This is a genomic window from Actinomadura geliboluensis, from assembly GCF_005889745.1.
Lineage (GTDB): Bacteria > Actinomycetota > Actinomycetes > Streptosporangiales > Streptosporangiaceae > Spirillospora > Spirillospora geliboluensis.
In genome coordinates this window covers 1-42,012 of record NZ_VCKZ01000020.1, presented here as the reverse complement: position 1 = coordinate 42,012, position 42,012 = coordinate 1, and the positions used below count along the sequence as shown (strand labels likewise).

At 72.4% G+C, this 42,012-nt stretch carries 45 protein-coding genes; 36 read left to right on the top strand and 9 right to left on the bottom strand.

Translation table 11 applies throughout. The features are described from left to right. Positions 1-156 precede the first annotated feature (156 nt). Complete coding sequence (locus tag ETD96_RS05335; RefSeq protein ID WP_138634932.1) at positions 157-2,043, bottom strand: glycoside hydrolase family 15 protein; 1,887 nt, start codon at positions 2,041-2,043, stop codon at positions 157-159. Between the two features lie 161 nt (positions 2,044-2,204). Between ETD96_RS05335 and ETD96_RS05330 the strand changes: the two genes are divergently transcribed. The 8 genes from ETD96_RS05330 to sigJ all read left to right on the top strand — a co-directional run bounded on the left by ETD96_RS05330 (position 2,205) and on the right by sigJ (position 11,806). Then, on the top strand, positions 2,205-3,413 hold the full coding sequence (locus ETD96_RS05330) for an RNA-guided endonuclease InsQ/TnpB family protein (protein ID WP_138634930.1): 1,209 nt from the start codon (positions 2,205-2,207) through the stop codon (positions 3,411-3,413). A 357-nt stretch (positions 3,414-3,770) separates the two neighbouring features. Further along, positions 3,771-6,479 carry a pyruvate, phosphate dikinase gene (gene ppdK, locus ETD96_RS05325; protein WP_138634927.1) on the top strand — a complete coding sequence of 903 codons (2,709 nt, stop codon included), beginning with the start codon at positions 3,771-3,773 and terminating at the stop codon, positions 6,477-6,479. Between the two features lie 129 nt (positions 6,480-6,608). Continuing rightward, a complete protein-coding gene (locus ETD96_RS05320; RefSeq protein ID WP_138634924.1) occupies positions 6,609-7,409 on the top strand; it encodes a YdcF family protein in 801 nt (266 codons plus the stop codon). A gap of 32 nt (positions 7,410-7,441) precedes the next feature. Further along, positions 7,442-8,734, top strand: coding sequence for a deoxyguanosinetriphosphate triphosphohydrolase (locus tag ETD96_RS05315; protein WP_138634921.1), 1,293 nt, complete (start codon positions 7,442-7,444; stop codon positions 8,732-8,734). Between the two features lie 120 nt (positions 8,735-8,854). Beyond that, positions 8,855-10,081 (top strand): NAD(P)/FAD-dependent oxidoreductase, encoded by a 1,227-nt coding sequence (locus ETD96_RS05310; protein ID WP_138634918.1) that lies wholly within the window; start codon positions 8,855-8,857, stop codon positions 10,079-10,081. Then, a complete protein-coding gene (locus ETD96_RS46465) occupies positions 9,979-10,377 on the top strand; it encodes a hypothetical protein (protein ID WP_240807257.1) in 399 nt (132 codons plus the stop codon). The genes ETD96_RS05310 and ETD96_RS46465 overlap by 103 nt, the downstream gene beginning before the upstream one ends. A 147-nt stretch (positions 10,378-10,524) precedes the next feature. Next, positions 10,525-10,911 carry a GtrA family protein gene (locus tag ETD96_RS05300; protein WP_240807255.1) on the top strand — a complete coding sequence of 129 codons (387 nt, stop codon included), beginning with the start codon at positions 10,525-10,527 and terminating at the stop codon, positions 10,909-10,911. A 1-nt stretch (position 10,912) separates the two neighbouring features. Further along, positions 10,913-11,806, top strand: a complete 894-nt coding sequence (gene sigJ, locus ETD96_RS05295; protein WP_138634912.1) for an RNA polymerase sigma factor SigJ — start codon at positions 10,913-10,915, stop codon at positions 11,804-11,806. Here the strand turns inward: sigJ and ETD96_RS05290 are convergent. Beyond that, complete coding sequence (locus ETD96_RS05290; RefSeq protein ID WP_138634909.1) at positions 11,787-12,656, bottom strand: LLM class F420-dependent oxidoreductase; 870 nt, start codon at positions 12,654-12,656, stop codon at positions 11,787-11,789. The genes sigJ and ETD96_RS05290 overlap by 20 nt on opposite strands. A gap of 126 nt (positions 12,657-12,782) precedes the next feature. On the opposite strand from ETD96_RS05290, the gene ETD96_RS05285 reads away from it, so the two are divergent. Next, a complete protein-coding gene (locus ETD96_RS05285; protein ID WP_138634906.1) occupies positions 12,783-13,166 on the top strand; it encodes a MerR family transcriptional regulator in 384 nt (127 codons plus the stop codon). On the opposite strand, the gene ETD96_RS05280 is transcribed toward ETD96_RS05285, so the two are convergent. Beyond that, complete coding sequence (locus ETD96_RS05280; RefSeq protein ID WP_205719114.1) at positions 13,124-13,585, bottom strand: hypothetical protein; 462 nt, start codon at positions 13,583-13,585, stop codon at positions 13,124-13,126. The genes ETD96_RS05285 and ETD96_RS05280 overlap by 43 nt on opposite strands. Beyond that, positions 13,576-14,175, bottom strand: coding sequence for a TIGR03086 family metal-binding protein (locus ETD96_RS05275; RefSeq protein WP_205719113.1), 600 nt, complete (start codon positions 14,173-14,175; stop codon positions 13,576-13,578). Before ETD96_RS05275 ends, ETD96_RS05280 begins: the two co-directional genes overlap by 10 nt. An 83-nt stretch (positions 14,176-14,258) precedes the next feature. Between ETD96_RS05275 and pdxR the strand changes: the two genes are divergently transcribed. Beyond that, a complete protein-coding gene (pdxR, locus tag ETD96_RS05270) occupies positions 14,259-15,671 on the top strand; it encodes a MocR-like pyridoxine biosynthesis transcription factor PdxR (protein ID WP_138634903.1) in 1,413 nt (470 codons plus the stop codon). A 12-nt stretch (positions 15,672-15,683) separates the two neighbouring features. Here pdxR and ETD96_RS05265 read toward each other — a convergent pair whose 3' ends face one another. Beyond that, positions 15,684-16,958 (bottom strand): ABC transporter ATP-binding protein, encoded by a 1,275-nt coding sequence (locus tag ETD96_RS05265; RefSeq protein ID WP_138634900.1) that lies wholly within the window; start codon positions 16,956-16,958, stop codon positions 15,684-15,686. A gap of 253 nt (positions 16,959-17,211) precedes the next feature. Here ETD96_RS05265 and dnaG point away from each other — a divergent pair, with 253 nt between their 5' ends. The 12 genes from dnaG (at position 17,212) to ETD96_RS05205 (ending at position 26,707) form a co-directional block, all read left to right on the top strand. Next, positions 17,212-19,143, top strand: a complete 1,932-nt coding sequence (gene dnaG, locus ETD96_RS05260; RefSeq protein ID WP_138634897.1) for a DNA primase — start codon at positions 17,212-17,214, stop codon at positions 19,141-19,143. Positions 19,144-19,214: 71 nt separating this feature from the next. Continuing rightward, complete coding sequence (rpoD, locus tag ETD96_RS05255) at positions 19,215-20,360, top strand: RNA polymerase sigma factor RpoD (RefSeq protein ID WP_138634938.1); 1,146 nt, start codon at positions 19,215-19,217, stop codon at positions 20,358-20,360. A gap of 91 nt (positions 20,361-20,451) precedes the next feature. Then, a complete protein-coding gene (locus tag ETD96_RS05250; protein WP_138634894.1) occupies positions 20,452-21,345 on the top strand; it encodes a tyrosine-type recombinase/integrase in 894 nt (297 codons plus the stop codon). Positions 21,346-21,591: 246 nt separating this feature from the next. Continuing rightward, complete coding sequence (locus ETD96_RS05245) at positions 21,592-21,876, top strand: hypothetical protein (RefSeq protein ID WP_205719112.1); 285 nt, start codon at positions 21,592-21,594, stop codon at positions 21,874-21,876. Next, entirely contained in the window at positions 21,866-22,180 is a 315-nt protein-coding gene (locus ETD96_RS05240; protein ID WP_138634891.1) for a hypothetical protein, read from the top strand. Before ETD96_RS05245 ends, ETD96_RS05240 begins: the two co-directional genes overlap by 11 nt. 194 nt (positions 22,181-22,374) lie before the next feature. Beyond that, entirely contained in the window at positions 22,375-23,484 is a 1,110-nt protein-coding gene (locus tag ETD96_RS05235; protein WP_138634889.1) for an ArsR family transcriptional regulator, read from the top strand. Beyond that, complete coding sequence (locus tag ETD96_RS05230; RefSeq protein WP_138634887.1) at positions 23,481-23,828, top strand: hypothetical protein; 348 nt, start codon at positions 23,481-23,483, stop codon at positions 23,826-23,828. Before ETD96_RS05235 ends, ETD96_RS05230 begins: the two co-directional genes overlap by 4 nt. Then, positions 23,825-24,376 carry a hypothetical protein gene (locus ETD96_RS05225; RefSeq protein ID WP_138634884.1) on the top strand — a complete coding sequence of 184 codons (552 nt, stop codon included), beginning with the start codon at positions 23,825-23,827 and terminating at the stop codon, positions 24,374-24,376. The genes ETD96_RS05230 and ETD96_RS05225 overlap by 4 nt, the downstream gene beginning before the upstream one ends. A gap of 147 nt (positions 24,377-24,523) precedes the next feature. Continuing rightward, positions 24,524-25,426 carry a phage major capsid protein gene (locus ETD96_RS05220; protein ID WP_171068867.1) on the top strand — a complete coding sequence of 301 codons (903 nt, stop codon included), beginning with the start codon at positions 24,524-24,526 and terminating at the stop codon, positions 25,424-25,426. Beyond that, a complete protein-coding gene (locus ETD96_RS05215) occupies positions 25,423-25,614 on the top strand; it encodes a hypothetical protein (RefSeq protein ID WP_138634878.1) in 192 nt (63 codons plus the stop codon). The genes ETD96_RS05220 and ETD96_RS05215 overlap by 4 nt, the downstream gene beginning before the upstream one ends. 389 nt (positions 25,615-26,003) lie before the next feature. Further along, positions 26,004-26,396 (top strand): phage terminase small subunit, encoded by a 393-nt coding sequence (locus tag ETD96_RS05210; protein WP_240807250.1) that lies wholly within the window; start codon positions 26,004-26,006, stop codon positions 26,394-26,396. Further along, positions 26,393-26,707, top strand: a complete 315-nt coding sequence (locus tag ETD96_RS05205) for a hypothetical protein (RefSeq protein ID WP_138634875.1) — start codon at positions 26,393-26,395, stop codon at positions 26,705-26,707. Before ETD96_RS05210 ends, ETD96_RS05205 begins: the two co-directional genes overlap by 4 nt. A gap of 91 nt (positions 26,708-26,798) precedes the next feature. On the opposite strand, the gene ETD96_RS05200 is transcribed toward ETD96_RS05205, so the two are convergent. Beyond that, positions 26,799-26,993: a hypothetical protein gene (locus ETD96_RS05200; RefSeq protein WP_138634872.1), complete on the bottom strand. Its 195-nt coding sequence runs from the start codon at positions 26,991-26,993 to the stop codon at positions 26,799-26,801. Then, positions 26,986-27,282, bottom strand: coding sequence for a hypothetical protein (locus ETD96_RS05195; protein WP_138634869.1), 297 nt, complete (start codon positions 27,280-27,282; stop codon positions 26,986-26,988). Before ETD96_RS05195 ends, ETD96_RS05200 begins: the two co-directional genes overlap by 8 nt. A gap of 290 nt (positions 27,283-27,572) precedes the next feature. Here ETD96_RS05195 and ETD96_RS46460 point away from each other — a divergent pair, with 290 nt between their 5' ends. After that, entirely contained in the window at positions 27,573-27,686 is a 114-nt protein-coding gene (locus tag ETD96_RS46460) for a GntR family transcriptional regulator (protein WP_240807248.1), read from the top strand. A 477-nt stretch (positions 27,687-28,163) separates the two neighbouring features. Here ETD96_RS46460 and ETD96_RS05185 read toward each other — a convergent pair whose 3' ends face one another. Further along, entirely contained in the window at positions 28,164-28,784 is a 621-nt protein-coding gene (locus ETD96_RS05185; RefSeq protein WP_138634866.1) for a hypothetical protein, read from the bottom strand. A 189-nt stretch (positions 28,785-28,973) separates the two neighbouring features. On the opposite strand from ETD96_RS05185, the gene ETD96_RS44415 reads away from it, so the two are divergent. The 4 genes from ETD96_RS44415 (at position 28,974) to efeB (ending at position 32,303) form a co-directional block, all read left to right on the top strand. Further along, positions 28,974-29,126 carry a hypothetical protein gene (locus tag ETD96_RS44415; protein WP_171068866.1) on the top strand — a complete coding sequence of 51 codons (153 nt, stop codon included), beginning with the start codon at positions 28,974-28,976 and terminating at the stop codon, positions 29,124-29,126. Positions 29,127-29,333: 207 nt separating this feature from the next. Beyond that, positions 29,334-29,801 (top strand): YbjQ family protein, encoded by a 468-nt coding sequence (locus ETD96_RS05180; protein WP_138634863.1) that lies wholly within the window; start codon positions 29,334-29,336, stop codon positions 29,799-29,801. A gap of 110 nt (positions 29,802-29,911) precedes the next feature. After that, positions 29,912-31,045 carry an iron uptake system protein EfeO gene (gene efeO / locus ETD96_RS05175; RefSeq protein WP_138634860.1) on the top strand — a complete coding sequence of 378 codons (1,134 nt, stop codon included), beginning with the start codon at positions 29,912-29,914 and terminating at the stop codon, positions 31,043-31,045. A gap of 25 nt (positions 31,046-31,070) precedes the next feature. Continuing rightward, a complete protein-coding gene (gene efeB / locus ETD96_RS05170; RefSeq protein WP_138634857.1) occupies positions 31,071-32,303 on the top strand; it encodes an iron uptake transporter deferrochelatase/peroxidase subunit in 1,233 nt (410 codons plus the stop codon). A gap of 25 nt (positions 32,304-32,328) precedes the next feature. Here the strand turns inward: efeB and ETD96_RS05165 are convergent, their stop codons facing one another. Then, positions 32,329-33,579, bottom strand: a complete 1,251-nt coding sequence (locus tag ETD96_RS05165; RefSeq protein WP_138634853.1) for a molecular chaperone DnaJ — start codon at positions 33,577-33,579, stop codon at positions 32,329-32,331. A gap of 196 nt (positions 33,580-33,775) precedes the next feature. On the opposite strand from ETD96_RS05165, the gene ETD96_RS05160 reads away from it, so the two are divergent. The 9 genes from ETD96_RS05160 to ETD96_RS05125 form a co-directional block, all read left to right on the top strand. Further along, entirely contained in the window at positions 33,776-34,351 is a 576-nt protein-coding gene (locus tag ETD96_RS05160; RefSeq protein WP_138634850.1) for a TerD family protein, read from the top strand. Between the two features lie 127 nt (positions 34,352-34,478). Further along, positions 34,479-35,057, top strand: a complete 579-nt coding sequence (locus tag ETD96_RS05155; protein ID WP_138634847.1) for a TerD family protein — start codon at positions 34,479-34,481, stop codon at positions 35,055-35,057. A gap of 62 nt (positions 35,058-35,119) precedes the next feature. Further along, the gene (locus ETD96_RS05150; RefSeq protein ID WP_138634844.1) at positions 35,120-36,256 is read left to right on the top strand and encodes a DUF475 domain-containing protein; all 1,137 of its coding nucleotides are present in this window, start codon (positions 35,120-35,122) and stop codon (positions 36,254-36,256) included. A gap of 49 nt (positions 36,257-36,305) precedes the next feature. Continuing rightward, positions 36,306-36,884, top strand: coding sequence for a TerD family protein (locus ETD96_RS05145; RefSeq protein ID WP_138634840.1), 579 nt, complete (start codon positions 36,306-36,308; stop codon positions 36,882-36,884). A 25-nt stretch (positions 36,885-36,909) separates the two neighbouring features. Then, the gene (locus ETD96_RS05140; protein ID WP_138634837.1) at positions 36,910-38,067 is read left to right on the top strand and encodes an HpcH/HpaI aldolase/citrate lyase family protein; all 1,158 of its coding nucleotides are present in this window, start codon (positions 36,910-36,912) and stop codon (positions 38,065-38,067) included. Then, a complete protein-coding gene (locus tag ETD96_RS44410) occupies positions 38,064-39,422 on the top strand; it encodes a phosphoribosyltransferase family protein (protein ID WP_171068865.1) in 1,359 nt (452 codons plus the stop codon). Before ETD96_RS05140 ends, ETD96_RS44410 begins: the two co-directional genes overlap by 4 nt. After that, complete coding sequence (locus ETD96_RS44405; protein ID WP_171068864.1) at positions 39,419-40,531, top strand: cysteine protease StiP family protein; 1,113 nt, start codon at positions 39,419-39,421, stop codon at positions 40,529-40,531. The genes ETD96_RS44410 and ETD96_RS44405 overlap by 4 nt, the downstream gene beginning before the upstream one ends. Then, complete coding sequence (locus ETD96_RS05130) at positions 40,528-41,334, top strand: HAD family hydrolase (RefSeq protein ID WP_138634834.1); 807 nt, start codon at positions 40,528-40,530, stop codon at positions 41,332-41,334. Before ETD96_RS44405 ends, ETD96_RS05130 begins: the two co-directional genes overlap by 4 nt. A gap of 125 nt (positions 41,335-41,459) precedes the next feature. Next, a partial coding sequence (locus tag ETD96_RS05125; RefSeq protein ID WP_420884732.1) for an MGH1-like glycoside hydrolase domain-containing protein occupies positions 41,460-42,012 on the top strand: 553 nt, incomplete at its 3' end.

The window sequence follows — 42,012 nt, the reverse complement described above, 5'->3', positions numbered from 1 at the left end:
GGGCGGGGTCCTCCGGGAGGTCGTCAGCGGACGGTGGCGTGGTCACGGCGGAACGGTAGCCGGGGCCTCCGACAAAAGCGTCATTTCCGGCGTATGTCGATCAACTTGTGATCAAGCCTCCGGATGGCCGGGACGCCGCCCCGGCCATCCGTCCGGTCAGGCGAGCGGCGGCTGCGGCTCGTCGTTCTCCGCGCTGATCACCTGCATGACCGCGTTGATCAGCGCCAGATGGGTGAACGCCTGCGGGAAGTTGCCGAGGTGCCGGCCCGTGTGCGGGTCGATCTCCTCGGCGTACAGCTGCAGCGGGCTCGCGTACGACAGCAGCTTCTCGCACAGCGCGCGGGCCCGCTCCAGCTCGCCGATCATCACCAGCGTGCTGACCAGCCAGAACGAGCAGATCGTGAACGTGCCCTCATCGGACTCGAACCCGTCGTCGGTCTCCCCGGCCCGGTAGCGCAGGACGAGGTCGTCCTCCGACAGTTCGTCGGCGATGGCGAGCACGGTCTCGCGGACCCGCTTGTCGTCGGCGGGCAGGAACCCGAGCAGCGGGATCAGCAGCGCCGAGGCGTCCAGCGCCGTCGCGCCGTAGTGCGCGGTGAACACGCCGCGCTCGTCCAGCGCGTTCGCGAGCACGTCCGCGTGGATCTCGTCGGCGGCGGCCTGCCAGCGGCGCGCCCGGTCCTGGTCGCCGCGGATCCGGGCGAGCCGGGCGCCGCGCTCGGCCGCCACCCAGCAGAAGACCTTCGAGGAGGTGAAGTGCTGCGGCTCGCCGCGCACCTCCCACATCCCGCAGTCGGGGGTGCGCCAGTTGGCGAGCGCGTCCTCCACCTGCTTGATGATGATCTTCCAGAGCCGGTCGTCGAGCCGGTCCCGCTTGCGCACGAACAGGTAGATGGAGCCGATGATCGCGCCCCACACGTCGTGCTGCGCCTGCATGTACGCCTCGTTGCCGATGCGCACGGGACGGGCGTTGCCGTACCCGGTGAGGTGCTCCAGCGTGGACTCCGGCAGCTCCTCCCGCCCGTCCAGGCCGTACATGATCTGCAGCTTGCCCTCGGCCGCCTCGGCGACGTCGGTGATGAAGTAGAAGAAGTCGTTGGCCTCCCAGTCGTAGCCGAGCGTGTAGAACGCCCACAGCGCCATCGTGGAGTCGCGGATCCAGGTGTAGCGGTAGTCCCAGTTCCGGTCGCCGCCCGGCGTCTCCGGCAGCGACGTCGTCGCCGCCGCCGCGACCGCGCCCGACGGCGCGAACGTCAGGCCCTTCAGCGTCAGCGCGCTGCGCTGCAGGTGGCTGCGCCACGGGTGGTCGGGGAAGCGGCCCCGGTCCAGCCAGTGCTGCCAGTGGTGGACGGTCCAGACGAGCCGCTCCTGCGCCTCCTCCCACGACGACGGCGCCGCGTGCTCGCTCCACGACAGCGCCACGAAGCGGGACTCGCCCTGCTTCAGCAGCGTCCGGGACGTGGCGAGCGACCCCTCGAACCCGACGTTCATGTCGGTGGTGAGCCGCAGCCCGATCCCGTTGCCGCGCGCGACCGCCTCGTGGTACCCGGCGCCGGTGTGCTCCCAGCGGGCGGGCGTCTGCCCGTAGTCGAACACCGGCATGCAGTCGAGCCGTACCTGGACCTGCCCGTTCACGCACCGCACCATCCGCAGCAGGACGTGGTCGGCGTCGTAGTCGGTGGGGGCCCTGCGGTGCGTGTGGGACCGCTCCGTCTCGTGGTGCCACGGGCCCATCAGCAGGGCGTCCGTCACCACCAGCCAGCCCCCGTGCACCCACCAGGTGGTCTCCATCACCATGGTGCCGGGGATGTACCGCTGCGCGGCGGGCACCTCGACGCCCGCCGGGCCGACCCGGAAGTACCCGGCGTCGCGGTCCAGGATCGACCCGAACACGCTCGGCGAGTCCATCTTCGGCAGGCACATCCACTCGATGTTCCCGCTCGGCGCCACCAGTGCGGTCGTCTCGCAGTCCGACAGGAACCCGAAATCGGCGATGGGGGCGAACGGATCTCCCGCCCGGCCGCCGGCGACCTTCGGCCTCACCTGGACCTCCCGCCAAATCCTTGGACTTTGGCCTGGGGAGGAACCTGGCCTCCTTCAGGGCTGCCCCGATGGAACCGGGACGGCCCCGAGTGGACGGGGTTCATGAACCGCTCCTTCCGAAAACGCTTATCGATCATGGGCCCCTGCAATACGGTTCGAACATGCGTACGGCATACAAGGTGCGGGTCTACCCCACACCTGAACAAGCGGCGGTGCTGAACCGCACGTTCGGGTGCGTGCGCAAGGTTTGGAACGAGGTCCTGGAATGGCGCACCAAACGCTACTGGGCCGAGCAGACCACAACCTCCTACGCTCAGACCGACCGGTACCTGACAGAGCTGAAACGCGACCCCGAGTTCGTGTTCCTGTGCGAGGTCTCCTCGGTCCCGCTCCAGCAGACGCTGCGGCATCAGTACACGGCGTTCGTGAACTTCTTGGCCGGACGGGCCCGCCATCCGAGGTTCAAGTCTCGTGTAGGCCGCCAATCGGCGGCCTACACTCGGTCGGCGTTCCGGTACCAGGACGGCGAGTTGCGGCTCGCGAAGATGTCCGGGCCACTGCGGTTCGTATGGTCCTGGGACGACATCGACCCCGCCACGATTGATCCGACCACGGTAACGGTGTCTCGTGACCCGGACGGCATGTGGCACGCGTCGTTCGCCGTCGCCGCCCACGCCCCCGAACCGCTGAAGACGGCCGGTACCCGAGTCGGGCTCGACCTGGGCATCAACGACTTCGCCGTGACGAGTGACGGGGAACGCATCGCCAACCCTCGTCACCTGGAGCGCAAGCAGCGGAACCTGGCCCGGTACCAGCGGCGCGCGGCCCGCAAGCGCAGGGGCAGCGCCAACCGCAAGAAGGCCGCGCGAAAGGTCGCTGCAGGCCACGGCAAGGTCCAGCGCGCGCGAGAGGACTTCCTGCACAAGACCACCACCGAACTCGCACGTCGCTACGACGTGATCGTGGTCGAAGACCTCCATGTCGCAGGTATGGTCCGTAACCATCGACTCGCCAACCGCATCTCCGACTGCGGCTGGGGCACCTTCCGCGCTCTGCTCGAGTACAAGACAGCTCGGTGGGGACGTCGGCTCGTGGTCATCGACCGCTGGTTCCCCAGTTCCAAGATGTGCTCTCAATGCGGGCACCTGCTCGCCCGGTTGAGCCTTTCCACTCGGCACTGGACGTGCCCCGATTGCGGCACCCGGCATGACCGGGACGCCAACGCCGCCAAGAACATTCTGGCCGAAGGACTTTCGGTGTCGGCCTGTGGAGCTGATGTGAGACGGGCCGGGACATCCCGGACGCGGTCGGCGGCGAAGCAGGAAGCCCCCCGGAGCGATCCGGGTCGCGCAGGCGGCGGACGGCCGTAGGCCGCACGGGGGTCCCCCGGCTTCGGCTTGGGGACTAGTCAAAACCTCACCTCCTTGATCCATCATTCCCGCTTCCGAGCGATGGGCGCCCAAGGCCGCGCGACCCTCTCCCCGGCCGGGCGAGGAGTCGGGGTGTGGCGCTGGTCTCGCCATTGGAATAGACCATTATCTGCGGTCTGAGCTGCGAAAACTCCCTCCGGCGCACCGGGCGCCGAGGAACCGCGGCGGGCGCGGGTACAGTCCCCGCAAACAGGGCAGCGGACCCGCTTCTGCCTGGGGGAACGCGACGGCGCGCACCCCCGGCGCGGCGGGCCCGGACCTGCCACTGGGTGGAACCGGAGCGAGAAGGAGCTCCCCGTGCCGAAGTTCGTGTACGACTTCACTGAGGGCAACAAGGACCTCAAGGATCTGCTGGGCGGCAAGGGCGCCAACCTGGCCGAGATGACCAACCTCGGACTGCCCGTGCCCCCCGGGTTCACGATCACCACCGAGGCCTGCCGGCACTACCTCGAGCACGGGAACCTGCCCGAGGGACTGGCGGACGAGGTGAACGCGCACCTCGCCGGCCTCGAGTCCGCGATGGGCAAGAAGCTCGGCCAGAGCGACGACCCGCTGCTGGTCAGCGTGCGGTCGGGCGCCAAGTTCAGCATGCCGGGAATGATGGAGACCGTCCTCAACGTGGGGCTGAACGACGAGTCCGTGCACGGGCTCGCCGCCCAGGCGGGCGACGAGCGGTTCGCGTGGGACTCCTACCGGCGGCTGATCCAGATGTTCGGCAAGACCGTGCTGGACATCGACGGCGACCTGTTCGAGGAGGCCATCGAGGACGCCAAGCGCGAGCGCGGCAGCGACAACGACGCCGACCTCACCGCCGCCGACTTCGAGGCGCTCGTCGGCCGGTTCAAGGCGATCGTGCGCGAGCAGGCCGGGCGGGACTTCCCGACCGACCCGCGCGAGCAGATGGACCTCGCCGTCAAGGCGGTGTTCGACTCCTGGAACGCCGACCGCGCGATCCTGTACCGGCGGCAGGAGCGCATCCCCGTCGACCTCGGCACCGCCGTGAACATCTGCTCGATGGTCTTCGGCAACATGGGCCTGGACTCCGGTACGGGCGTGGCGTTCACCCGCGACCCCGCGTCCGGCCAGCAGGGCATCTACGGCGACTACCTGCAGAACGCGCAGGGCGAGGACGTCGTCGCCGGCATCCGCAACACGGTGCCGCTGACGGAGCTGGAGCGCATCGACAAGGCGTCCTACGACCGGCTCCTGCAGATCATGGAGACGCTGGAGAACCACTACCGCGACATGTGCGACATCGAGTTCACGATCGAGCGCGGGAAGCTGTGGATGCTGCAGACCCGGGTCGGCAAGCGGACCGCCGCCGCGGCGTTCCGCATCGCCTGCCAGCTGCTCGACCAGGGGCTCATCGACGTGGACGAGGCCGCCCGCCGCGTCACCGGCGACCAGCTCGCGCAGCTGATGTTCCCCCGGTTCGCGAGCCGGGTGGACGGCGTCCAGAAACTGACCAAGGGCATGAACGCCTCGCCGGGCGCGGCCGTCGGCAAGGCCGTGTTCAGCTCCGCCCGCGCCGTGGAGCTGGCCGACCGGGGCGAGGACGTGATCCTCGTGCGCCGCGAGACCAACCCCGACGACCTCGCCGGCATGGTCGCCGCGAAAGGCGTGCTGACCTCGCGCGGCGGCAAGACCTCGCACGCCGCCGTCGTCGCCCGCGGCATGGGCAAGACCTGCGTGTGCGGCGCCGAGGAGCTGGACGTCGACGTCAAGAACGGCCACTTCACCGCCCCCGGCGGCGTGACCGTGTCCGAGGGCGACGTCATCTCGATCGACGGGTCGTCCGGCGACGTCTACCTCGGCGAGGTGCCCGTGGAGGACTCGCCCGTCGTCCGGTACTTCGAGGGCGAGCTGGCGCCCGACGGCGACGACCTCGTCACGGCCGTCGACCGCGTGATGAGGCACGCCGACGCGCGCGCCGCGCTGAAGGTCCGCGCGAACTCCGACAACCCGGAGGACTCGGCGCGGGCCCGCCGGTTCGGCGCCGCCGGCATCGGGCTGTGCCGCACCGAGCACATGTTCCTCGGCGACCGGCGGCAGCTGATCGAGGAGCTCGTGCTCGCCGCGGACGACGCCGAGCGGCAGGCCGCGCTGGACGCCCTGGAGCCGCTGCAGCGCGGCGACTTCGAGGGCATCTTCGCGGCCATGGACGGGCTGCCCGTCACGATCCGCCTCATCGACCCGCCCCTGCACGAGTTCCTCCCCGACATCACCGAGCTGTCGGTCAGGGTCGCGCTCGCGGGCGAGGACGCGGACCCCAAGGACCGGAGACTGCTCGAGGCGGTCAACCGACTGCACGAGCAGAACCCTATGCTCGGACTGCGCGGCGTGCGGCTCGGTTTGGTGATTCCCGGCCTGTTCGCCATGCAGGTGCGCGCGATCGCCGAGGCCGCGGCGGCGCGCCGCCGCGCGGGCGGCGACCCGCGCCCGGAGATCATGATCCCGCTCGTCGGCGCGGTGCAGGAGCTGGAGGCCGTCCGCGACGAGGCCCGCGGCATCCTCGCGCAGGTGCGGGAGGCCACCGGCGTGGACGTCCCGGCGCTGGTCGGCACCATGATCGAGCTGCCGCGGGCGGCGCTGACCGCCGGGCAGATCGCCGAGGCCGCCGAGTTCTTCTCCTTCGGCACCAACGACCTCACCCAGACGACGTGGGGCTTCTCCCGCGACGACGTCGAGGCGGCGTTCTTCTCCCGCTACCTGGAGCTCGGCATCTTCGGGGCGTCGCCGTTCGAGACCCTCGACCGGGAGGGCGTCGGGCGGCTCGTCCGGATCGCCGCCGAGGAGGGCCGCCGGGCCCGTCCGGGCCTCAAGCTCGGCATCTGCGGCGAGCACGGCGGCGACCCCGACTCGGTGCACTTCTGCCACGAGGTCGGGCTGGACTACGTGTCCTGCTCGCCGTTCCGCGTCCCCGTCGCCCGGCTGGAGGCCGGCCGCGCGGCGATCGCGGCGGCGGACGCCGCGGGCGGCGCGAAGGGCGGCAGCGACAGCCGCTGACGCACCCGGCGGGCGGCCGGTTCCCTCCGGCGGGGAACCGGCCGCCGAAGGCCGTGTGGGGTCGGTAACACGCGGTACCCCCGAACTTCGGGCGCGCGCCGGACCATCTCACCTAGTGTGTCCGATGCGATGACGTTGGAAGTGGAATTGCCGGAGCCCCAGCCCGAAGAGCCCGCCGCCGAGACCCCGGACGGCCCGCGCCGGCGCCGCCGCCGCTCGCCCTGGTTCACGGTTCCGGTGAGCATCGTCCTCGGGCTGCTCGCGATCGCCGTGCTGACGCCGCTGACCGTCGGCACCCGGATCTGGTACCAGGCCCGGCAGGACGAGCGGCCCCGCTCCGACGCGATCATCGTGCTGGGCGCCGCGCAGTACAACGGGCGGCCGTCCCCGACGCTGAAGTGGCGGCTGCAGCACGCCCTGGAGCTCTACCGCGAGGGCGTCGCGCCCGCCATCGTCACCGTCGGCGGCAAGGCCCCCGGCGACAACTACACCGAGGCGGGCGCCGGGCGCGCCTGGCTGATCGAGCAGGGCGGGGTGCCCGCGACCAAGGTCTTCTCGGTGCCGGTCGGCCGGGACACGCTGGAGAGCCTCAAGGCCGTCGGCGCCGAGTTCGACCGGCACCACTGGTCGTCCGCCGTGATCGTCACCGACCCCTGGCACGGGCTGCGGTCCAAGAAGATGGCGGAGGACCAGGGCATCGAGGCCGCCGCGTCGCCGACGCGGAGCGGCCCCAGCGTGCAGACCCGCGACACGCAGTTCAACTACATCGTCCGGGAGACCGGCGGCTACCTGTCGTACGTGCTGCTGGGCAAGAGCGTCCAGGTGCCGGACGAGACCATCAAGCGCATCCGCATCGACCCGTCCGGGACGCCGGGCCCGTCGTCCTCCGGGACGCCGGGGGCGCCGTCCTCGGCGCCGCCGAGCCGCTGAACCGGCCGCGCCCGCTTACCCTGGATAGGGCCATGACGAGCAACGACACCGCGGGCTACCGCGACACGGCGGGCTACGGCGCCCGCGACCGGCGGCGCTGGGCGCCGGAGCCGGCCAAGCGCCGCGACCGGACGGCCTTCGAGCGCGACCGCGCCCGCGTCCTGCACAGCGCCGCGCTGCGGCGGCTGGCCGCCAAGACCCAGGTCGCCTCGCCCGGCGCCGACGCGGTGGCCGACACGGTGCAGAGCCTGCGCACCCGGCTCACGCACTCGCTGGAGTGCGCGCAGGTCGGCCGGGAGCTCGGCAAGTCCCTCGGCTGCGACCCCGACCTGGTCGAGGCGGCGTGCCTGTCGCACGACATCGGGCACCCGCCGTTCGGCCACAACGGCGAGAGCGCCCTCGACGTCGTCGCCCGCGACTGCGGCGGCTTCGAGGGCAACGCGCAGAGCCTGCGCGTGCTGACCCGGCTGGAGCCGAAGTCGTTCGCGCCGGACGGCCCGCCCCTGCACGGCCGCAGCGTCGGGCTGAACCTGACCCGCGCCGCGCTGGACGCCGCGATGAAGTACCCGTGGACGCAGGCCGAGGCGGTCAACGGCAAGTTCGGCGTCTACCCCGACGACCTGGACGTCGCCGCCTGGGTCCGGGAGGGCGCGCCGGAGGGCCGGACGTGCTTCGAGGCCCAGGTGATGGACTGGAGCGACGACGTCGCCTACTCCGTCCACGACCTGGAGGACGCGCTGGTCGCCGGGCACATCGACTTCGCCCGGCTCGCCGACCCGGCCGAGCGCCGCCTCGTCGCCGCCACCGCCGCCAAGCTGTACTGCCCGGACGCCGACCTCGCCGAGCTGGAGGAGCGCTTCACCGCGCTGCTCGCCGAGCCCTACTGGCCGGACCGCTACGACGGGACGCCGCGCAGCCTCGCCGCCCTGAAGAACCTCACCAGCACGCTGATCGGCCGGTTCTGCCTGGCCGCCGAGTCGGCGACCCGCGCCGCCTACGGGGACCGGCCGCTCACCCGGTACGCGGCGGAGCTGATCGTCCCGCGCGCGCAGCGGCTGGAGAACGCCCTGCTCAAGGGGATCACGGCGCACTACGTGTGGATCAGCCACGAGGAGGTCCGGGCCCGGCAGCGGACGCTGATCACCGAGCTGGCCGAGCTGATGCTGGCCGGCGCGCCCGAAACGCTCGACCCCGGATTCCGCGCCGCGTTCACCGAGGCCGCCGACGACGCGGCCCGGCTGCGCGCCGTCATCGACCAGATCGCCTCGCTGACCGACCTGTCCGCGATCGCCCGGCACCGCATGCTGGGCGGCCGTCCGCGCTGATCGGCGGGCCCGCCGGGGCCGCCGCCGCCCCGCGTCCGCGCGCCGACGCGCGCCTTCGGCCCTTGTTTCCCCCATGGCGCCGCTGTAGCTATAGCTACAGGTCAACTACAGGAGGTCGCCATGCCCGAGGAGACGTTCGTCATCGCCGGAGCGAGCCTGGCCGGCGCCAAGGCGGCGGAGACGCTCCGCGCGGAGGGCTTCGAGGGCAAAGTCCTGCTGATCGGGGACGAGATCGAGCGGCCCTACGAGCGGCCGCCGCTGTCCAAGGGCTTCCTGCTGGACAAGGAGCCGCGCGACAAGGCGCACGTCCACGAGGCGGACTGGTACGACAAGCACGACGTGGAGCTGCGGCTCGGCACCTCCGTCGCGTCCATCGACCGGGCCGCGCACCAGGTGCGGCTGTCCACCAAGGAGCCGGTGGGCTACGACCGGCTGCTGCTGGCGACGGGCTCGTCCGTGCGCCGGTTGGAGGTGCCGGGGTCCAAGCTGCAGGGCATCCACTACCTGCGCACGATGGCCGACTCGGCGGCGCTCAAGCAGGCGTTCGCGCACGGCGGCCGGCGCGTCGTGGTGGCGGGCGCGGGCTGGATCGGGCTGGAGACGGCCGCCGCCGCCCGCGCCCACGGCAACGAGGTGACGGTGATCGAGCCGGAGCCGGCGCCGCTGCACGCCGCGATGGGGCCCGAGCTCGGCGGGATGTTCGCCGACCTGCACCGCGAGCACGGCGTCGACCTGCGGCTGGACCAGGGCGTCGCCGGGTTCTGGGGCGCCGGGCAGGTGTCGGCCGTGGTCACCTCCGGCGGCGCCGAGGTGCCCGCGGACGTCGTGGTCGTCGGCATCGGCGTGCGGCCCAACACCCGGCTCGCGGAGGAGGCGGGCCTGGAGGTGTCCGACGGGATCCTCGTCGACCAGTCGCTGCGCACCTCCGATCCCGACATCTTCGCCGCCGGCGACGTCGCGAACGCCTACCATCCGCTGCTCGGGCGGCGGATCCGGGTGGAGCACTGGGCGAACGCGCTGAACGGCGGGCCGGCCGCCGCCCGCGCCATGCTCGGCCAGGACGTCGTCTACGACCGGATCCCGTACTTCTTCACCGACCAGTACGACCTCGGCATGGAGATGTCGGGCGTCGCGGCGCCGGGGGAGTACGACGAGGTCGTGTACCGGGGCGACCGCGCGGCCCGCGAGTTCATCGCGTTCTGGCTGTCGGGCGGGCGGGTGGTCGCCGGGATGAACGTCAACGTGTGGGACGTCACCGGGGACGTCCAAGCGCTGATCCGCTCGCGGCGCCCGGTGGACGCCGCCCGCCTCGCCGACCCCGCGGTGCCGCTGGCCGATCTCGCCTGATCCCGGCCGCGGACGGTCGGCCGGATGGCGACGAGGAGATCGCGGCGCTCGGCCGGGCGCGGCTCGCGGTCACCGCGGCGTTCACCCCGCGCGGGCTCGTCGCCGCCGCCTGGGTCGCCCGCATCCCGCAGATCAAGGAGCGGCTCGGGCTGAGCGAGGGCGCGATGGGCGTCGCGCTGCTCGGCGCCCCGGTCGGGGTGGTGGCGGCGGTCCGGTTCGCGGGGTGGGCCGTCGCCCGGTGGGGCAGCCGGGCCACGACCCTCGGCGCCGGTTTCGCCGCCGCGGCGGAGGGCTGACGGCGCGCCCCCTTGATCTTTTAGCGGGGTTCCGACTTTCGGATATGTCCTACTCAGGTAAGGTCTGGGCAAGTGAGCACCTTGCAGCGGTCGAGACCGGTCGATTCGGTCTCGTCCGCCCCGGCATACCGGACATTCCTCCGCGAATTGCTGAGTTTCGGCTTCGTGGGGTGCGTCGGCACGCTCATCATGATCTTCGGTGCCAACCTGATGCGCGCCTGGCTCGGCGGCAGCCCGGTCATCAGCGTGGTCGTCCCGACCGTGGTGTCGACGCTGACGTCCTACCTGCTCAACCGGCACTGGACGTTCCGCCACCGGGACAGCGACGGCTCCGGCCGCGAAGTCGCGATCTTCTTCGCGCTGAACGGCGTCGGCCTGCTCATCCAGGTGCTGTGCACCGGCTTCACCTACTACACCCTCGGCCTGCACGGCGGCATCGCCTACAACCTCGGCCTGCTCGCCGGCGTCGGGCTCGGCGCGGCGTTCCGCTACTGGTCGTACAAGAAATGGGTGTTCACGCCGGCGGCGGCCTGACATGGCCCGCCTCGACGACGAGTGGGCGGAGCACCGCCCCGCCGTGTTCGGCGCCGCCTACCGCATCACCGGCAGCGTCGCCGACGCCGAGGACATCGTCCAGGACGTGTGGCTGCGCGCGTCGGCGCGCGGGACGCTGGACGACGTCCGCGACCTGCGCGCCTGGCTGATCACGGCGGCCGCGCGCCGCGCCTACGACGTGCTCGGCTCCGCCCGCGCGCGCCGCGTCGACTACGTCGGGCCGTGGCTGCCCGAACCGCTGCCGACCGGGCCGGACGCCGCCGAGCCGGTGCTGCTGGACGAGACCGCCGGCACCGCGATGCTCGTCGTGATGGAGGAGCTGTCGCCGCCCGAGCGGGTCGCGTTCGTCCTGCACCAGGCGTTCGGGGTGCCCTACGACCAGATCGCCGGGGTGCTCGGGAAGTCGGCCGCCGCGTGCCGGCAGCTCGCCTCGCGGGCGCGCCGCAAGGTCGCCGCGGCGCTGCCGTCCCGCCCGGCGTCCCCGAAGGAGCGCGCGGCGGTGCTGGCGGCGTTCCGGGACGCCTACGAGCGCGGCGATGAGGCGGCGCTGCTGGCGCTGCTCGACCCGGACGCCGCCTACACCACCGACGGCGGCGGCCGCGTCTTCGCCGCCCGCAAGGTCATCGCGGGGGCGGGCCGGGTCGCGACCGCGCTGCTGCGCGTCGCCGCCCGCAACGCGCTGCGGCTGGAGTTCGCGGAGATCAACGGCCGGCGCGAACTGCTGGCGATCAGGGACGGCCGGCTGTTCGCCGTGGACATCGTGGAGGTCGCGGACGGCCGCGTCACCGCCGTCCGCCGCGTCCTCAACCCCGACAAGCTCGCCGCCGTCCGGCGCGCGGCGGCGGGACCGCGGCTCAGCGGCCCGCCGGAATGACCTTCTCGGTCCGGGCCGCGGCCTCGGCCAGCACGCCGGCGAGGTCCTGCCCGGTGGCCTGGGAGAAGATCACCTGGTCGACGCCGCGCTCGGCGGCGCGGCCGACGACGTCGACGACCTCGTCCACCGACGGCGAGCCGGGGAGCAGGGCCAGCGACGTCTTCTCGATCTCGGCGTAGTCGCGCCCCTCGCGCTCGCAGTGCTCCCGGAGCACCTCCAGCTTGCGGGGCAGCTCGTCGCCGTCGAAGAGGTTGCACGCGTCGGCGTACTTGGCGACGAACCGCAGCGTCTTCTTCTCCCCGCCGCCGCCGACCAGGACCGGCGGGTGCGGGCGGCGCAGCGCGGGCGGCGAGTTCAGCGGGCGCTCCAGCCGGTAGTGCTCGCCCTCGAACGCCGACTCGTCCCCTTGCCACATCTGGTGGGCGAGCCGCAGCGTCTCCTCCAGCCGCTCGAACCGCTCGGCGGTCGGCGGGAACCGGACGCCGAGGCCGCGCGACTCCTCCTCGTTCCAGGCCGCGCCGATGCCGAGCCACGCGCGCCCGCCGGACAGCACGTCCAGCGTCGTCACGGTCTTGACCAGGATCCCGGGGTGCCGGTAGGTGACGCCGGTGACCATCGTCCCGAGGGTGATCCGCTCGGTCAGCGCCGCCGCGTAGGCGAGCGCGGAGTAGCCCTCCAGCATGGGCTCCTCCGCCGGGCCCACCCCGGTGATCTGGAAGAAGTGGTCCATCACCCAGAACGAGCTCAGCCCGCCCTGGTCGGCCTCGCGGGCCATCCGGCCGAACGTCGGGGCGATCTGCTCCGGCCCGCCGGGGAAGGTGAAGCTGGGAACCTGTAGTCCGATGCGCATGGCAGTCCCTGGTGGTCGTGTGTCCGCTCTTTCCTCCACTGTGCGACCTGGAGCGCGCTCCAGGTCAAGCGGCCTCGCCGGGCGCGCATTGACCTGGAGCGCACTCCAGGTGGAATCCTGGAGGACGTGAGCTCCTACTCTCCGGCGGAGACCGCCGACAAGAGCGGCTTCAGCATCGACACCCTGCGCTACTACGAGAAGATCGGCCTGCTGCCGGGCATCGCCCGGAACGCCGCCGGCCGGCGGGTGTTCAGCGACGACGACCTCGCCTGGCTCCACATGCTGCGCTGCCTGCGCGGGACCGGGATGCCGATCGCGGAGATGCTGCGCTACTCCGAACTGGCCCGCGGCGGCACCGGGACGTTCCAGGAGCGCCTCGACCTGCTCGAAGAGCACGACCGCCGGGTGGAGGAGCAGATCGCCGCCCTGCGCGAGCAGCAGGCGCAGATCAAGATGAAGATCGGCCTCTACCGCGACGCGGTCTGCGAGCCCGCCCCCGCGTCCGCCTGAGCCAGCACGCCCTCGGCCCGCGCCCACACCTCCACCGAGTCGAACGCGTCCGCCCGCCAGGCATGGGCGCGGATCGTGCCGCGGTCCCGGAACCGGCGCATGATCGCGACGTGCGGCGGCCAGCCGACGAAGCGGCGCAGCGCGGCCTCGTCCGTCCAGACCGAGACCGATCCGCACCGCCGCTGCCGGGGCCGCGACCAGAGCCACAGGCCGACGGCGCCTTCCAGGTCCGGCCAGGACCGGCGGAGCGCCATGCCCGCCCGGAAGACGGACGGCAGGTCGCGCGCGTGCGCGCAGGTGAAGTCGGTGACGCTCACCAGGACCGGCCCCGCGGCGGCGGCCGGACCGGCCTGCCAGGGGCTTCTCAGTGACCCGCTCTTCAGTGCCCCGCTGTTCAGTGCCCTGCTCTTCAGTGCCATGAGGGGTCCCGTCCCAGCAGGGCGAGCAGCCGCCGGCGCGGGGCCGCGCCGGCGGGGGACGGCAGGGCCGCGGCGAACGCGTCGGCGGGGCCCCGGCCCTCGGCGGGGACGAGGGCGGCGACCTTGAGCGACGCGGCGACGAGGTCGTCCGCCGGCTCCCACGGGACGCCGATCGCGGCGGCGACGTCCCACGCGTGGACGACCAGGTCGACGAGGTGGAAGGCGATCGCGAGGGCGGCCGGGAAGCGCCCGCCCAGCTCGGGGAGGGCCAGTTCGGCGTCCAAGGCGACGTCGGCGAAGGCGCGGGCCACGAGGTCCGCACTGGCCGCCGCAGCGGCGTACGGATCGTCCCCGAGGTCGCCGCCGCGCCAGTCGGACAGGCGGTCGCCGCCGCCCCGGGCCGCCGCGGCGAAGCCCTCGTCCTGGCCGACCTGGTGGCGCAGCAGGCCGTGCAGGGTCCAGTCCGCGCACGGCGTGGGCAGGGCGAGCGCGTCCGGCTTCACCTGCGCGACGGCCGACAGGTAGAGGTCCGCCGCTCTGCGGTCCAGCGGGCGGAAGTCGGTGGTCGAGAGTTCGGTCATCAGATCCATGCGGCCACGCTAGGAAGGTCCAGAGGCTCAGGTAAAGGGCCAAAAACGCGGGAAATGACTGAGCCGATTTAAGGTGGGCCCTCGTGGACCTGCATGTGAGCCTGGTGGGCCGCCGCGACCTCGCCGGGCAGATCTACGCGCAACTGCGCGCCGCGATCCTGGACGGGCGGCTGCGCGCCGGCGAGGCGGTGCCCCCGACGCGGGAGCTGGCGCGGCGGCTCGCGATCTCCCGCAACACGGTCGCGGCCGCCTACGACCGGCTCGCCGCCGAGGGCTTCCTGGAGAGCAGGGTGGGCGCCGGGACGTTCGTCCGGGAGACCGGGTCCGCCGCGCGGGGCGCCCCGGCGGCGTCGCCGCTGCGGCCCCGGGCGCGCTGGGACGAGGTGGCCGTGTGGCCCCGGCCGATGCCCGGGATCCGGTGGGACTTCCGCGCCGGGCTGCCCGACGCGGCGCTGTTCCCCTACGAGGCGTGGCGGCGGATCATGGCGGGCCTGCTGTGCCCCTCGGCGCTCGGCGATCCCGGCGCGGCGGGCGACCCGGCGGGGCTGCCCGCGCTGCGCGAGGCCATCGCCCGGCACGTCGGGGTCTCGCGGTCGGTGCGGGCGGCCGGCCGCGACATCCTGGTCACCTCGGGGACGCAGCAGGCGCTCGACCTGATCGTCCGGGTGCTCCTGGAACCCGGCGACACGGTGGCCGTCGAGGACCCGGGGTACCCGCCCGTCCGGATGCTGCTGGCCGCCGCCGGGATGCGGGTCCGGGGCGTGCCGGTCGACGCGGAGGGACTGCGCGTGGACGCGCTGCCCGGTGACGCGCGGGCCGTGTACGTCACGCCGTCCCACCAGTTCCCGCTGGGCATGCCGATGTCGCTGCCGCGCCGCCGGGCCCTGCTGGACTGGGCGCGCCGCCGCGACGTGGTGATCGTCGAGGACGACTACGACACCGAGTACCGGTACGGGGGACGGCCGATCGAGCCGCTGCAGAGCCTGGACGAGGACGGCCGGGTGCTCTACACCGGCACCTTCTCCAAGATCATGCGGCCGGTGCTGCGGCTCGGGTTCCTGGTGGCGCCGCCGTCCCTGCACCGCGCGTTCCGGATGGCGCGGTACGTCTCGTCCTGGCACGCCGAGCTGCCGGCGCAGGCGGCGCTCGCCCGGTTCATCGACGAGGGCCTGCTCGCCCGGCACATCCGCAGGTCGCGCCGCGCGTACCGGGCCCGGCACGAGCGGATCGCCGGGCTGCTCCCGGAGCTGTTCGGCGACCGGCTCGCCGTCGTCCCGGCGGAGGCGGGGCTGCACCTGAGCGCCGTCCTGCCGACGGGGACCGACGACGCCGCGATCGCCGCGCGGGCGCTCGGCGCGGGCGTCGGGCTGTTCCCGCTGTCGGAGTTCGCGGTCACGGGGCCGGCGGTCCCCGGACTGGTCTTCGGGTACGGCGCGGTGGAGCTGCCCGCGATCGAGGCGGGCCTGCGCAGGCTGCGCGCCGCGGCCGGCGACTAGAACTGCGGGCGGCTAGCGGTGGACGGGGGTGACGCGGCGGCCGTCGGCGCCGAAGAACAGCACGCGGTCGAAGTCGACGGTCAGCGCCACGTGGTCGCCGCGGTCGGGACGGTCGCCGGGCGCGATGCGGAACACCAGGTCGGAGCGCCGGTGGTGGCCGGCGTGCTCCTCGGCGAGGCCCTCGTCGGGGGCCGGCTTGCCGAGCATCTCGCGCAGCCGGTCCCGCCAGCCGGCGGGCTCCGCCTCGTGGGACGGGGCGCGCGGCGGGCGCCCGACCTCGGACGCGTCGATCGTGGGGATGCCCGCCTCGGCGTAGGCGAGCCACTCGTGCCCGTGGAACTCCAGCGCCCGGACCTGCCCGGACAGCACCGACCCGTGCGGCGCGGGGGCGCCCGGCGCGATCGGCATCAGGGTGTCCGGCCGGATCCCGACGATCACCGCCTGGCCGTGGTGGCTGATCAGCGAGGACGCGCGCGGGTCGTCCCACGGGACGGTCAGCCGCTGCGGGCCGAAGTCCAGCAGCAGGCCCTCGCCCTCGATCGCCCACAGGGTGGCCTGGAGCAGGTTGATCGGCGGGGAGCTGAGGAACGCGGCCACGAACACCGTCGCCGGGTCCTCGTAGATCTGCTCGGGGGTGCCGACGTCCTCCAGGACGCCGTCGCGCAGCACCGCCATGCGGTCGGCCATCGTCATGGCCTCGACCTGGTCGTGGGTGACGTACACGGTGGTGGTGCCGGTGGAGCGGACCAGCGCGGCGATCTCGACCCGCAGCTCGGTGCGCAGCCCCGCGTCCAGGCTGGACAGCGGCTCGTCCATCAGGAACAGCGACGGCTCGCGGATGAGCGCCCGGCCGATCGCGGCGCGCTGCCGCTGGCCGCCGGACAGCGTGCGCGGCAGCCGGTCGATCATCGTGTTGAGGCCGAGGGCGCGGGCCAGCTCGACGACCTTCGCGCTCGCCTCGGCGCGGTCGTCGCCCGAGACCTCCAGGGGGAACATCATGTTCCCCTTGACGGTGCGGTGCGGGTAGAGCGCGCCCTCCTGGAACACCATGGCGACGTTGCGCTCGCGCGGCGGCAGGTCGTTGGCGACGGTGCCGTTCAGCCACAGGTCGCCGCCGGTGATCTCCTCCAGCCCGGCGATCATCCGCAGGATGGTCGACTTGCCGCAGCCGGACGGCCCGAGCAGGACGAACAGCTCGCCGTCGTTGATGCGCAGGCGGACGTTCCGGACGGCGGTGTGCCCGCCCGGATACACCTTGTCGACGCCGTCGAGCACAACATCCGTCATCGCGTCCGCCTGGGTGTGAGCAAAATCTCGGTTCGCCATCACATCGCGCGACAGTCCGGGTTGTCCAGACTAAATCCGTACTTGGCGGTGGTCGTTCCGGCCGAGTCCGGCCATGGACCATGGCATTTGCCCCAAGGTAGGACGTTCCCGGCTTTCCGGAGGGCGTCCCCGGACGGCCTCCCCGGGGCGGGTGCGCGGCCGTTTCGGACGGGGAAGCGCCGGATGTCGCGGGCCCGCCGTAGACTCCTTCGTCGTGGCAGGCCGGATTCGCAATGAGGACATCGCACTCGTCCGGGAGCGCGCGTCCATCGACGCCGTGATCGGCGAGTACCTGCAGCTGCGCAGCGCGGGCGGTGGCAACCTCAAGGGCCTCTGCCCGTTCCACGACGAGAAGTCCCCGTCGTTCAACGTGACCCCCTCCCGCGGCCTGTACTTCTGCTTCGGCTGCGAGGCGGGCGGCGACGTCATCAAGTTCGTCCAGGAGATCGAGCACCTGTCGTTCTCCGAGGCCGTCGAGCGGCTCGCGGCCCAGGCCGGCATCCAGCTCCGCTACGAGGAGGGCGGCGGGCGCGGCCCCCGGCAGGACGGCGGCCAGCGCGCCCGCCTGATCGAGGCCCACAAGGCCGCCGCCGAGTACTACACCGGGCAGTTGGAGTCCCCGGAGGGGGCGATCGGGCGCAAGTTCCTGTCCGAGCGGGGCTTCGAGGCCGCCGACGCCGCCCGGTTCGGCGTCGGGTTCGCGCCCCGCGAGTGGGAGGGGCTCGTCCGGCACCTGCGCGCCCGCGGGTTCGCCGACCGCGACATCGTCGCCGGCGGCCTCGCCAAGGAGGGCCGGCGCGGCCCGATGGACCGCTTCCGCGGCCGGCTGATGTGGCCCATCCGCGACCTGTCCGGCGACGTCATCGGGTTCGGCGCGCGCCGCCTCTACGAGGACGACGACGGCCCCAAGTACCTGAACACCCCCGAGTCGCCGCTCTTCCACAAGGGCTCGGTGCTGTACGGCGCCGACCTGGCGAAGAAGGAGATCGCGCGGCGCAGGCAGGCCGTCGTGGTCGAGGGCTACACCGACGTGATGGCCTGCCACCTCGCGGGCGTCCCGACCGCGATCGCGACGTGCGGGACGGCGTTCGGCGACGACCACATCAAGGTGCTGCGCCGGCTGCTGATGGACCAGGACGAGTTCCGCGGCGAGGTGATCTTCACCTTCGACGGCGACGCGGCCGGCCGGAAGGCGGCGCTGCGCGCGTTCGACGACGAGCAGAAGTTCGTCTCGCAGACCTTCGTGGCCGTCCAGCCGGACGGGCTCGACCCCTGCGACCTGCGGATCCGGCACGGCGACGCGGCGGTGCGCGACCTGGTCGCCTCCCGGCTGCCGCTGTTCGAGTTCGCGGTGCGCAGCGCGATCGAGCAGCACGACCTCGACACCGTCGAGGGGCGGCTCGCCGCGCTGGACGCGGCGGCCCCGGTCGTCGCCGCCATCAAGGACCGGTCGCGCCGGCACATGTACGCCGTCAACCTCGACCGCTGGCTCGGCATCATGGACGAGCAGTTCGTGCTGCGCCGCGTCCGCGAGCTGGCGAACCGCCGGCACGCGCGCGCGCAGGCGGGGCGCGCCCCGGCCGGAAACGGCCGGAACGGCCGGCCGGGCGGCGACGAGCGGAACGGGAACGGCGCCGAGGCGCGGCCGCCGCAGCGGCCCGTGTTCGACCCCTCCGACCCGGAGGTGCAGCGCGAGCGGGAGCTGCTGAAGCTCGCGGTGCAGCGCCCGGCGCTGCTCGGGCCGGCGTTCGACGAGGTCCCGGCCGAGGCGTTCATCGCGCCGCCGCACGCGGCGGTGCGCGCGGTGAGCGCGGTGGCGGGCGGGGTGGGCGCGGCCGGCGGGGTCGCCGAGTGGGTCGCCCTGCTGCTGGAGAGCGCGCCGAACGACCAGGTCAGGGATCTGCTCACCAAGCTCGGCGTGGAGCCGGTGCGGTCCGCCCACGATTCGGATGACCGCTATGCCGGGGAATTGCTGGCCCGGATACAGGAGCGCCAGCTCACCCGGATGATCGCGGACGCGAAGTCTAAACTCGGGCGGCTGAATCCGGCCGAGGCGCAGGAGGAATACCACAAGCTCTTCGGCGATCTTGTCGCGCTTGAGCAGCAGCGACGGGTGTTGCGCGAGCGAGGGCTTGGATCACAGTAAGTCAAGGGACCGCAAAATGGGTCCTGTGATCTAGCCCTCCTTTGACGCAGACTGTCTGCGTGGGCCCTTCGGTGCTGCCTAGCGAGGCGCCATCGGTTGATCAGGTGGCGGACCTCGTCGCACGCGGCAGAGAGCGCGGCGGTGTGACCGTCGAGGACGTCGCTGCCGCGCTCGATCGCTCGGACTTGCCGGACGACTCGCTGGAGCGGGTCGTCCGGATGCTCGCAGAGCAGGGGGTGGAGGTCCTCGAATCCCAGCAGGAGACCGAGGACGTCACGCGAGCGGATGAGGGAGACCTCGGCAAGCGGGCGCCGACGAGCGACCTGGTTCGGATCTACCTGAGAGAGATCGGTCGCGTACCGCTGCTCACGGCAGAAGAAGAAGTAGAACTGGCGAAATCGATCGAGGCGGGACTGTTCGCCGAGGAGAAGATGGCGCGTACCGCCGTCCTCGCCCGCGGCGAGCTGATCGACCTCGAAATGCTCTCCCGCGAGGGCGTGCGGGCGAAGCAACGGCTGATCGAGGCCAACCTGCGGCTGGTGGTCTCGATCGCGAAACGGTACGTCGGCCGGGGAATGCTCTTCCTCGACCTGATCCAGGAGGGAAATCTCGGACTCATCCGTGCGGTCGAGAAGTTCGACTACACCAAGGGGTTCAAGTTCTCGACCTACGCCACCTGGTGGATCCGGCAGGCGATCACCCGGGCGATCGCCGACCAGGCCCGGACGATCCGCATCCCGGTCCACATGGTGGAGACGATCAACAAGCTGGTCCGGGTGCAGCGGCAGATGCACCAGGACCTCGGCCGGGAGCCGACGCCCGAGGAGATCGGCCTGGAGATGGGGCTGTCGCCCGTCCGGGTGGTGGAGATCCAGCGGATCGCCCAGGAGCCGGTCTCGCTGCAGTCGCCGATCGGCGAGGAGGACTCCGACCTCGGCGACTTCATCGAGGACGCGGACGCCGTCGTGCCGATCGAGGCCGCGGCGTTCATCCTGCTCCAGGACCAGCTGGAGGACATCCTCGGCACCCTGTCGGACCGGGAGCAGCGCATCATCCAGCTGCGGTTCGGCCTGGCGGACGGCCATCCGCGCACCCTGGAGGAGGTGGGCCGCGAGTTCGGCGTGACCCGGGAGCGGATCCGCCAGATCGAGTCCAAGACGCTGGCGAAGCTGCGCCACCCGTCCCGCGCGCAGATGCTCCGCGAGTATCTGGAGTGAGCAAGTAAGCGAAACCGGCCGGTGGCCTGCGGAAACGTCGGGTCACCGGCTTTCGCTTGCCAAGCGCAGCGCTCTTAGTCAAGATATCCGCATGACGAGAGATGACGTCCTGGCCCTGCTGGACAGCTGGCTGCTGCACCTGCGCGCCGAGCGCAAGAGCGACCGGACGGTCCGAACCTATTCAGACGGCGTGCGCGCCTTCGTGCGGTGGTCCGACCGCGCGGACGTCCCGCCGGAACTGGACCGGCCCACCGTCAACGCCTTCACCGCCTCGCTGATCGAGGACGGCGCCGAGGCCGCGACGGTGAAGTCCCGGCAGGCCGCCGTCCGGCGGTTCTCGGCGTGGCTGGCCGACGAGGACGAGATCGACGCCGACCACCTCGCCGGACTCAAGCCGCCCAAGCTCGACGTCAAGGTCATCCCCGAACTGACCGAAGACCAGTTGAAAGCGCTGCTCAAGGCGTGCCAGGGCAAGGACATGCGCGACCGGCGCGACGAGGCGCTCGTCCGGCTCATGGTGGAGACCGCCGCCCGCGCCGGCGAGGTGGTCGACATGGAGTTGCCGGACCTCGACCTGCGCGCCGGAACCGCCGTCGTCCGGCGCGGCAAGGGCGGCAAGGGGCGCCGGGTGCCGTTCGGCGTGCAGACCGGCCGAGCCCTCGATAGGTACCTACGCGCCCGCCGCACTCACCGCCTCGCGGGGACGCCGCGGCTGTGGCTGGGGGATCGCGGCAAGGGTCTCGGCTACGACGGTCTGTATCGGGCGCTGAAGGGCCGCGCCGAGGCCGCGGGCATCGAGGGGTTTCATCCCCACATCTTGCGGCACACCGCCGCCGGTCGCTGGCTGGAAGCGGGCGGGTCTGAAGGCGGGCTCATGGCGGTGGCCGGATGGTCGTCGCGAGAGATGATCGACCGCTACACCCGCGCGACGACGGAGAAGCGGGCGGCCGAGGAGGCGCGTCGGCTCAACCTCGGCGACTTGTAGCGCACCGCGTCAACGCTGCGCTATCGTGATCGTTACAACCGAATGCTGAGCAGCTAGTCCCGAGACGGACCCCCGGCGCACCGCCGGAGGCGAGACGCCGCAAGTGGTCCAGGTAGGGGCGAACGGTGAACGGCCGCGGGGCGCACAGTCCGGGCCAATGGCGCACCGCCGAGCCGAGCGAAGATCGACCCATAGGACGGGTCTCTTCCCTTGGCTCGGCGTTCACGTTTCTACGGGAGTAGGACCGTGGCGCTCACGCCCGAACAGCGCAGGCTGCGCGCTCAGATCGCAGCCAACACCCGCCTTGCCACCGAGGACCCGGTCGAGATGACCGCCCCCGCCCGCAAGGCATTCCTCGACCGATTCGAGAAGCAGGTCGACCCCGACGGCGTCCTTGCGCCGGACGAGCGCGCGCGCCGCGCCGAGGCCGCCCGCAAGGCGTACTTCGCCAAGCTCGCCCTGGCGTCCTCCAAGGCCCGCGCCGCCCGCGCCGCCACACGCAAGAGCGGTGGTGCCTCGGATGCAGCCTGACAACGAGGAAGGCCGCCCCGGCGCAGGGGCGACCTCCGAAGACGAGCAGCAAGGCGGCGGCTACGTCCCTGCCAGGGTAACCGACCTCCCTGAACCATGGGCGACCGTTCGGACGGGTTGGGCCCGCGCCGGCGATGCGATGCCGCGGCCCGGTTCGCTGGCGTTCCGCGCGCTGGCCGAGGATGACCCGGTGCGCCTCGCTGCGGCCGAGGTCGAGCGCCTCGGCGTCGCCAACGACCTACGGCGCCATGGGCCCACCTGCGCACGACTTCTGACCGAGAGTCTCTCGGGAGGTGGCGCGTGACGGTGCTCGACGCGTCCGGGTTCTGTACGCGGTGCCAGCGGCACGAGACAGAGGGGTGCGAGCATGTCGTCCCCCGGACGGATGCCCCGTCTCCCGAGGCCCGGTCTGACATATCTGGCCAACTTCTGACCGAGACTCGCGCACTGTTCCACCGGTGGCTCGGTGCCGACTACGACACCGGCGCCCTCGATGCGGTGCTGTCCACAGCGGCCGCCGAACGGCTGCAGGGTGACCCGTGCTGGCTGCTGGTGGTGTCCGGGTCCGGCGCGGCCAAGACGGAGACGGTGATGCCGCTCGCGGGCGCCGGGGCGGTCATCGTGTCGACCATCAGCGGCGAGGCCGCCCTCCTGTCCGGCACCTCGGAGAAGGAGCGGAGCAAGGACGCGACCGGCGGCCTCCTGCGCAAGATCGGATCGGACGGGCTGCTGGTCATCAAGGACTTCACGTCCATCATCTCGATGCACCGCGACACCCGAGCGTCCGTCATGGCCGCGCTCCGCGAGGTGTGCGACGGCCGATGGGACCGCGACATCGGCGCCGACGGCGGGAAGACCCTGACGTGGAAGGGACGTCTCGTCGTCATCGGCGCCGTCACCACGGCTTGGGACTCGGCGCACTCGGTGGTCAGCGCGATGGGCGACCGGTTCGTCCTGGTGCGGGTCGACTCCGCCAAGAGCCACAGTCGCCGCGCCGCTGGCCTCCAGGCCCTCCGCAACACCAACCACGAGACCGACATGCGCGAGCAGCTGTCCCACTGCGTCGGCAGGCTGCTCGACGGCGTCCAGCGCGATGCCGAGGTGACGCTCACCGATGACGAGATGCTCGCGCTGCTCGACCTCGCCGACATCGTGACGCTCGCCCGCACGGCCGTCGAGCGCGACTACGCGGGCAACGTCGTCCAGGCGCACGCCCCGGAGATGCCCACCCGGTTCACCAAGCAACTCGGCCAGATCGTCCGCGGCGGCATCGCCCTGGGAATGCCCCGCGAGGAGGCCCTCGCAGTCGCCGTCCGCTGCGCTGGCGACTCCATGCCGCCGCTGCGGTTGCGGGTGCTGCTCGACGTGGCCGCGCACCCTGACAGCCCCACCAGGGACGTCGTGAAGCGGCTGCAGCTGCCCCGCAAGACCGTTGACCGGGTGCTGCAGGAGTTGCACCTCCTGGGCCTGCTCACGGTCGATGAAGTCGAGTACGGCAACGACCGGGTCAGGTGGATCTACAGCCTGGCCGAGGAGATCAGCCGCCCCGCCGTCGAGAAGTTGGCCAGGAATGTCACACCCCCCGCTAGGGAGGACGAGAACTCATGAAGACCGAGCCCGTACCGGGGGCGGAGGATCTCTATCCGCACGTCTCGCGGATCGACGCCCCCGGTGACCCGCTGCACGGCGAGACCGTGATGCACCCGCGCGTCCTGGGGCTGCTCATCGCGCCCTCGGTGGAGGAGTTCACCGAGTGGTGGGACGACAACCGCGAGGCCGTCAGCGGCAGCCTCGCGGCCGGACAGCCGCCGCCGTACCCCGACCGGTGGCAGGCATGGGCGCGCGGTCGGAGCAACGAACTCCAGGCCCGCTACGACTCGACCGACGTCCTGGACATCCTGCGCGGGCTGAACGCCGACTACGGCGTCTTCCCGACCGGAGCCACCGAATGACCGCCACCGAACACACGGAGGAGACCATGACCGAGCAGCAGACCGAGCAGATCGAGCAGCAGACCGAGCAGGCCCCGCCCGCCGAGGGTACTCAGGAGGCGAGTACCCCCGACGTCGAGCCGACCGGAGACGCCCTGGAGGGCGAGCAGGACGGCGGGAAGGCCAGTCGCGAGGCCGCCAAGTACCGGACGCAGCTTCGCGAGGCTCAGGCGCGGCTGGAGGAGACCGGCGGCCGCCTCGCCGCGTTCCAGCGGGCCGAGGTCGTCCGCCTCGCCGGCGAGAGCCTCGCGGACGGTACCGACCTGTTCCTGCACCGGGGCGACGACCTCAGTCCCTACCTCAGCGAGGACGGCACGGTGGACGCCGAGAAGGTGAAGACCGCCGTCCGGGAGCTGGTGCAAGAGCGGTCGTACCTGACCGGTACGCGTTTCCAGGGCCGCGGCGGAGGAGGCCCGCAGGGGAGCGGCGGCATCCACTTCGGCGGGAAGCCCGTACGCGAGCCGGCACCGCCCCGCATCGGTGCGATCTTCGACCGCCCGGCGTCGTAGGCGGCCGGTATCCTGAGGACGTGGCAGCGGGCCCCCGGCCCGTGGTCGGCCCCGCTGCCCCGTCCGCCCCGTGGGCGCCCGGCATGACGGCCTGTGGCCGCGCCGGAGACGAATCCTCACCGTCTCTACGCACCACGGGAGCACCTCGTGACCTGGTTGACCACCAGCGGCACGGCGGGCGGATCGTTCGCCCCGACCGAGGCCGCCGACTACTTCTTCGACCGGCTCAGGGCGCGCAGCGTCGTCCTGGAGTCCGGCGTGCGCGTCGTGCGCACCACCGCCGCCCGCCTAGCCATCCCGCGCGTCCTGGGCGACGCCACGGTCAGTTGGACGGCCGAGGGCGAGGAGATCACACCGTCCGACCCGAACGCCGACACGATCACCGCGACCCCGCGGGCGCTGAAGGCCTTGGTGTACGCCAGCAATGAGCTGATCTCCGACTCCAACCCGGACGCTCAGGACGTGCTGGCCGACAACCTCGCCAAGGCGACCGCGCTCAAGCTCGACCTGGGCCTACTGGAGGGCACGGGCACCGCCCCGCAGATCCGCGGGCTGAAGAACCAGAGCGGTATCCAGACGCTCTCCATGGGCACCGATGGCGCCGCGCTGACCAACCTCGACCCGTTCACCGACGCGCTCGGCATGCTGGAGGAGGCCGACGCCACCGGCACCCCCGCGATCGTCATGCACCCGCGCAACTGGCGGGCGCTGAAGAAGATCAAGGAGGCGACCGGCTCCAACAAGCCCGTGCTCGTGGACGGCGCCGGCTCGCCGACCGAGGGCGTCCGGCGGAGCTTCGACGGTGTTCCGGTCTGGCTGACCACGCAGCTGTCCACCGCTGAGACGCAGGGCACCGCCACCGACGCGAACAGCATCTACGTCTACGACACCACGCAGGTTGTGGTCGTGATGCGGCAGGACGCCACCGTCACCACCGACGCGTCCGCCGCGTTCAGCAGCGACCGCACCGCCGTCCGCGTCGTCCTGCGGGCCGATGTGGTCCTCCCGGACCCCTCCGGGGTCGTCCGCATCATGGGGGTGAAGCCGTGAGCAACGTCCGCGTACGCATCGCCGACGGTCGACAGGTCGTCACCGACCTCGGCCACCACTTCGGAGGCGAGGAACTGGCCGTCCCGCCCCCGCTGGCTGAGGAGTGGGTCCGCTTCGGATGGGCCGTCCGCGTCGAGCAGGCGGCCGACAAGCCCGCCGCACGCGGCAAGCAGAGCCGCACCTCATGAACTCCGGCCGCGCCTGCTACTCAACAGCCAGGCAGGCGCGGCCGGACCCGCCGCCGATGGTCGGCCCCGCCTCCTCCTCCGTGGCCGACCATCGGCGCGCACGATGTGCAGGGCGCCGAGCGAACCAGGCACCGAACGTGCAGTGCCGCCCCCGACCGCCGCGCGTCACCCAGGGTGACCGCCGTCCGTGGTCACACGCTGTGACGGTCACCGTGGGTGGGGGACGACCTCTTGATCTTGTAGGGGGCGCGACCGTGCGGGAGGGCTCTGCCCAGTCGCTACAGCAGTTGGACTCAAACGGGACCCGACCGGGCTCACGGTCCGTGACCGCCGCCGGGGCGCCCGCCGGTCCCGCCAATCACCGTTGGTGACGACGAGAGGAGCACGTCATGCCCGGTCCGAAGGCCGACCCGTCCCGGCCGTACAGCCGCCACCGCGAGCGGGGCGGCCGGAAGGTCGTCACGCTGCCCGCGCAGTGCGACTTGCCCGCCCCGGACCTGCCCGAGGGCCGCGCCTGGACCGGCGCCGAGCGCGACCGGTGGGCGGAGCTGTGGTCGAGCCCGCAGGCGACGATGTGGGACGACTCGTTCGTCCCGGCGGTGGCGATGTACGTCGTGCACGTCTCGGCGGTGCTGCGCGGCGAGGCGTCCGCGTGGATGGCGCAGGAGTCCCGCCACCTCGCGGAGCAACTCGGGCTCACGCCCCGCGGGATGCTCGCCCTCGGATGGGTGCTGCAGGACCCGCAGCCGCCGGCCGAGGTGACCCCGCTGAGGCCCGCGTGACGACCCGCCGGGAGCTGCGCGCCCGCCTCGTCACCACCGCCCAGCCGCCGCCGGAGGCCCGGGGCCGCCCGCCGGTCCCGCTCAGGTTCGCCGAGTTCACCGCGCTGGAGTGGATCGAGCGCGCCGACCTGCCGCACGGCATCGGCCCCGACGAGGTGCTGAGGCGCATACGGACGGTCCCCCGCGAGGCCAAGACCGGGGACGACTGGCAGTGCCACGCCGCGTTCCGCCTCGCCCGCCGCCACTGGCGCCGCGCCCGCCGGGAGTGGGCACGGGCGAACGGCTACGACGTCCGGGAGATGGGGGCCTGAACAGTCCTTAGACCCCCTCTGACCTGCCCGTGAACAGACCACACCCCCGGTACCCGCGCAGGTTGACCGGGGGTGTGGCGTCCGTGGGGGCCTACTCGCCCTGCTCGTCTCCGCTCTCGGCGCGGCGCCGCGCGGCGGCCGGGTCGGCGACGGCATCGGCGAGGAACGCCACGCGTTCGGCGTCCTCACGCTCGCCCGCCCAGTAGGCCGACTCCGGCACGATGGCGTCCATGAGCGCCTGATAGGCCGCGAGGCGGTCGGGGAGGTCCGGGGGCACGTCAGACACTGATGCCACCACCCGGACCGTTGACGCGCCCTGTGTGGGCGTCCTCGCGGCGCTGTAGCTCGGCTTCCATCATCCGCTCGGCGAGGCGCTCGGCCGCCGTGATGATGCCGAGCTTGATGTTCTCGGCGACGCACCGGACCTCCAACTCTCCGAACGAGCTGGCCGTGACGCGCAGGGCGCAGCCGAACTCCAGGTGTGTGTCGCTGAGGCCGCCGCGCCGGTCCGCCGTCCACGTGGGCGCGGTGTCGTGCCGCCGCACGGTCCATCCGTCGAGCTGTGGTGTGTCCATCGGGGGTCCCTCCCGGTCGCTGAACGTGTCGGCACCATAACCCGCAATGCAGTGCGGTGCATAGCAGTGCAGCGCACGCCATGACTATGCCCAGCTCAGCGGGTATCTACGGTGCCGGACATGGAGGAGATCCCGCCGTACGCGCCGAACCCGGCCGCCTACGTCTACGCCGAGGTTGCCGCGCACCTCGCGCTGCGCATCGATGCCGGGCGCCTGGACGACCCGCCCGCCGGGCGCTGGCACCGGGCGCCCGTCTGGCCGGCGAGCGTGACCTTGCTGAGGAGTACGGCGTGGCCGTCGAGACCGCGCGCCGCGCCGTCCGGGAGTTGCGGGACCGCGGACTCGTCGTGACGCTCCCCGCCAAGGGGACGTTCGTCATCGAGCAGGCCACCGGCGACGAGTAGGGGTACTCACGGAGCGAGTACCCCTGAGTTGGGCTCATCCATACGCAGGTCGACGGACCATCCTCGCGGCGCCGCGGATATGGTCCGGGCGGGTACCGGGCTCTGGCTGGCACCCTGCACCTGGCTCAAGGCGGGCGCAGGTCGACGGACCAGGCAGTGCCCGGTGCGTCAACCGGCAGTTGACAGGCTCTGCCCGGTACCTGCAGCACCCGCCTTGAGGCAGGTTCAACCCCACGCGCACGGGCGAACGGCTACGACGTCCGGGCGACTGGGGAAAGTTCCCCAGTCCGCGTCCGCGTCCGCAGGGGCCGCACACGACGTTCGAGCAACTGAGGAATTTTCCTCAGTCCGCGTCCGCGTCCGCAGGGGCCGCACCCTCCGCGACCTGCGTCCCGGTCATCACGACGCAGGTCCGGACACGCGGACGCCCCCGCCGCGAGGACGGGGGCGTGAAGGGTGTAAGGAGCGCTTACACCCCTACCGGGCGCGCTGCTCGATCTCGGCGACCAGGGCGACGCAGCGGGTCAGGGCCGCGTGCGCGTGCTCGGCGGTGCGCCAGATCATCTCTTCGTCGGCCGCATGTCCGGCGGCCGACAGGGCGCGCATGCCCTCGATGGTCTCCCGGACGGCGGCGGCGAGCCGCTCGTCGCGGACGTTCCCGAGCTCGCTCTCGAGCTGGGCGGCGAGGCGGTCGGCCCGGCGCGCGATGTCCAGGCGCCGCGCGAGGTCGCGGACGCCCGCGGGCTCGCCGTCCGGCCACGTCGCCGACTTCCCGGCGGTCGCGTCGTCGGGGGTGTCCACTGAACACTCCCCCTGCTCGTCGTCGTCCTGGGCGCGGTAGGCGCGGATCGCGGCGACCTCGGCCGTGACGCCGTGCTTGGCGGCGAGCCGGTCGAGCGCCGCCGCGCTCTCCTCCGCCGTCACCGGCTGCTCGTCGTCGCCGTGCGACGCGCAGGCGAACACCTGGGCGCCGTCGACGACCCCGACGGGGATCATGGGGGCGACGTCGATGCGGCACACGACGCAGGCGCGCCCGTCGCGCTGCGCGAGCGTGAGGGCGGCCGGGTCGAACGTGATGCGGGTAGGCTCCATGCCCATGGCGGAAGGCCCTTTCTGCCTAGGCCCCGGATCCGGTGTTCCCGCACCGACCGGGGCCGTCCTGCGTCTGACCCCTCCATTGGGTGTCATGACACCCTGGACTATAACCTCACTGTCATGACACCCACAAGGGGTGTCGGGGCTCCGTAGGATGCTGCCCGTCATGACACCCCGCAGAGAGGGCATGGGATGCCAGGCAAGGGCACGCCGCGCCGGTCGATCCGCGTGAGCGACGAGCAGTGGAAGAAGGCGAAGGACAAGGCCGAAAGGGAAGGGCGTGACGTCTCCGACGTCGTCCGGGACTGCCTGGACGAGTACACGAAGGACGACCCGAAGAAGTAGCGATCGTCAGTCCAGGATATTTTCCGCCCGACGTTCGCTCGCCACCTGCGTTTTCGCAGGTCATGCGCAGCGTTCAAGCCGCCATAGTCCGCGAGTATCTGGAGTGACGGCCGGCCCGGGGAGGGCGGGCCCGCACGGGCCGTCCTCCCCGGGGCCTGTCCCGGCATTTTGTCGCTTTTCGTCCGAGCGGTGATCTACCGTGGTGACATGCTGATCGTGACGACTGACGGGGTGCCGGGGCACGAGATCAGGAGCGTGCTCGGGGAGGTCCTCGCGACGGCCCTCCAGGTCGGCCAGGGCGACCAGGGCGCCGCGCCGCAGCCCGGCAGCAGCGCGACGTTCCGGGTGACGGGGGAGCGGCCGGCGGCCGGCCTCGCGGCCGCGCGCCGCGAGGCGGTGGACCGGCTCGGCGAGGAGGCGCGCCGCCGGGGCGCCAACACCGTGGTCGGGATGCGCTTCGACACCGCGGCCGTGGGCGGCGGGTTCGAGGTCTGCGCGTACGGGACGGCCGTCTGGGCCGAGCCCGCGGGCCGGCAGCGCGACCAGGCGCCGCAGTACCAGCAGCGGCAGGCCCCGCAGCAGGGCCAGCTCCCGCCGTACGGGGACTCGCAGCCGGGCGGCCCGCCGATGGCCGCGCGCAACCTCACGATGGGAATCCAGGACCGGCCGCGCTGAACCGCCCCGCCGGGGCACGGCCCCGTCGCCCGGGGGCCTCTTGACGGGCTGAGGACAGGCTTCGCTAATTTAGGTGAGCCTAACCATCTGCTCGCCCCCTGGAGTCCCTGATGCGCCCTGTGTCCGTCCTCGCGATCGCCGGCGCCGCCGCCGTGTCGATGTCCCTGCTCACGGGGTGCGGCGGTGACGGGGACGAGGCGGACGCCGCGGGCGCCATCCCGGTGACGGCCACCGACGACGCGTGCGAGGTGGCCAAGACCGACCTCACCGCGGGCAAGACCACCTTCAAGGTCACCAACAAGGGCTCCAAGGTCAACGAGTTCGAGGTGCTCAAGCCGGACGGCAAGATCCTCGCCGAGCGGGAGAACATCGGCCCGGGGACCAGCGTCGACTTCGTCGTGAACCTGCCCGCCGGGCAGTTCAAGCTGCTGTGCAGCGCCGGGCAGACCGGCAAGGGCCCGTCCCAGAACGTCACGGTCACCGGCGCGGCCGCCGGCGGCGCCGACGCGCGGCTCACCAAGGCCGCCGCCGACTACAAGGCGTTCGTGATCGTCCAGCTCGACGACACGATCGCCAAGACCCGCCAGTTCGTGGACGCGGTCAAGGCCGGCGACGTCGCGAAGGCCAAGGGGCTGTACGCCCCGTCCCGCGTCGGCTGGGAGACGATCGAGCCCGTCGCGGAGAAGTTCGGCGACATCGACCCGAAGGTCGACGCCCGCGAGGCCGACCTCAAGCCGGAGGAGAAGAAGGACTGGTCCGGCTGGCACCTGCTGGAGAAGGCCCTCTGGGAGGACGGCTCGGTCAAGGGCAAGGAGAAGTACGGCGACCAGCTGCTCGCCGACCTCGGGACGCTGAAGTCGCGGCTGCCCGGCCTCACCCTCGACCCCGTCAACGACATGGCGGGCGGCGCCAAGGAGCTGCTGGACGAGGTCGCCACCGGCAAGGTCACCGGCGAGGAGGAGGCGTTCAGCCACACCGACCTGGTCGACTTCAAGGCCAACGTCGACGGCGCCAAGAAGATCTACGACCTGCTCAAGCCGGTCGTCCAGGAGCGGGACGCCCAGCTCGCGGGCGACCTCGACGACAACTTCGCCAAGGTCGAGGGGCTGCTGAAGAAGCACGAGGAGGGCGACGGCTACGTCTCCTACGACAAGGTCGGCAAGGACGACCGCAAGCAGCTGGCGGACGCGGTGAACGCCCTCGGCGAGCCGCTGTCCAAGCTCGCCGAAGCCGTCGCGAAGTGACCGGGACCGGAGAGGCGGCGGCGAGATGACCGAGGCGCGGCCGGGACTGTCCCGGCGCCGGATGCTGGGGTTCTCCGGCGCGAGCCTGCTCGTCGGCGCGGCCGCCGGCGCGGGCATCGACCGGATGGCGTTCGCCGACGGGGACGCGGACGCCGGCGCGGCCGTCGCGTTCCGCGGCCCGCACCAGGCGGGCATCGCCACGCCCGTCCAGGACCGGCTGCACTTCGCCGCGTTCGACGTGACGACCGGCGACCGCGACCGGCTCGTCCGGATGCTGAAGGAGTGGACGGAGGCGGCGGCCGCCATGACCGCCGGGAGGCCCGTCGGGGACGGCGCGGTCGGCGGGCCTGCGGTGGCGCCGCCCGACGACACCGGCGAGGCGCTCGGCCTGCCCCCGTCCCGGCTCACGCTGACGATCGGGTTCGGGCCCACGCTGTTCGAGAAGGACGGGAAGGACCGGTTCGGCCTCAAGGCGCGCCGCCCGGCCGCCCTCGTCGACCTGCCGCACTTTCCCGGCGACAGTCTCGACCCCGACCGCAGCGGCGGCGACATCGCCGTCCAGGCGTGCGCGGACGACCCGCAGGTCGCCGTGCACGCGATCCGGAACCTCGCGCGGATCGGGTTCGGCACCGTCTCGGTCCGCTGGTCGCAGCTCGGGTTCGGCAAGACGTCCTCGACCACGCCGGACGCGCAGACCCCGCGCAACCTGTTCGGGTTCAAGGACGGCACAGAGAACATCGGCTCCACCGACACGGCGCTGCTCGACGAGCACGTCTGGGCGGGGAAGGGCGACGGCGCGGCGTGGATGGCGGGCGGCTCCTACCTCGTCGCCCGCCGCATCCGGATGCACATCGAGACCTGGGACCGGACGTCCCTGCGCGAGCAGGAGGACATCTTCGGCCGGAACAAGGGCGAGGGCGCGCCCGTGGGGGAGGTGAAGGAGCGCGACAAGCCCGTCCTGTCGCGGATGAAGCCGGACGCGCACGTCCGACTGGCGCACCCCGACTCCAACCGCGGGGCGCGGATCCTGCGGCGGGGCTACTCCTTCACCGACGGGTCCGACGGCCTCGGCCGGCTGGACGCGGGCCTGTTCTTCATCGCGTTCCAGCGCGACCCGCGCACCGGGTTCATCCCGATCCAGCAGTCACTGGCGACCGACGCGCTGAACGAGTACATCCAGCACGTCGGATCGGGCGTCTACGCGTGCCCGCCGGGCGTCCGCGAAGGCGGCTTCTGGGGCGACACCCTCTTCACTTAGGACGCGCCGGAGTGGGGCCCTGGCGCTAACCCTGCCCGGCCCGCTCCGAGCGGATGCGGGTCACGACGTCCCCGGCGGCGGTCTTGATCGACTCCAGCTCCCGGAGGTAGGCCCAGTAGTCCGGATGGGCGCCGCCGAGCCGCTTCGGCGCGTTCTCCAGCCGCTCGACCAGCCCGTCCAGCACCCGGACGTGCTGCGGCGCGGGACCGCCCGGCTGGGCCATGGCGAGCCGCTGCGCGTCCCGCACGGCGAACTGGGCGCTCTCGGCGGGCTTGGCGGGGTCGGCGGCGACCGCCTTCAGCTCCTCCACCCGGCCGGTGACCTGCCCGGCGCGGCGGTCGGCGGCGTTCAGCTCGGTGCGCGCGGCCGTGAGCGCCTGCTGCGCCTGCTTCCACTCGGTGCGGGCGACGTGCGCGGACGCCTCGTTCAGCCGCTCCCGGGCCCGCGTGACGGCGGCCTCGATGGACTCCGGCGCGCCCTTGAGGTCCTGCCAGCAGGCCTGCGAGTAGCCGCGCAGCAGCACCCGCATCGCCTCCCGGACGGGCCCGACGCGGTTCGCGGCGGCGTCCGCCCGCGTCCGGACGGAGGCGAGCGAGTTGCGGACCTTCTGCGCCAGCTGCGGCAGCTCCGCGGCGGCCTCCCGGGCCCGCTCGGCGATCTCCCGGACCTCCTCGGCCTTGCGGAGGGCGCCGTCCAGCCCGAGCCCGCCGAGCCCCTTCGAGCCGAGCTGCGCGAGGACCTGCCGGGCACGGGCGAGCTCCGCCTCCGGGTCGGTGGCGTCCATCCCCGCCTCCCGCGCGGCGGTGACGGCGGCGTCGGCGGCGGCGACCGCCTCGCGGGCGGCGGCCAGCCGCGGCGGGAGCTGATCGAGGGCGGCCTCCAGCCGGGCCATCCGCGGCGCGAGCCGCTCGGCGAAGCCGTTGAGGTTGCCGGTGACCTGCTGGAGCCGCTCGGTGGAGGCCACGAACGCGCGGCGGGCCGCGTCGTACTCGGCCGGTGACCGGTCCTGGTCATCGACGTCGTGCGCGTCCAGCACGGAGATGTAGGCGATCGACGCGGCGTCGGCGGCCTCCGACAGCCCGTCGAACTCCCGCCGGACGGGCGCCGCCGCGGCCGCGTCCAGGTCCTCGAAGACGGTGACGCGGCCGCCGAGGTACTTCTGCGCCTGGTCCATGTCGTAGAAGGCGGCCGCCGCCGCCTCCTTGGCCTCGACTGCCGCAGCGGCCGCCTGCGCGCCCCTGCCGCCCCGGCGGCGCTGGTCGCCCGGTCCCCGCAACGCTGCCTCCTCTCGTCCCTGCCCAGTCTGGCCCAGACCGCGCGTGTTTCGCGCCCCGGGTGGGCGTCCGGCCGCCGCCCGGGGCGTTCCGCGTCACAGGTCGACAACGGATGGAACGGATAGCATCGCTGCTACGTCGATAATGCTGGGCGCCGGGTCGGCGTCCCCATACGGCATGCGATCTTGGAGGCCCATCGTGCCCGTCAGCCTGAGCAAAGGCGGCAATGTCTCGCTCACCAAGCAGGCGCCCGGACTGACCGCGGTGATCGTCGGTCTCGGCTGGGACCTGCGGACCACCACCGGCACGGACTTCGACCTCGACGCCTCCGCCATGGTGCTGGACGGCTCCGGCAAGATCATCACCGACCAGCACTTCGTGTTCTTCAACAACCTGCGCACCCCCGACGGCGCGGTCGAGCACAGCGGCGACAACACCACCGGCGCCGGCGAGGGCGACGACGAGCAGCTGAAGGTCAACTTCGGCGCGATGCCGGCCGCCGCCGAGCGGGTGGCGTTCGCGGTCTCGGTCTACGACGCCGACAGCCGCGGGCAGAACTTCGGACAGGTCCGCAACGCCTACATCCGGGTGCTGAACCAGGCCGACGGCGCCGAGATGGCCCGCTACGACCTGTCCGAGGACGCCTCGATGGAGACCGCGATGGTCTTCGGCGAGCTGTACCGCAACGGCACGGAGTGGAAGTTCCGCGCGGTCGGCCAGGGCTACGCGTCCGGGCTGGCCGGCATCGCGATGGACTTCGGCGTCAACCTCTGACCCGCCCCCGCCGACCGGAATCGCCGACCGGAACCGCCGTCCGGTCGGCACCCCGTCCGAACCGCGCCGCGCCCCCGGCCGGCGCAGCACACCACACCAGGAACTTCAGGAAGGGAACGGCCCGAACATGGGAGTCTCACTCGCCAAGGGCGGCAACGTCTCGCTGACGAAGGCCGCGCCCAACCTCACCGCGGTCACCGTCGGCCTCGGCTGGGACGTCCGCGCCACCACCGGCGCCGACTTCGACCTGGACGCGTCCGCGCTGATGCTGGCGGGCACCGGCAAGGTCATCTCCGACCAGCACTTCGTGTTCTTCAACAACCTGCGGAGCCCGGACGGCTCGGTCGAGCACACCGGCGACAACCTGACCGGCGAGGGCGAGGGCGACGACGAGTCGATCAACGTCGACCTCACCGGGGTGCCGGCCGAGTGCGAGCGCATCGTGTTCCCGGTGTCGATCTACGACGCCGACAACCGGCACCAGAGCTTCGGCCAGGTGCGCAACGCCTTCATCCGGATCGTCAACCGGACCGACGGCAACGAGCTCGCCCGGTTCGACCTCACCGAGGACGCCTCCACCGAGACGGCGATGGTCTTCGGCGAGCTCTACCGCCACAACGGCGAATGGAAGTTCAGGGCCGTCGGGCAGGGGTACGCCTCGGGTCTGGCCGGCATCGCGATGGACTTCGGCGTCAACGTCGGCTGAGGTCGGCGCACCCCGCATCCCGGCCGCCCCGCCCGGCCGTCCTCTCTAGCAGAAATACGCGCATGATTCTTCGCACCTTCGGTTGGTCCTTCGGCGTCACGGCCCTCGGGTTGCTGGCCGCCTTCTTCTACGACGGGCCGACCGGCCTCGCGCTGGTCGCCGTCCTGGCCATCCTCGAGATCTCGCTGTCGTTCGACAACGCCGTGGTCAACGCCAAGGTGCTCGACAGGATGAGCCCCTTCTGGCAGAAGATCTTCCTCACCATCGGCATCGCGATCGCGGTGTTCGGCATGCGGCTGGTCTTCCCGCTGCTGATCGTGGGCATCACCGCCAAGCTCGGCCCCGTCGAGGCGTTCGACCTGGCGCTCAACGACTCGCACCGCTACCACCAGCTGATGAACGACGCGTACCCGATGATCGCGGCGTTCGGCGGCATGTTCCTGATGATGCTGTTCCTGAACTTCGTGTTCGAGGAGCGCGGCGACAAGTGGCTGCCGTGGCTGGAGCGGCCGCTCGCCCGCATCGGGAAGCTGGACCAGCTCGCGGTCGTCGTCGCGGGCGGCTCGCTCGCGCTGGTGTCGTGGCTGTCGGCCGACGACCCCGGCAACGTCATGATCGCGGGCGTGCTCGGCATGGTGACCTACATCCTGGTCAACGGGCTCGGCGAGCTGTTCTCCGAGGCGGGCGAGGACGACGAGGACGAGGACGAGGCGGCGGAGGGCGCGGCCGGCGAGGGCCGGGAGGCGGCGCCCGCCGGGCGGTCCGGGCCGAGTTCGCTGGCGCTGGCCACCGGCAAGGCCGGGTTCTTCCTGTTCCTCTACCTGGAGGTGCTGGACGCCTCGTTCAGCTTCGACGGCGTCATCGGCGCGTTCGCGATCAGCACCGACCCGATCGTCATCGCGCTCGGCCTCGGCATCGGCGCCATGTACATCCGGTCGCTGACGGTCTTCCTGGTCCGCAAGGGCACCCTGCACGAGTACGTCTACCTGGAGCACGGCGCGCACTGGGCGATCGGCGCCCTCGCGGTCTGCATGCTGATCAGCATCGGGCACCACGTGCCCGAATGGATCACCGGCGGGCTCGGCGCCGGGCTGATCATCGCGGCGTTCATCAGCTCCATCGTCCGGAACCGGGGCGAGGGCGACGTCGAGGCCCCGCCGTCCGGGGACGGCAAGCAGCTGCACTCCAGCAACGTCTGACCGGCGGATCCCCGCCCGCGCCCGGCACGACCCACCGAAGGAGCCAACGATGTCGATCTCGCTGCAGAAAGGGCAGAAGGTCTCGCTCGCCAAACCCGGCGGCGGGACCCTCACCCGGGTCCGGATGGGGCTCGGCTGGGACGCCGTCGCCAAGAAGGGCCTGTTCGGCAAGGGCAAGGCCCAGTCGATCGACCTGGACGCGTCCTGCCTGCTGTTCGACGCCGCCGGGAACCTCGCCGACCAGGTCTGGTTCCGGCAGCTGCGCAGCAAGGACGGCTCCGTCCAGCACACCGGCGACAACCTGACCGGCGAGGGCGCGGGCGACGACGAGGTCATCAACGTCGACCTGCAGAGCGTCCCCGCCAACGTCGCCCAGCTGGTGTTCACGGTGAACTCCTTCACCGGGCAGGACTTCTCGCAGATCGCCAACGCGTTCTGCCGGCTCGTCGACGAGAGCACCGGGCAGGAGATCGCCCGCTACGACCTGAGCGGCGCCGGCCAGCACAACGCGCAGATCATGGCGAAGGTGTCGCGGGACGGCCAGGGCTGGTCGATGACGGCGATCGGCGCGACCGCGACCGGGCGCACGTTCCAGCACCTGCTGCCCGCCGTGTCGGCGCACCTGTGATCCGGCGGGTGTGACGGGCGCGGCCATGCGGCATTTCGACCACATCGACGCCGCGCGTCGCAAGCACCTGTTCTACCGGCACCCGCGCCCGTTCGACCGGCACGACGACCCGGCGGTGCTGGCCGTCGCGCTCGGCGCGACGCTGTACTGCCCGGCGACGAGGCCCGCCCTCGCCGCCGATGTCGAGCGGGCGGCGGGGCGCGGCGTGATGAGCATGGTCGTCTGCCTGGAGGACGCGATCGCCGACGCGGAGGTCGCGGCCGGCGAGGCGAACCTGGTGGCGCAGTTCCGGACGCTGCACGCCGGCGGCGCGGACGTGCCGCTGCTGTTCGTCCGGATCCGCGACCCCCGGCAGATCGGCGACCTGCTCCGCCGGCTCGGCGGCGCCGCCGACCTGGTCAGCGGGTTCGTGCTGCCGAAGTTCACGCCGGTGTCCGGTGGAGCGTTCCTCGACGCGCTCGCCGACGCCGCCGACCGCACCGGGCGGCGGCTGCTGGCGATGCCGGTGATCGAGAGCCCGGAGGCGGTGTACGCCGAGTCCCGCGCGGAGATGCTGGACGACGTGGCGCGGCTGCTCGCCAAGCACCGGCCGCGGGTCCTCGCGGTCCGGATCGGCGCGACCGACATGTCCGCCGCCTACGGGCTGCGCCGGCCGCCGGACCTCACGATCTACGACATCCGGCCGGTCGCGAACGTGATCTGCGACGTGGTGAACGTCCTCGGCCGGGCCGACGGCACCGGGTACGTGGTGACCGGCCCGGTGTGGGAGTACTTCTCGGCGGGGGAGCGGATGTTCAAGCCGCAACTGCGGCAGTCGCCGTTCGACGCGCAGCAGGCGGCGCCGCTGCGGCAGCGGCTGATCACCTCGGACCTGGACGGCCTGATCCGCGAGGTCCACCTGGACAAGGCCAACGGCCTGACCGGCAAGACCGTCATCCACCCGAGCCACGTGGCGGCCGTCCACGCGCTGTCGGTGGTGACGCACGAGGAGTACTGCGACGCCGCCGACATCCTCGGCGTCGCCGGGGGCGGGGCGATGGCCAGTTCGTACGCGAACAAGATGAACGAGGCGAAGCCGCACCGGGCGTGGGCGCAGCGGCTGATGCTGCGGGCCCGGGTGTTCGGGGTCGCGGCGGAGGGCGTCACGTTCGTCGAGCTGCTGGAAGCGGCGGGCAGCCGGTGACCGCGTCCTGGGTCTCCGCGCGCCTCGGGGTGCGGCTGGCGGACGGCGCGTCCCCGGCCGGCGCCGGGCTGTCGTCGCTGGTGGGGCTGGCGGTGCGCCGCAATCCGCGCCGTGCGCACCTGCTGGTCTCGGCCGTGCTGGGCAAGCACGTCCCGACGGATCCGCGGCTGGTGTACGGGTCGGGGCTGCTGCTGGGCGAGCTCGTGCGCGCGCGCCTGGCGGGCGAGGAGGCGTCCCATCCCGGTGCGCTGCTTTCGGACGCCCTGCGCGGCACGTCCGGGGCCGCCGCGGGGCTGCGCGACCTCATGCGTGCTCCAAAGAGCCCTGTGGACGCGATCGTCCTGGGCTACGCCGAGACCGCCACCGCACTGGGGCATTCGGTCGCGGACGCTCTGGGCGGCGCCTACTACCTGCACTCGACGCGGCGTCCCGTGCCGGGCTTCGCCGCCTACGGCGGGTTCGAGGAGGAGCACAGCCACGCCACGAGCCACCTGCTGCTGCCGGCCGACCCGGTGATGCTCGACCGGGACCTGCCGGTGGTGCTGGTGGACGACGAGCTGTCCACGGGCCGGACGGTGCTGAACACCATCGAGACCTTGCACGCCGCTCGGCCGAGGGGGCATTACGTCCTGGCGTCCCTGGTCGACTTGCGCGACCCCGCCGACAGGGCGCGCATGGACGCTCTTGCCGACCGTCTTGGCACCCGCATTGACGCGGTGGCACTGGCCGGGGGGCGCGTGGAGCTTCCAGAGGGCATCCTTGAGGCGGGGCAGTCGCTCGTCGCCGGTATGTCCGGCGGCTCTGCCGCCGTCCTTGGCGGTGTGCAGTCCGAGGTGGCGCGGGCTGCGCTGGACTGGCCCGCCGACCTGCCGGACGGCGGCCGGCACGGCTTCCTCCCCGAGCACCGGGTGCGGCTGGAGAAGGACCTCGCCCGCATGGGCGACGTCCTCGCGGCGGAACTCGTCCCAGGGGCGTCACGGGTTCTCGTACTGGGCTTCGAGGAGCTGATGTACGCGCCGCTGCGTCTGGCGGAGGCGCTCGCCGACACCCTGCCGGACGTGGACGTCCGCTACTCCACGACCACGCGTTCGCCGGTGCTCGCCGTAGACGACCCCGGGTACGCGATCAGAACGCGCTTGGTGTTCCCCTCACACGACGACCCCGCCGACGGGCCGGGGGAGCGGTACGCCTACAACGTGGCCCCTGGCGCCGGTGAGCGCGGGTTCGACCAGATCATCTTCGTGGTGGACGACATCGGCGACACCGAGGCGCTCGCAGGCGGGCTCTTGGAACGGCTGCGCGCGCTTGCGCCGGTGCTGGTCGCCACCGTCCCCGCCTACAGGAGGGACACGTGAAGCCGCTGTACGGGCCGTCCTTCGGCAGTTACCCGGCCGAGGACGTCGCCTGGCTGCTCAAGGACCTCTCGCATGTGCGGCTGGAGGCGCCGACGGAGGAGCGCGAGGCGGCGATCCAGGCGGGACGCGCCCACTACGCCGAGTCGCTCCCCGTCGAATACCAGCCGGGCCCGGAGTACCGGCGGCTGTTCCACCGGGCGCTGGAGGCGTCGGCGGAGCGGCTCGCCTACGCGGCCGGGCTCGTCACCGAGATGGTCCTCGCCGAGCGCGGCCCCGACGCCGTCCTCGTGTCGCTGGCCCGCGCGGGGACGCCCGTCGGGATCCTGCTGCGCCGCTGGGCCCGCTACGCGCACGGCCTCGACCTCCCGCACTACGCGGTCAGCATCGTCCGGGACCGCGGCATCGACGCCGTCGCGCTGCGCTACCTCGCCGAGCACCACGACCCCGCGTCCGTGATGTTCGTGGACGGCTGGACCGGCAAGGGCGCGATCACGCGGGAGCTGACCGCCGCGCTCGCGCCGACCCCGTTCCCCGCCGACCTCGCCGTCCTCGCCGACCCCGGGCGCTGCACGTCCCTCTACGGCACCCGCGACGACTTCCTGATCCCGTCCGCGTGCCTCAACTCGACCGTGTCCGGCCTGGTCAGCCGGACCGTCCTGAACGCCGAGCTGATCGGGCCGGACGACTTCCACGGTGCCAAGTTCTACCGGGAACTGGCCGGCGACGACGTGTCCGCCCTGTTCCTCGACGCCGTCTGCGCGCGGTTCCCCGACGTGGCCGAACGCGTCGCCAAGGACCTGCCCGACCTGCGCGCCGCCGACCGCGCGCCCGACTGGTCCGGGTGGGAGGCCGTCGCGCGCTGCGCCGAGGCCGAGGGCGTCGACGACCTGAACCTCGTCAAGCCGGGGATCGGGGAGACCACCCGGGTGCTGCTGCGGCGCGTCCCGTGGAAGGTGCTCGTCCGCGCGGACGCGGGCCCCGAAGTGACGCACATCAGGCTGCTCGCCGACGAACGCGGCGTGCCCGTCCGTGAAGTCGAGCCCGAACGGTTCCCCTACGCGTGCATGGGGCTCATCCACCCGCGCTTCGGAAAGGGAGCCGTCCAGTGACCGTCCTGGTGTGCTCCGACCTCGACCGTACGCTCATCTACTCCGCGGCCGCCTTCGCCTTGGACGGCCCAGACGAGGCCATGCCGCGCCTGCTCTGCGTGGAGTTCTACCAGGGCGCGCCGCTCTCCTACATGACCGAGTCCTCAGCGCGGACACTCGAAACCCTCGCGACGGCCGCCGCGTTCGTCCCGACGACGACGCGCACACCCGAGCAGTACCGGCGCATCCACCTGCTGGAGAAGCCGCCCGCGTACGCCATCTGCGCCAACGGCGGCCACATCCTCGTGGACGGCGAGGACGACCCCGAATGGGCACGGACCGTCCGCTCCAAGGTCGCGGACGGCTGCGCCCCTCTCGCGGACGTCCAGCACCACCTCGCCCAGACCGGCGGCGACTTCGTCCTGAAGCAGCGCACGGCATCCGACCTGTTCGCCTACAGCGTCGTCGACCGGGCCGCCCTCCCGCCCGGATGGGTCGACGACCTCACCGGCTGGTGCGCCGAACGGGGCTGGCGGACGTCCCTGCAAGGCCGCAAGGTCTACTGCCTGCCCGCCTGCCTGACCAAGGCCGCCGCCGCCCACGAGGTCGCCCGCCGCACCGGCGCCACCGCGACCCTCGCCGCCGGCGACTCCTTCCTCGACACCGAACTCCTCGAAGCGGCCGACCGGTCGATCCGCCCCGCCCACGGCGAACTGCACGGCACCGGCTGGACGTCCCCCACCACCGCCGTCACGTCCGGCAAGGGCATCGCCGCAGGCCAGGAGATCGCCGAATGGCTCCTGGCCCGCGCCACCGAACCGTAAATAATCACGGACCACTCGCCGACCCCGTTGAGAATCGACACACCTCCAGGGGTCGCCGTCACCGCGATCTGAGGTGACAATCACGGTGAGAGCCCCCCGCTCGCCGAGGAGGTCACCTGGACCACATGAGCTCCCGTCTGACCGGTGACGAGACCGCGCTGTGGAAGGCCGCGGCCCGGGTACTCGACGCGAACTGGACAGGGACCGCGACCGCCGCGTCGCCCGGCCTCTACCCCCACCAGTGGAGCTGGGACGCGGCGTTCATCAGCATGGGCCTCGCCCGCCACCGCCGCGACCGCGCCGAGACGGAACTGCTCACCCTCTTCCGCGGCCAATGGGCCGACGGGATGCTCCCGCACATCGTCTTCAACACCAGCCTCGCCCGGCACGCGTTCTTCCCCGGTCCCGAACTGTGGCGCAGCGAACACCAGCCCGACGCGCCCCGCGGCGTCCACACCTCCGGCCTCACCCAGCCGCCGCTGCACGCCCTCACCGCCCTCCGCCTCCACGAAAGCGCCACCGACGCGGACGGCAGCCGCGCCTTCCTCGCCCGCCTCTACCCCATGCTCACCGCCCAGCACCGCTACCTCGCCCGCGTCCGCGACATCGCCGCCAGCGGCCTCATCGCCATCTGCCACCCCTGGGAATCAGGGCTCGACAACAGCCCCGCCTGGGACC

Bases quoted from the DNA above. Each gene is read 5' to 3' on its own strand.
- ETD96_RS05330 (WP_138634930.1), top strand. From the start codon at position 2,205: ATGCGTACGGCATACAAGGTGCGGGTCTACCCCACACCTGAACAAGCG.
- ETD96_RS05280 (WP_205719114.1), bottom strand. From the start codon at position 13,585: ATGGCACTGAAGAGCAGGGCACTGAACAGCGGGGCACTGAAGAGCGGG.
- efeO (WP_138634860.1), top strand. From the start codon at position 29,912: ATGCGCCCTGTGTCCGTCCTCGCGATCGCCGGCGCCGCCGCCGTGTCG.
- ETD96_RS05155 (WP_138634847.1), top strand. From the start codon at position 34,479: ATGGGAGTCTCACTCGCCAAGGGCGGCAACGTCTCGCTGACGAAGGCC.
- ETD96_RS05315 (WP_138634921.1), top strand. From the start codon at position 7,442: ATGACGAGCAACGACACCGCGGGCTACCGCGACACGGCGGGCTACGGC.
- sigJ (WP_138634912.1), top strand. From the start codon at position 10,913: ATGGCCCGCCTCGACGACGAGTGGGCGGAGCACCGCCCCGCCGTGTTC.
- ETD96_RS05145 (WP_138634840.1), top strand. From the start codon at position 36,306: ATGTCGATCTCGCTGCAGAAAGGGCAGAAGGTCTCGCTCGCCAAACCC.
- ETD96_RS05250 (WP_138634894.1), top strand. From the start codon at position 20,452: ATGACGAGAGATGACGTCCTGGCCCTGCTGGACAGCTGGCTGCTGCAC.
- ETD96_RS05290 (WP_138634909.1), bottom strand. From the start codon at position 12,656: ATGCGCATCGGACTACAGGTTCCCAGCTTCACCTTCCCCGGCGGGCCG.
- ETD96_RS05240 (WP_138634891.1), top strand. From the start codon at position 21,866: ATGCAGCCTGACAACGAGGAAGGCCGCCCCGGCGCAGGGGCGACCTCC.
- ETD96_RS05210 (WP_240807250.1), top strand. From the start codon at position 26,004: ATGCCCGGTCCGAAGGCCGACCCGTCCCGGCCGTACAGCCGCCACCGC.
- ETD96_RS05230 (WP_138634887.1), top strand. From the start codon at position 23,481: ATGAAGACCGAGCCCGTACCGGGGGCGGAGGATCTCTATCCGCACGTC.
- ETD96_RS05225 (WP_138634884.1), top strand. From the start codon at position 23,825: ATGACCGCCACCGAACACACGGAGGAGACCATGACCGAGCAGCAGACC.
- ETD96_RS05195 (WP_138634869.1), bottom strand. From the start codon at position 27,282: ATGGACACACCACAGCTCGACGGATGGACCGTGCGGCGGCACGACACC.
- ETD96_RS44415 (WP_171068866.1), top strand. From the start codon at position 28,974: ATGCCAGGCAAGGGCACGCCGCGCCGGTCGATCCGCGTGAGCGACGAG.
- ETD96_RS05150 (WP_138634844.1), top strand. From the start codon at position 35,120: ATGATTCTTCGCACCTTCGGTTGGTCCTTCGGCGTCACGGCCCTCGGG.
- ETD96_RS05185 (WP_138634866.1), bottom strand. From the start codon at position 28,784: ATGGGCATGGAGCCTACCCGCATCACGTTCGACCCGGCCGCCCTCACG.
- ETD96_RS05140 (WP_138634837.1), top strand. From the start codon at position 36,910: ATGCGGCATTTCGACCACATCGACGCCGCGCGTCGCAAGCACCTGTTC.
- efeB (WP_138634857.1), top strand. From the start codon at position 31,071: ATGACCGAGGCGCGGCCGGGACTGTCCCGGCGCCGGATGCTGGGGTTC.
- ETD96_RS05310 (WP_138634918.1), top strand. From the start codon at position 8,855: ATGCCCGAGGAGACGTTCGTCATCGCCGGAGCGAGCCTGGCCGGCGCC.
- ETD96_RS05180 (WP_138634863.1), top strand. From the start codon at position 29,334: ATGCTGATCGTGACGACTGACGGGGTGCCGGGGCACGAGATCAGGAGC.
- ETD96_RS05275 (WP_205719113.1), bottom strand. From the start codon at position 14,175: ATGGATCTGATGACCGAACTCTCGACCACCGACTTCCGCCCGCTGGAC.
- ETD96_RS05265 (WP_138634900.1), bottom strand. From the start codon at position 16,958: ATGACGGATGTTGTGCTCGACGGCGTCGACAAGGTGTATCCGGGCGGG.
- ETD96_RS05320 (WP_138634924.1), top strand. From the start codon at position 6,609: ATGACGTTGGAAGTGGAATTGCCGGAGCCCCAGCCCGAAGAGCCCGCC.